48 protein-coding genes and 2 pseudogenes are annotated in these 51,748 nt (G+C 74.2%); 30 read left to right on the top strand and 20 right to left on the bottom strand.

Going from position 1 to position 51,748, the window contains the following annotated elements:
• Positions 1–335: pseudogene (locus ACFWR9_RS31285) on the bottom strand (hypothetical protein); the annotation flags it as partial.
• A 142-nt stretch (positions 336–477) separates the two neighbouring features.
• Here ACFWR9_RS31285 and ACFWR9_RS31290 point away from each other — a divergent pair.
• Both ACFWR9_RS31290 and ACFWR9_RS31295 read left to right on the top strand, forming a co-directional pair.
• A complete protein-coding gene (locus ACFWR9_RS31290; protein ID WP_383847813.1) occupies positions 478–1,050 on the top strand; it encodes a helix-turn-helix domain-containing protein in 573 nt (190 codons plus the stop codon).
• A 43-nt stretch (positions 1,051–1,093) separates the two neighbouring features.
• Entirely contained in the window at positions 1,094–1,651 is a 558-nt protein-coding gene (locus tag ACFWR9_RS31295; RefSeq protein ID WP_383847816.1) for a YbaK/EbsC family protein, read from the top strand.
• A 4-nt stretch (positions 1,652–1,655) separates the two neighbouring features.
• Here ACFWR9_RS31295 and ACFWR9_RS31300 read toward each other — a convergent pair whose 3' ends face one another.
• Entirely contained in the window at positions 1,656–2,705 is a 1,050-nt protein-coding gene (locus ACFWR9_RS31300) for a cation diffusion facilitator family transporter (protein ID WP_383847819.1), read from the bottom strand.
• An 83-nt stretch (positions 2,706–2,788) separates the two neighbouring features.
• Here ACFWR9_RS31300 and ACFWR9_RS31305 point away from each other — a divergent pair, with 83 nt between their 5' ends.
• Entirely contained in the window at positions 2,789–3,148 is a 360-nt protein-coding gene (locus ACFWR9_RS31305) for an ArsR/SmtB family transcription factor (RefSeq protein WP_383847821.1), read from the top strand.
• 9 nt (positions 3,149–3,157) lie between these two features.
• Here ACFWR9_RS31305 and ACFWR9_RS31310 read toward each other — a convergent pair whose 3' ends face one another.
• Positions 3,158–4,381: a 4-hydroxybenzoate 3-monooxygenase gene (locus ACFWR9_RS31310; RefSeq protein WP_383847824.1), complete on the bottom strand. Its 1,224-nt coding sequence runs from the start codon at positions 4,379–4,381 to the stop codon at positions 3,158–3,160.
• 168 nt (positions 4,382–4,549) lie between these two features.
• Between ACFWR9_RS31310 and ACFWR9_RS31315 the strand changes: the two genes are divergently transcribed.
• From ACFWR9_RS31315 to ACFWR9_RS31325, 3 genes are all read left to right on the top strand, one after another.
• Positions 4,550–6,004, top strand: a complete 1,455-nt coding sequence (locus tag ACFWR9_RS31315) for a hypothetical protein (RefSeq protein ID WP_383847826.1) — start codon at positions 4,550–4,552, stop codon at positions 6,002–6,004.
• 83 nt (positions 6,005–6,087) lie between these two features.
• Complete coding sequence (locus ACFWR9_RS31320) at positions 6,088–7,356, top strand: AAA family ATPase (protein ID WP_383847828.1); 1,269 nt, start codon at positions 6,088–6,090, stop codon at positions 7,354–7,356.
• A gap of 131 nt (positions 7,357–7,487) precedes the next feature.
• Entirely contained in the window at positions 7,488–8,822 is a 1,335-nt protein-coding gene (locus ACFWR9_RS31325) for a VWA-like domain-containing protein (RefSeq protein ID WP_383847922.1), read from the top strand.
• A 318-nt stretch (positions 8,823–9,140) separates the two neighbouring features.
• Here ACFWR9_RS31325 and ACFWR9_RS31330 read toward each other — a convergent pair.
• Positions 9,141–9,545 (bottom strand): annotated as a pseudogene (locus tag ACFWR9_RS31330) (CoA-binding protein); the annotation flags it as partial.
• 149 nt (positions 9,546–9,694) lie between these two features.
• Between ACFWR9_RS31330 and ACFWR9_RS31335 the strand changes: the two are divergent.
• From ACFWR9_RS31335 to ACFWR9_RS31355, 5 genes are all read left to right on the top strand, one after another.
• Positions 9,695–10,402 carry a hypothetical protein gene (locus tag ACFWR9_RS31335; RefSeq protein ID WP_383847831.1) on the top strand — a complete coding sequence of 236 codons (708 nt, stop codon included), beginning with the start codon at positions 9,695–9,697 and terminating at the stop codon, positions 10,400–10,402.
• Positions 10,399–10,941: a SixA phosphatase family protein gene (locus ACFWR9_RS31340; RefSeq protein ID WP_383847834.1), complete on the top strand. Its 543-nt coding sequence runs from the start codon at positions 10,399–10,401 to the stop codon at positions 10,939–10,941. The genes ACFWR9_RS31335 and ACFWR9_RS31340 overlap by 4 nt, the downstream gene beginning before the upstream one ends.
• A gap of 17 nt (positions 10,942–10,958) precedes the next feature.
• The gene (locus tag ACFWR9_RS31345; RefSeq protein ID WP_383847837.1) at positions 10,959–11,585 is read left to right on the top strand and encodes a YigZ family protein; all 627 of its coding nucleotides are present in this window, start codon (positions 10,959–10,961) and stop codon (positions 11,583–11,585) included.
• Between the two features lie 341 nt (positions 11,586–11,926).
• Positions 11,927–13,090 carry an exonuclease SbcCD subunit D gene (locus ACFWR9_RS31350; protein WP_383847839.1) on the top strand — a complete coding sequence of 388 codons (1,164 nt, stop codon included), beginning with the start codon at positions 11,927–11,929 and terminating at the stop codon, positions 13,088–13,090.
• Complete coding sequence (locus ACFWR9_RS31355; RefSeq protein ID WP_383847841.1) at positions 13,087–16,080, top strand: AAA family ATPase; 2,994 nt, start codon at positions 13,087–13,089, stop codon at positions 16,078–16,080. The genes ACFWR9_RS31350 and ACFWR9_RS31355 overlap by 4 nt, the downstream gene beginning before the upstream one ends.
• Positions 16,081–16,096: 16 nt before the next feature.
• Here ACFWR9_RS31355 and ACFWR9_RS31360 read toward each other — a convergent pair whose 3' ends face one another.
• On the bottom strand, positions 16,097–16,543 hold the full coding sequence (locus tag ACFWR9_RS31360; protein ID WP_383847843.1) for an Lrp/AsnC family transcriptional regulator: 447 nt from the start codon (positions 16,541–16,543) through the stop codon (positions 16,097–16,099).
• A gap of 141 nt (positions 16,544–16,684) precedes the next feature.
• Here ACFWR9_RS31360 and ACFWR9_RS31365 point away from each other — a divergent pair, with 141 nt between their 5' ends.
• Genes ACFWR9_RS31365 through ACFWR9_RS31375 form a run of 3 tightly spaced genes read left to right on the top strand, consistent with a single transcriptional unit; the run spans position 16,685 to position 18,600 of the window.
• The gene (locus tag ACFWR9_RS31365) at positions 16,685–17,161 is read left to right on the top strand and encodes a rhodanese-like domain-containing protein (protein WP_383847846.1); all 477 of its coding nucleotides are present in this window, start codon (positions 16,685–16,687) and stop codon (positions 17,159–17,161) included.
• 21 nt (positions 17,162–17,182) lie between these two features.
• Positions 17,183–17,701, top strand: coding sequence for an immunity 21 family protein (locus ACFWR9_RS31370; protein ID WP_383847848.1), 519 nt, complete (start codon positions 17,183–17,185; stop codon positions 17,699–17,701).
• A 53-nt stretch (positions 17,702–17,754) separates the two neighbouring features.
• Positions 17,755–18,600, top strand: a complete 846-nt coding sequence (locus ACFWR9_RS31375) for an SDR family oxidoreductase (RefSeq protein ID WP_383847850.1) — start codon at positions 17,755–17,757, stop codon at positions 18,598–18,600.
• Positions 18,601–18,607: 7 nt separating this feature from the next.
• On the opposite strand, the gene ACFWR9_RS31380 is transcribed toward ACFWR9_RS31375, so the two are convergent.
• Both ACFWR9_RS31380 and ACFWR9_RS31385 read right to left on the bottom strand, forming a co-directional pair.
• Positions 18,608–20,296, bottom strand: coding sequence for a DUF885 domain-containing protein (locus ACFWR9_RS31380; protein ID WP_383847853.1), 1,689 nt, complete (start codon positions 20,294–20,296; stop codon positions 18,608–18,610).
• Between the two features lie 78 nt (positions 20,297–20,374).
• Positions 20,375–20,866: an Lrp/AsnC family transcriptional regulator gene (locus ACFWR9_RS31385; protein WP_122620957.1), complete on the bottom strand. Its 492-nt coding sequence runs from the start codon at positions 20,864–20,866 to the stop codon at positions 20,375–20,377.
• A gap of 60 nt (positions 20,867–20,926) precedes the next feature.
• Between ACFWR9_RS31385 and ACFWR9_RS31390 the strand changes: the two genes are divergently transcribed.
• Positions 20,927–22,150 carry a trans-sulfuration enzyme family protein gene (locus ACFWR9_RS31390; RefSeq protein ID WP_383847855.1) on the top strand — a complete coding sequence of 408 codons (1,224 nt, stop codon included), beginning with the start codon at positions 20,927–20,929 and terminating at the stop codon, positions 22,148–22,150.
• 40 nt (positions 22,151–22,190) lie between these two features.
• Here ACFWR9_RS31390 and ACFWR9_RS31395 read toward each other — a convergent pair whose 3' ends face one another.
• The 3 genes from ACFWR9_RS31395 to ACFWR9_RS31405 form a co-directional block, all read right to left on the bottom strand.
• Positions 22,191–23,522 carry a GNAT family N-acetyltransferase gene (locus ACFWR9_RS31395; RefSeq protein ID WP_383847857.1) on the bottom strand — a complete coding sequence of 444 codons (1,332 nt, stop codon included), beginning with the start codon at positions 23,520–23,522 and terminating at the stop codon, positions 22,191–22,193.
• A gap of 183 nt (positions 23,523–23,705) precedes the next feature.
• Entirely contained in the window at positions 23,706–25,292 is a 1,587-nt protein-coding gene (locus tag ACFWR9_RS31400; RefSeq protein WP_383847859.1) for an alkaline phosphatase D family protein, read from the bottom strand.
• Between the two features lie 139 nt (positions 25,293–25,431).
• Positions 25,432–26,832 carry a PLP-dependent aminotransferase family protein gene (locus tag ACFWR9_RS31405; RefSeq protein ID WP_383847862.1) on the bottom strand — a complete coding sequence of 467 codons (1,401 nt, stop codon included), beginning with the start codon at positions 26,830–26,832 and terminating at the stop codon, positions 25,432–25,434.
• A 149-nt stretch (positions 26,833–26,981) separates the two neighbouring features.
• Here ACFWR9_RS31405 and ACFWR9_RS31410 point away from each other — a divergent pair, with 149 nt between their 5' ends.
• The 9 genes from ACFWR9_RS31410 (at position 26,982) to ACFWR9_RS31450 (ending at position 35,781) form a co-directional block, all read left to right on the top strand.
• The gene (locus ACFWR9_RS31410) at positions 26,982–27,497 is read left to right on the top strand and encodes a hypothetical protein (RefSeq protein ID WP_383847864.1); all 516 of its coding nucleotides are present in this window, start codon (positions 26,982–26,984) and stop codon (positions 27,495–27,497) included.
• A complete protein-coding gene (locus ACFWR9_RS31415) occupies positions 27,481–28,443 on the top strand; it encodes a bifunctional lysylphosphatidylglycerol flippase/synthetase MprF (RefSeq protein ID WP_383847865.1) in 963 nt (320 codons plus the stop codon). Before ACFWR9_RS31410 ends, ACFWR9_RS31415 begins: the two co-directional genes overlap by 17 nt.
• Before the next feature lie 80 nt (positions 28,444–28,523).
• A complete protein-coding gene (locus ACFWR9_RS31420) occupies positions 28,524–29,657 on the top strand; it encodes an acyl-CoA dehydrogenase (protein ID WP_383847868.1) in 1,134 nt (377 codons plus the stop codon).
• 62 nt (positions 29,658–29,719) lie between these two features.
• On the top strand, positions 29,720–30,841 hold the full coding sequence (locus ACFWR9_RS31425; RefSeq protein ID WP_383847924.1) for an SDR family oxidoreductase: 1,122 nt from the start codon (positions 29,720–29,722) through the stop codon (positions 30,839–30,841).
• A 2-nt stretch (positions 30,842–30,843) separates the two neighbouring features.
• A complete protein-coding gene (locus ACFWR9_RS31430) occupies positions 30,844–32,106 on the top strand; it encodes an aspartate aminotransferase family protein (protein WP_383847925.1) in 1,263 nt (420 codons plus the stop codon).
• Between the two features lie 41 nt (positions 32,107–32,147).
• Positions 32,148–32,615, top strand: a complete 468-nt coding sequence (locus tag ACFWR9_RS31435) for an aromatase/cyclase (protein WP_383847871.1) — start codon at positions 32,148–32,150, stop codon at positions 32,613–32,615.
• Complete coding sequence (locus tag ACFWR9_RS31440) at positions 32,587–33,168, top strand: flavin reductase family protein (RefSeq protein ID WP_383847873.1); 582 nt, start codon at positions 32,587–32,589, stop codon at positions 33,166–33,168. The genes ACFWR9_RS31435 and ACFWR9_RS31440 overlap by 29 nt, the downstream gene beginning before the upstream one ends.
• Entirely contained in the window at positions 33,165–34,487 is a 1,323-nt protein-coding gene (locus ACFWR9_RS31445) for an NAD(P)/FAD-dependent oxidoreductase (RefSeq protein ID WP_383847876.1), read from the top strand. The genes ACFWR9_RS31440 and ACFWR9_RS31445 overlap by 4 nt, the downstream gene beginning before the upstream one ends.
• Positions 34,488–34,539: 52 nt before the next feature.
• The gene (locus tag ACFWR9_RS31450) at positions 34,540–35,781 is read left to right on the top strand and encodes a wax ester/triacylglycerol synthase domain-containing protein (protein ID WP_383847879.1); all 1,242 of its coding nucleotides are present in this window, start codon (positions 34,540–34,542) and stop codon (positions 35,779–35,781) included.
• 64 nt (positions 35,782–35,845) lie between these two features.
• On the opposite strand, the gene ACFWR9_RS31455 is transcribed toward ACFWR9_RS31450, so the two are convergent.
• From ACFWR9_RS31455 to ACFWR9_RS31480, 6 genes are all read right to left on the bottom strand, one after another.
• Positions 35,846–36,721 (bottom strand): SAM-dependent methyltransferase, encoded by an 876-nt coding sequence (locus ACFWR9_RS31455; RefSeq protein WP_383847881.1) that lies wholly within the window; start codon positions 36,719–36,721, stop codon positions 35,846–35,848.
• 83 nt (positions 36,722–36,804) lie between these two features.
• Positions 36,805–38,382 (bottom strand): ABC1 kinase family protein, encoded by a 1,578-nt coding sequence (locus ACFWR9_RS31460; RefSeq protein WP_383847883.1) that lies wholly within the window; start codon positions 38,380–38,382, stop codon positions 36,805–36,807.
• Between the two features lie 48 nt (positions 38,383–38,430).
• Positions 38,431–39,135 (bottom strand): hypothetical protein, encoded by a 705-nt coding sequence (locus ACFWR9_RS31465; protein WP_383847886.1) that lies wholly within the window; start codon positions 39,133–39,135, stop codon positions 38,431–38,433.
• A 52-nt stretch (positions 39,136–39,187) separates the two neighbouring features.
• A complete protein-coding gene (locus tag ACFWR9_RS31470; RefSeq protein WP_383847889.1) occupies positions 39,188–39,865 on the bottom strand; it encodes an RNA polymerase sigma factor in 678 nt (225 codons plus the stop codon).
• Entirely contained in the window at positions 39,862–41,619 is a 1,758-nt protein-coding gene (locus tag ACFWR9_RS31475) for an NAD(P)/FAD-dependent oxidoreductase (RefSeq protein ID WP_383847891.1), read from the bottom strand. The genes ACFWR9_RS31470 and ACFWR9_RS31475 overlap by 4 nt, the downstream gene beginning before the upstream one ends.
• Before the next feature lie 49 nt (positions 41,620–41,668).
• Positions 41,669–42,316, bottom strand: a complete 648-nt coding sequence (locus tag ACFWR9_RS31480; protein WP_383847894.1) for a hypothetical protein — start codon at positions 42,314–42,316, stop codon at positions 41,669–41,671.
• 219 nt (positions 42,317–42,535) lie between these two features.
• On the opposite strand from ACFWR9_RS31480, the gene ACFWR9_RS31485 reads away from it, so the two are divergent.
• Together ACFWR9_RS31485 and ACFWR9_RS31490 are read left to right on the top strand one after the other, a co-directional pair.
• The gene (locus ACFWR9_RS31485) at positions 42,536–43,030 is read left to right on the top strand and encodes an SRPBCC family protein (RefSeq protein WP_383847896.1); all 495 of its coding nucleotides are present in this window, start codon (positions 42,536–42,538) and stop codon (positions 43,028–43,030) included.
• A 153-nt stretch (positions 43,031–43,183) separates the two neighbouring features.
• The gene (locus tag ACFWR9_RS31490; protein ID WP_383847898.1) at positions 43,184–44,053 is read left to right on the top strand and encodes an esterase/lipase family protein; all 870 of its coding nucleotides are present in this window, start codon (positions 43,184–43,186) and stop codon (positions 44,051–44,053) included.
• Here the strand turns inward: ACFWR9_RS31490 and ACFWR9_RS31495 are convergent.
• On the bottom strand, positions 44,005–44,883 hold the full coding sequence (locus ACFWR9_RS31495; RefSeq protein ID WP_383847900.1) for an alpha/beta fold hydrolase: 879 nt from the start codon (positions 44,881–44,883) through the stop codon (positions 44,005–44,007). The genes ACFWR9_RS31490 and ACFWR9_RS31495 overlap by 49 nt on opposite strands.
• A 127-nt stretch (positions 44,884–45,010) precedes the next feature.
• Between ACFWR9_RS31495 and ACFWR9_RS31500 the strand changes: the two genes are divergently transcribed.
• Both ACFWR9_RS31500 and ACFWR9_RS31505 read left to right on the top strand, forming a co-directional pair.
• Positions 45,011–45,898, top strand: coding sequence for an RNA polymerase sigma-70 factor (locus ACFWR9_RS31500; protein ID WP_383847903.1), 888 nt, complete (start codon positions 45,011–45,013; stop codon positions 45,896–45,898).
• 116 nt (positions 45,899–46,014) lie between these two features.
• Positions 46,015–46,776 (top strand): GntR family transcriptional regulator, encoded by a 762-nt coding sequence (locus tag ACFWR9_RS31505; protein ID WP_383847906.1) that lies wholly within the window; start codon positions 46,015–46,017, stop codon positions 46,774–46,776.
• A gap of 42 nt (positions 46,777–46,818) precedes the next feature.
• Here the strand turns inward: ACFWR9_RS31505 and ACFWR9_RS31510 are convergent, their stop codons facing one another.
• From ACFWR9_RS31510 to ACFWR9_RS31520, 3 genes are all read right to left on the bottom strand, one after another.
• Positions 46,819–47,973, bottom strand: coding sequence for an ROK family transcriptional regulator (locus ACFWR9_RS31510; protein ID WP_383847909.1), 1,155 nt, complete (start codon positions 47,971–47,973; stop codon positions 46,819–46,821).
• 100 nt (positions 47,974–48,073) lie between these two features.
• A complete protein-coding gene (locus ACFWR9_RS31515) occupies positions 48,074–48,736 on the bottom strand; it encodes a response regulator (RefSeq protein ID WP_383847912.1) in 663 nt (220 codons plus the stop codon).
• Positions 48,737–48,750: 14 nt separating this feature from the next.
• A complete protein-coding gene (locus tag ACFWR9_RS31520) occupies positions 48,751–49,905 on the bottom strand; it encodes a sensor histidine kinase (RefSeq protein ID WP_383847914.1) in 1,155 nt (384 codons plus the stop codon).
• 108 nt (positions 49,906–50,013) lie between these two features.
• On the opposite strand from ACFWR9_RS31520, the gene ACFWR9_RS31525 reads away from it, so the two are divergent.
• The gene (locus ACFWR9_RS31525; protein ID WP_383847916.1) at positions 50,014–50,934 is read left to right on the top strand and encodes an ABC transporter ATP-binding protein; all 921 of its coding nucleotides are present in this window, start codon (positions 50,014–50,016) and stop codon (positions 50,932–50,934) included.
• A gap of 2 nt (positions 50,935–50,936) precedes the next feature.
• The gene (locus ACFWR9_RS31530; protein ID WP_383847919.1) at positions 50,937–51,662 is read left to right on the top strand and encodes an ABC transporter permease; all 726 of its coding nucleotides are present in this window, start codon (positions 50,937–50,939) and stop codon (positions 51,660–51,662) included.
• The last annotated feature ends 86 nt before the right edge of the window (positions 51,663–51,748 follow it).

A 51,748-nucleotide genomic window follows, 5' to 3' on the forward strand; every position in this document is an offset into this window, starting at 1 on the left:
GCCTGGGACCGGACGCGCCGCCCGCTCCTGGAGGAGCCGCTGTGGCCGAACTGGGAGGTGCTGGCCGAACGCGACCCCAAACCGTCGGTCCCCCACCAACCGCTGCCGCGCACCCCCCCGGCCCGCCCCCCCCCCGCGGCGACCGCTACCCTGGGGGGGGGGCCCGCCTCGCCCCGGGCGCCGGGCGCCGCCACGACGGTGCCGAGGACGGCGACCGCGACCGACTGGGAGACGACGACCACCGTGAGCGCGGGCGTGCGCCGGGTCAGCACCCCGCCGCCGAAGTCGGCCATGCCCCACAGGAGGCTGGTGGCCAGGGCGAACAGCGCTGTCATGATCCGGTCGCCTCGCAGTACAGTTCGGTGAACCTTCGGGTGCAGCAGACCATAGTTCACTGGACTGCACTGCGTCATCCAAAATAATGCACGAAGCGGTGTGCGAAACGGTGCACGAACTCATGAAGGCAATGGACGGAACGTGGCGGACCTCGACCTGCTGACCCAGTCCCTCGCGCGCAACGTCAAGCGCTGGCGCACCGAGCGAGGCTTCACCCTGGAGGCACTGGCCGCCCGTGCGGGCGTCAGCCGCGGCATGCTCATCCAGATCGAGCAGGCCCGCACCAACCCCAGCCTGGGCACCGTCGTCAAGATCGGCGACGCGCTCGGCATCAGCATCACCACCCTGCTGGACTGGGAGCAGGGCCCCAAGGTCCGCGTCGTCCCCGCCGAACAGGCGGTACGCCTCTGGCACACCGACGCCGGCAGCTTCAGCAGACTGCTCGCCGGGGTGGAGGCGCCCGGGCCGCTGGAGATGTGGGAGTGGCGGCTGATGCCGGGGGAGAGCAGCCCCTCCGACCCGCACCCCACCGGCACGGTCGAGATGGTGCACGTCACGACCGGGGAGCTGACGCTCACCGTCGACGGCGCGGCACACCGTGTCCCGGCCGGCGCCAGCGCCTCCTTCGAGTCCGACACCCCGCACACCTACGCCAACGAAGGTGCGGAGCCGATGGAGATGATCATGGCGGTGTCGGTGCCGCCCGTCCGCTGAGACGGCCGTCCCAGACGCCGGTCGCTGTTGTTAGCGTGCGGCCATGCACGCACCCATCGGGAACTTCGACAGCGGCACGCCCGCACCGGACTGCCTCGACGTACTGACCCGCCCGGTCGCCGACGCCGTACGCCACTGGAGCGGCAGCGTCCCCGCCGAGCAGATCGTCTACGTCGAAACCGACCCGGAATGGGCCGACACCGCCACCTTCGTCGAGCACTACGGCCGTGACCTGCTCGAACGCTCCGCGAACTGCGTGGTGGTCACCGGTAAGCGCTCGGGTGGCGCGACGCTCGCCGCCTGCCTGGTCCTGTCCACCACCCGCGTCGACGTCAACGGCGTCGTCCGCCGTCACCTCGGCGCCCGCAAGGCGTCCTTCGCCCCGATGGACACCGCGACCGGCGAGACCGGCATGGAGTACGGCGGCATCACTCCGGTCGGTTTGCCCGGCGACTGGCCCGTGCTGGTGGACTCGGCCGTCGTCGACCTGCCCTACGTCCTCGTCGGCAGCGGACGCCGGCGCGGCAAGCTGCTGGTGCCCGGCAAGGCCTTCGCCGAACTGCCGGGCGCCGTTGTCCTGGAGGGGCTGGGCGTCGCCTGACCGTTCACCCCGGGGCGTGGTGGGCCAGCGCCAGATGCGGGTCCGCCTCGCCCGGCACCGGTGCCGGGTCGGCGTGGACCAGCGCGGCGGTGAGCCGCGGCACGGCGTGCAACAGGGCGTGCTCGGCCTCGACGGCGATGCCGTGGGCCCGGCGGACGGTCGCCTCGCCGTCCACGACCAGGGCGACCTCGGCGCGCAGCCGGTGCCCGACCCAGCGCAGCCGCAGCTCACCCACCCCGCGCACGCCGGGCACCTCGCGCAGCACCTGCTCGGCCCGGTCCACCAGCGCCGGATCGACGGCGTCCATCAGCCGCCGGAACACCTCGCGCGCCGCGTCCCGCAGGACCAGCGTGATCGCGGCCGTGATCGCCAGCCCCACCAGTGGGTCGGCGAGTTGCCACCCCAGGGCCGCGCCGCCGGCGCCCAGCAGCACGGCCAGTGACGTGTAGCCGTCCGTCCGCGCGTGCAGCCCGTCGGCGACCAGCGCCGCCGAGCCGATCTCCCGGCCCACCCGGATCCGGTGGCGAGCCACCCACTCGTTGCCCGCGAAGCCGACCAGCGCGGCCACGGCGACCGCCGGGACGTGCGTGATCGGACGCGGGTCGAGCAGCCGGTCCACCGCCGTCCAGGCCGCGAGGACCGCGGACGCGGCGATCGTCAGGACGATCACGATGCCGGCCAGGTCCTCCGCCCGCCCGTAGCCGTAGGTGAAGCGCCGGGTCGCCGCGCGGCGGCCCAGGACGAAGGCGATGCCGAGCGGTACGGCGGTCAGCGCGTCGGCGGTGTTGTGCACCGTGTCGCCGAGCAGCGCCACCGACCCGGAGACGGCCACCACGGCCGCCTGGACGAGCGCCGTGGTGCCCAGCACCGCCAGCGACACCCACAGGGCGCGCAGCCCGCGGGCCGAGGACTCCAGGGCCGGGTCCACCTTGTCGGCGCTCTCGTGGGAGTGCGGGGTGAGCCGGTGCGCGAGACGGTGCCATCTGCCTGCGGGGGGATGGTGGCCGTCGTGCGCGTGCGCGTCGTGGGGGTGATGCCGGTGCGGGTCGCTCACGGGGTGCCCCTTCCGGTGGTCCGGTGTCCGGTGGTCCGGTGCGGTGGGTGGACGTGTGACGCCCACAGCGCCATTATGTGCGTATGAGCGCACGCATGCACCTTTCATCTGCGGACGATGCGCACCCGCGCACACCGGGCGAGGAGCAGTTCGCGCTCGCCGCCGAACTCCTCGCCCTGCTCGGTGACCGCACCCGCCTGGCCCTGCTGCACGCCCTGACCGACGGCGAGGCCGACGTCACCACCCTCACCGAGGTGTGCGACGCGGCCCGCCCCGCGGTCAGTCAGCATCTGGCCCGGCTGCGGCTCGCGGGGCTGGTGAGCACCCGCAAGGAGGGGCGCCGGGTCGTGTACGCGCTGCGGGACGGGCATCTGCGCCGCCTGGTGGACGAGGCGCTGAACGTCGCCGACCACCGCCTCGGCGACCGGCCGCTGCACGACTGAGCGGCAGCCTCAGCCGCCGGTCCGGACGCCCAGGTAACGCTCGGCGAACTCCGCTGCCGCGACCGGCGAGTCGAACAGGCGGCGCAGCCTGGCCAGTGCGGCACCCGCGCGGTAGGGGTCGCCCGAGGCCGTGCCGTGGTACACCTCCGACAGCCACTGGGAGAACTCCTGGTAGTCCCAGGCCCGGGCGAGGCACGCCCGCGCGTACCCGGACAGCCCGGTGTCGTCGCCTTTCGTCAAGTGCGCAGCCAGCCCGTCGCCGAGCAGGAAGGCGTCGTGCAGGGCGAGGTTCAGTCCCTTCGCGGCGATGGGCGCCGTCAGGTGCGCCGCGTCCCCGGCCAGGAAGAGCCGCCCGAAGACCACGGGTTCGACGACGTAACTGTGCATGTCCAGCACGCGCCGTTCGATCAGCCGCCCCTCCCGGAGCGGCGGTGCGCCGGCCGCGCCCAGGCGCTCCCGCAGCTCGGTCCAGACCCGGTCGTGCGACCAGTTCTCCGGGTTGTCGCCCGGCGGGCACTGTAGGTAGTAGCGGGTCACCTCGGCGCTGCGGGGCATGTGGCCGGCGAAGCCGCGCGGGTGCATGCCGAACACGACGCAGTCCGAGGACGGCGGTGCCTCGGCGAGCAGCGCCAGCCAGCCGACGCCGTAGTCGTACCGGGCGAGACGGGCCCGCTCCGGGGGCAGCGACGCCCGCGTCACTCCGCGTGCCCCGTCGCAGCCCGCCACGAAGTCCGCCTGAACGTAGCGGCGTTCACCGGAGTCGCGGCACACGTACGACACCGACGGTCGGTCGGACTCCGGCTCGTGCAGGCGTACGTCCCGGACGCCGAACCGGATCTCCCCGCCGCGCACGTCCGCGTACTCGCGCACCAGGTCCGTCACCAGGAACTGCTGCGGATAGACGAAGTGGTGCTGCCCCGTCAGTCCGGTGTACTCGAACCGGTACCGCTCCCCGGCGAACCGGAACTCGCACTCGGTGTGCGTCTGCGCCCGCTCCAGCAGGGACCGCGCCAGCCCCCGCCGTTCCAGCCCGCGTACGGCCCATTCCTCGATGACCCCCGCGCGGGGCCGCCGTTCGATGAACTCACGGGTCTCGGTCTCCAGGACCAGACAGTCGACGCCCGCGGCGCGCAGGATGCTGCCGATGGTGAGCCCGGCCGGTCCGGCGCCCACGACGACGACCGAAAAGCGCTGCGCGGAGGATGAGTTGGAGTGGGGGGAAGGTGCGGTCACGCGGACATTATGTGGGTGCCCGGACGTCCTCGGGAACGGCTGCGGGGCCTTCGTCCCGGGGTACCGGAAAATCCCTGGCCGGTCGGGTCCTGCGGTGGCTATGCTCCCCGCGATGACTACTCCTCCTCCAGGCAGATTGGGGGACCCGTCCGCGCAAGGTGAGTGCTGATGCTCACTCACTTCGCGAACGGAGCCTCCGACTCCCGCCTTTCCTTCTGGCGGCGCGTGCGCGAGTTCGCCGTGCCGCCCGCCATGATCGAGACCGCGACCGTCCGCCGCCGCGCCGGGGACTGGGCGGGCGCGTGTGCTGCCGCGGCCTTCGACGTCGACCTCGATCTGCGGTCCGTGGCCCGCGTTCACGGCCACGACCTCGCGGCCCGCGTCCGGGCCGACCTGCGTCATCTCGCACCCGACCTGCTGCGCTGGCACATGCCGAGAATCGCTCCGGACGGGCTGCTGCGCCCGGGCCTCACGTGCACCCTGGCCCGGTACGACGGGGCGGGCCGCGACGGCGCCGGTGCGGTGCACCTCGTGGTGCGGACCCCGCCCGCCTGGGCGGCGGGCGGCCAGCGGATCAGCCTGGCCCTGTGGGACGGCCACGGCCCGGGTGCCGGCGCCGCACGGCACCCGCACTCCCGGCCCCGCCGCCGGTTCCGGCTCGACCTGCACCGCCATCTGTGGGACGCGCGCCGGGCCGGTGAACTGCGGGTCCGGTCGGGTGCCGACCTGCCGTCCGGTGACGACCCGCCCTCTCGACAGGGCCCGCCGGGCGCGACGGAGCCGCCGATGCGACCCTGCGCCGTCGGCCGGTGGGCGGCCGAGGCGGCCCTCCTGCTGCGCGCCGAGGGCCGGACACCGGTCGGCACGGGCACTGGTGCCCTCGGCGTCGTCGTGCGTATTGCTGCCGGGCGGTGGCTCGTCCTGGACCCGGACCCGGACGCGGTGGCCGACGGCGCCGGTGCTCCCGCCCTGCGGATCGGCACGGCGCCCACACGTGGCGGCGCCCTGTCCGCGCTGCCGGTACTGCCCGACGCGGCGACCTGGGTGCCACCCGACCTGGAACTGGTCCGCGCCGGTGCGATCGGGGCGGGCCGGCTGCATCCCCTGGTCGCCCCCGCGCTGCTCCCGGAGGACCACGGGCCGGCCTTCCCGCCCCCGCCCCCGTCCCCGGGCCCGGCGCTTGCGGCGGGACCACGCGTCGTGGACTGCCGGGGCGCCCGGCACCGGATCGGCCTGGTCGACGGGGTGCTCGCGGCGATGGACCACGATCCGGCCGAGATCCGCCGGGAAGAACTGCTGGCCGCGCTGACGGGAACCCCGCTGCCCTGCCTCCAGGTCATCGACGAGGCGCACCGCCGCCCGGAGTGCCTCCCCGACATCCGCGGACGCCTGGACCACGGCGACACCGCCGGCGCCCTCGCCGTCGTCGAGAGCCTCCTCGGCCCCGGCGCACGCCTGCGCGAGGGCGCCCTGCGGGACGAACTGGAGGCCGCCGCCGAACGGCGGATCGCCCACGGGATGTTCCGCGCCGGCCTCGACGAACCCGCCGTCGGACGCTTCGGCCCGAACCGCGACCGTCCCCGCGAGGGCCGCTTCCGCCCGCGCCAGGCCACCTTCGGCTGACCACGCCGGGTCGCCCGTTCCTGCGGGCGGCAAGGCGCCCTCCCGCTCTCCACCGCCGACCCTCAACCCTCAGGTGATGACACATGACGACGTACGCCCCCCTTTCCTCCGTCCCTCCCCTCGCCGCCGCGCCCTCGCAGCTCGACGTCGCCGGGGAACTGCTGACGCTCCTGCGTGACGCGACCACCGAGCCGAGGCCCGACACCCAACTGGAGTCCCTCACCCTGGCCGTGGCCGCCGACCTGCCCGTGCTGCTCTGGGGAGAGCCTGGGATAGGCAAGACCGCCGCTCTCACCCAGCTCGCCGCCGCCCTGGACCTCCCGCTGACCACCGTGATCGCCAGCGTGCACGAGCCGTCCGACTTCTCCGGGCTGCCCGTCGTCGGCGACGACCCCGCGGAACAGGGCGTTCCCATGGCCCCGCCGGACTGGGCGGTGCGGCTGGTACGGGCCGGCCGGGGACTGCTGTTCCTCGATGAGCTGTCCACCGCGCCGCCGGCCGTCCAGGCCGCGCTGCTCCGCCTGGTCCTCGAACGGCGGATCGGCGCCCTGCGGCTGCCGCCCGGGGTACGCATCGTGGCCGCCGCCAACCCGCGGTCCTCGGCGGCCGACGGCTGGGAGCTGAGCCCGCCGCTGGCCAACCGGTTCGTCCACCTCCAGTGGACCCACGACCACGACGTCGTCGTACGCGGACTCGGCGGGACCTGGCCCCGGGCGACGCTGCCGAGCCTGGCGCCGGACAAGCTGGCCGAGGCCGTGCGTCACGCCCGCCGCGCGGTGTGCGAGTTCCTCACCGCCCGCCCCGGCCTCGTACACCGGCTGCCCAGCGGCGAGACCCGCCGGGGCGGGGCCTGGCCGTCGCCGCGGAGCTGGGAGATGACCCTGTGCCTGATCGCCTTCGCGACCGCCGCGGGGTCCTCCAAGGAGGTGCTCTCGCTGCTCGTGCGGGGCACCGTGGGAGACGGCCCCGGGCTGGAGCTGATGGCGTTCGTGGACCGCATGGACCTCCCGGACCCGGAGACGCTGCTCGCCGACCCCGCCGGGGCGGAGCTGCCCGAACGGGGTGATCTGCGGCAGGCCGTGCTCGACGGCGTGGTGGCCGCCGTACGCAAGCGGCCGTCCAAGTCCCGCTGGGACGCGGCGTGGGCGCTGCTGGCGCGGGCGATGGAGACCGGCGCCCCGGACGTCGTGGTCGTCCCGGCGACCACACTCGCCGCGCTGCGCCGGCAGGACTGGGATGTGCCGGCGTCCATCGACCGGCTCGCCGGAGCCATGTCCCTGTCCCGCCGCGCCGACCGCGCGGCGGACCGCGCGGCGGGCCGGATCGCGGGCGGCACGAAGGCGGGCCGATGAGCAGGGACACCGGGGATCACGCGGTGTTGTCGGCGGCGGGTGTGGTGACCGCCGCCTCGTCCGCGGCCGGTGTGGCGACCGCGACTTCGTCCGATGCCGGTGTGGCTCCCGCCGTCTCGACCCCGGGCGCCATGGCGACCGTCGACGGGACCACCGCGGCCACGGCTCCGGCCGTCCCGACGACTTCCGCTTCCGCCCCCGACGGCGCCCCGGCCGGGCACCCTCCGGTGGAGCTCGACCTCGACAAGCTCTTCGCCGCCCGGCTGCAAGCGGCACGGGCGCGGCCCTACCTGGCGACCGCCTTGTTCGCGCTGCACGTCGTCCCCTCGCGACGGGTGCCGACGATGGCCGTCGACCGGTACTGGCGGTGCTACGTCTCGCCGGTCTTCGTGGACCGGACGCCCGTGGAGGAACTGGCCGGCGTGTGGGTGCACGAGGTGTCGCACCTGCTGCGCGACCACCACGGGCGCGGTGACCGGGTCGCGCGCGAGCGCGGGCTGAACGGCCCGGCGGAACGGCTGCGGATGAACATCGCCGCCGACTGCGAGATCAACGACGACGTGTTCGGCGACGGCCTGGTCCGCCCCGAGGGCGCGGTCGAACCGTGGCTGCTGAGGCTGCCCGCCGGGCAGCTCATGGAGGACTACCTGCGCCAGTTCCGGCTCGGGCGGCTCACCGAGAGCCTGGCCTGGCTGGACTGTGGCAGCGGCGCCGACGGCCTCGAACGGGAGTGGGACCTCGGGCCGGACGGCGCGGACGGACTCAGCGAACAGGAACGGGACGCGGTGCGCTTCCGGGTGGCCCGCGGCATCAACGCCCGGCCGGGCCGCGCGCCGAAGGGGTGGCAGCGGTGGGCGGAGGAGGTCTTCCATCCGCCGCAGCCCTGGCGGGAGTTGCTGGGGGCGGCGGTCCGCTCGGCGACCTCTTCTGGCGGCGCGGGCGAGGACTACACGTACGGCAGGCCGTCGCGGCGCTCGGCCGGCACGCCCGGCGTCGTGCTGCCGAGCCTGCGGCGCAGACCGCCCCGGGTCGCCGTGGTCATCGACACCTCCGGGTCGGTCAGCGACGCCGAACTCGGCAGCGCGCTCCTGGAGGCCGCCGCGATCGCCCGCGCCGTCGGAGGCCGTCGCGACCTGGTCAGCGTGGTGCCCTGCGACGCGGTGGCCCGGGTCGCGCACACCCTGTGCCGGGCCGAGGGGATCCCGCTGGTCGGCGGCGGCGGTACGGACCTGCGCACGGGCTTCGCCAAGGCGCTGCGGGCGCGTCCGGCGCCGGACGCGGTCGTCGTCCTGACCGACGGACAGACACCCTGGCCGGACACCCGGCCGCCGTGCCGGACCGTGGTGGGCCTGTTCCCCAGGGAACATGCGCCGAGCGACGAGGACGATCCCGAGTACGTCCCGGACGCACCGCCCGACTGGGCACGCGTGGTGGTCATCGAGTCGGGTCCGGGCGGAGGTCGGTGATCCCGAGCGACGGAGGGGGATTATGGTCGCGGGCCGGTGGATCCGGGCGCGGGCCGGTGGTCCCGGGCGCGGGCCGGTGGTCCCGGGCGCGGGAGGGAGGGTGCTCTGCGTACGGGAGGGTGATCTCGGGCGCGAGTCGGTGGATCCGGCGAGGGCCCGTTGGTCCCGGACACCGCAGGGCCGTCCCGGACACCTGCGGGTGATCCCGGGCACGGGAGGGCAACCCTGGCCCGGGCCGGTGGATCCGCGCACCGCAGGTGGCCCCGCCGGCCCGAGAGCGATCGCGGGCGCCGGCCGGTGTTCCGCCGAACGGCGTCGGCCCAGTCGTGGGATCTCGATGGCCGGGCAGCGGTCCATGACCATGTCCAGGCCCGCGGCCCGGGTCCGTTCGTACGCCGCCTCGTCGATCACGCCGAGCTGGAACCACACCGCCCCGGCGCCCTTCGCGACCGCCTCGTCGGCGACCTGGCCGGCCAGGTCGCTGTTGACGAAGACGTCGACGACGTCCACGTCGAAGGGGATGTCGGCGAGGGAGGCGTACCCCTGCTCGCCGTGCACCGTCTCCGCCTTGGGATGCACGGGCACGACACGCTTGCCGAAGCGCTGAAGCACCTCGGCGACGCCGTACGCCGCGCGCTGCCGGTTGGACGAGAGGCCCACCACGGCCCAGGTGTCTCCCAGCTCGGTGAGGATCTTGCGGACTGCTGCCTCGTCGCCGTACACCGGCGGCCTCCTTCGGCTCCTGGGCGACCCGCGTGTCGCGCCTCCCGGTCGGGTCAACGGAGTGCGGGGAGCCGAGATTCCCCGCGCGGCGCGGGAGCGGCGAGCGCGCCCCCTGTGCGTCACCGCGTCACCCCGCCTACGCTCACCCCGTGCTGCGCATCATCGACGCCCGGACCGGAGAGCCCACCCCCGCCGCCCCCGCCCGACGGGCCCCGACGAGGGTCGTGGCGCACGCGCCGGAGGGCGACACGACCACACTGCGCGTGCTGCTCGTCGCCGACCTCCTGATCCGCGCCCTGGAACTCGCGGGCACGCCCGCGTGGGGACTGCTGACCGCCGCGCGGGAGCCCGGCGGGCTGCGGGAGCACGCGGCGGCCCTGGGCATCCGGCCTTTCGAGGACGGCGGCGCCGGACCGGACACCGGCCAGACCGTGCACGTGCAGCGAGCAGGCGGGGCCGTCCCGGACGGAGCGACGATCGCCGTCGCTCCCGTGCACCCGGCCGAACTCGACCTGGCCGACCCGGACGCCCTGCGTCTCGCCCTGCTGGAACGGCACCACCACGCGCGCGTGGAGCTGGACGCGACCGCGTTGGACGAGGCCCGCGACACCCTCGCGCGCTGGCGGAGCGCGGTCGCCGCCTGGGCGCGGCAGCCATCGCGCCCCGTCCCGGGCGAGGTGCGGGACCGGTTGCGGGCCGCCTGGGAGGACGACCTGGACGCGCCCGGGGTGCTGCGGGTCCTGCACCGCGTGGAGGCCGATCCGGACCTCCCGGACGGAGCCCGCTTCGAGATCTGCGCCTACGCCGACCGGTTCCTCGGCCTCCACCTCACCCGCGACCTCGGAGCCCCCGCGTGATCGCGCGCCCCGGCTCCGGCCCGCTGCGCCGCCTGGTGGTCCTGCGGCACGCCAAGTCGGCCCGCCCCGAGGGCGTCGCCGACCACGACCGCCCGCTCGCCCGGCGCGGACTGCGCGACGCCCCCGCCGCCGGACGCGCCCTCGCGGAGCACGACTGGCTGCCCGACCTCGCCCTGTGCTCCACCGCCGTACGCGCCCGGCAGACCTGGGAACTGGCCTCCGCCCAGTGGGGCACACCACCGCCGGTGCACCACGACCCGCGCCTGTACGCCGCCGGCGTACCGGACCTGCTGGACGTCGTGCGCGAGGTGCCCGCCGACGTCGGGACGCTGCTCCTGGTCGGCCACAACCCCGGCCTGGAGGACCTCATCGGCACCCTGGCCGGCGACGCCCTCGACGACGCGCTGGACCGGGTCCGGACCAAGTACCCCACGTCGGCGGTGGCCGTACTGGACTGGCACGGCACCACCTGGCGGGCGCTGGCCCCCGGCGCGGCCCTGCTGACGGCGATGACGGTGCCGAGGGGCGGGCGGAAGTGAACGCATAGGCTGGCCGCATGCAGGACGAGTACCGCACGGTCGCCCGCGCGGGTGTGCACGAGACCGAGATCAACCGCTCCCGCTTCCTGTGCGCCCTCGCCCCCGCCGCCACCGAGGAGGAGGCCCAGGCGTTCGTCGCGGGCGTACGCAAGGAGCACGCCGACGCCAGCCACAACTGCTGGGCGTACGTCATCGGGGCCGACGCCGCCGTCCAGAAGGCGAGCGACGACGGCGAGCCCGGCGGCACGGCCGGCGTCCCGATGCTCCAGATGCTGCTGCGCCGTGACATGCGGTACGTCGTCGCCGTCGTCACGCGCTACTACGGCGGCGTCAAACTCGGCGCGGGCGGACTCATCCGCGCCTACGGGGGCGCGGTCGGCGAGGCGCTGGACGGACTCGGCACCCTCACCCGGCGCCGGTTCCGGCTGGCCACGGTGACCGTCGACCACCAGCGGGCCGGGCGGCTCCAGAACGACCTGCGCGCGGCGGGCCACGCGGTGCGCGACGTGCGCTACGCCGAGGCGGTCACCATCGAGGTCGGCCTGCCCGAGACCGACGTGGAGACCTTCCGCTCCTGGCTCGCGAACGCCACCGCCGGGTCGGCCGGGTTCGAACTGGGCGGCGAGGCGTACGGGGACGCATGACCACGGCGGCGTCCGCTGATTGACGAAGGCGCGCTCCTCGACCCCGGCCACAACCGCACCCGGCTCGGCGGCCCCGGGGCGCCGCTCGCGCCCGAGGAGAGCATCCCCGCCGTGGTCGACGTCCTCGAATCCCACGCCGGCACGCCCGGCCTGCGGTTCCTGGACCGCCACGGGGAGAAAGTGACCTGGTAGGCGAGCCCACCCGGCCCGGGCGCGGGTGACAGACTGAGGTTCGTGGTGGATCAGGGGCCGGCGGGCGTTAGCGTGGTCGGTGCCGGTGGCGGGAGTCGTGCCGGGTTCCGGGGCGGAGTGAGGGGAAATATGCGGGTCGGGGCGATTCTGTGAGAATTCTGCACACTTCCGACTGGCATCTCGGCCGTGCGTTCCACCGGGTGAACATGCTCGACGCCCAGGCCGCGTTCATCGGCCACCTCGTCGCGACCGTGCGCGAGCACGCCGTCGACGTCGTGGTCGTGTCGGGTGACGTGTACGACCGCGCGGTGCCGCCGCTCGCCGCCGTCGAGCTGTTCGACGACGCTCTGCACCGCCTCGCCGGCCTCGGCGTGCCCACCGTGATGATCTCCGGAAACCACGACTCGGCCCGTCGCCTCGGCGTCGGCGCCGGACTCATCGACCGCGCGGGCATCCACCTGCGCACCGACCCGGCCGGCTGCGGCACCCCGGTGGTGCTGCCGGACGCCCACGGGGACGTCGCCTTCTACGGCCTGCCGTACCTCGAACCGGCCCTGGTGAAGGCGGAGTTCGCAGTGGAGAAGGCGGGCCACGAGGCCGTGCTCGCCGCCGCCATGGACCGGGTGCGGGCCGACCTCGCCACACGCGCGACCGGCACCCGCTCCGTCGTCCTCGCGCACGCCTTCGTCACCGGCGGCGAGCAGAGCGACAGCGAGCGGGACATCACCGTCGGCGGGGTCGCCGCCGTGCCCTCCGGTGTCTTCGACGGCGTCGACTACGTGGCGCTCGGGCACCTGCACGGCTGCCAGACCCTCACCGGGCGCGTCCGCTACTCCGGCTCCCCGCTGCCGTACTCCTTCTCCGAGCACCGGCACCGCAAGAGCGTGTGGCTCGTCGACCTGGACGCGGCCGGGACGGTCACCGCCGAGCGCGTCGACTGCCCGGTGCCGCGCGCGCTGGCCCGGCTGCGCGGCACCCTGGACGACCTGCTCGCCGACCCCGGGCTGGCCCCGCACGAAGAGGCGTGGGTGGAGGCGACCCTCACCGACCCGGTCCGCCCGGACGATCCCATGGCCCGGCTCACGGAGCGTTTCCCGCACACCCTCAGCCTCGTCTTCGACCCCGAGCGCGCCCCCGACGAACCCGGCGTGTCCTACGCCCGGCGCCTCGCCGACCGCAGCGACCAGCAGATCGCCGAGGACTTCGTGGCACACGTGCGCGGCGCCGGACCCGACGGCCACGAACAGGGCGTGCTGCGGGACGCCTTCGACGCGGTGCGCGCCGACGAGACCGTGCAGGAGGTGGCCCGGTGAGGCTGCACCGGCTGGACCTCACCGCCTTCGGCCCCTTCGGCGGCGCGCAGAGCGTCGACTTCGACGACCTGTCCGCGGCCGGCATCTTCCTGCTGCACGGTCCCACCGGCGCCGGCAAGACGTCCGTCCTCGACGCCGTCTGCTACGCGCTGTACGGCTCTGTGCCCGGAGCCCGGCAGAGCGGCCAGGGCATGACCCTGCGCAGCGACCACGCGGCGACCGGCACCCGCACCGAGGTCCGGCTCGAACTCACCGTCGCCGGACGGCGCCTTGAGATCACCCGGCAGCCGCCCTGGCAGCGGCCGAAGCTGCGCGGCAAGGGCACCACCGTCGACAAGGCCCAGACCTGGCTGCGCGAGTACGACGCGACAGCCGGGGCCTGGAAGGCCCTGAGCCGCTCCCACCAGGAGATCGGCGAGGAGATCACGCAGCTGCTCGGCATGAGCCGCGAGCAGTTCTGCCAGGTCGTACTGCTTCCCCAGGGCGACTTCGCGCGCTTCCTGCGCGCCGACGCGGAGGCCCGCGGCAAGCTGCTCGGCCGCCTCTTCGACACCCGGCGGTTCGCCGAGGTCGAGCAGCGCCTCGCCGAACGGCGCCGGACGACGGAGGCCCGGGTGCGGGACGGCGACGCCGCTCTCCTGGCCGACGCCCACCGGATGCAGCAGGCCGCCGGCGACGCCATGGAACTGCCGGAACTGGCGCCGGGCGAGCCGGGCCTGGCCGAGACCGTCCTCGGCGCCGCCGCCCTCGCCCGCTCCACGGCCCGCGAGCTGCTGACCGTCGCCGACTGCGGGCTCATCGCCGCCGAGTCCGCCCACGCCGCCGCCGACCGCGCCCTCGCCGACGTACGGGAACTGGACCGGTTGCAGCGCCGGTTCGCCGAGGCACGGGAGAGGGCCGGGCGGCTGACGGAGCGGGCCGAGGCCCACCGCGCCGCGCAGCAGCGCATGGAGCGGTCCCGCAAGGCCGAAGCGGTCGCACCCGCACTGGAGTTGCGGGACGCCGCGGACGCCGAACACCGGCGGGCGGCGGCAGCGGAGGCACGCGCGCGTGCCGTGCTGCCGGACGCCCTCGCCGACGCCGGTCCCGCCGGACTGGCCGCCGCCGCCCGCCGGGCCGCCGAGGAACTGGGCGGCCTGGAGTCGGCCCGCCGGGCCGAACGGCGCCTCGCCGAACTGGTCGAGGAGCGGGCCGGCCTGGACCGTCAGGAACGCGCCGACGACGATGTCCGGCACGAGGCGGAGACCTGGCTCGCCGACTGGGAGACCACCCGCACCGGACTCCAGACACACGTCGACGACGCCCAGGAGGCCGCGACCCGCGCCGAACAGCTCGCCGTGCAACGCGACCCCGCGCGGCGGCGGCTGAACGCGGCCCGGCAGCGCGACCGGTTCGCCGCCGACACCGACGAGGCCCAGCGCCGGGCACTCGACTCGGCCGAAGCGGCCGTCGCGGCCCGCGCCCACTGGCTCGACCTCAAGGAACAGCGGCTGAACGGCATCGCCGCCGAACTCGCCGCCGGCCTCACCGACGGGGCGCCCTGCGCGGTCTGCGGTGCCACCGAACACCCCGCCCCCGCCCGCCGGATCGACGGACACGTCGACCGCGAGGCCGAGGAGCGGGCCCTCACCGCCTACCAGCACGCCGACGAGCGCCGCGCGGACGCCGAACGGCGCCTGGGCACCGTACGCGAGGCGCTGGCCGCCGCCACGGCCGAGGCCGGGGACGCGCCCACCGCCCGGCTGGCCGAGGAGGCGGAGGAACTGGAGCGCGGGTACGAGCATGTGCGCGCGGTCGGCTCCCGGCTGCACGCGGCACGGGAACAGCTGCGCCGCGCCGGGCACGAGCGCGAGCAGCGCGTCGCCGCCCAGCAGCAGGCCGCCGTACGGTCCGCCTCCCGGGTAGCGGGCCGGGAGCGGCTGGAGAGCGAACAGGTCACGCTGGAGGAGGAGTTGACCCGGGCTCGCGGCGCCGCCGGGAGCGTGACGGCACGGGCCGCGCAGTTGGAGCGCCGGGCCGCCCTGCTCACGGACGCCGCCGACACCGCCCGCGTCGCCGAGGAAGCCGCCCAGCGGCTCAAGGACGCCGACGCGCGCCTCGCCGACGCCGCCTTCCGGGCCGGCTTCGACACCCCGGCGGACGCCGCCGCCGCGCTGCTCGACGACGACGCCCACCGCGAGCTGCAACGCAGGCTCGACGCCCGGGACGCGGAGGAAGCCGCCGTCCGCGCGGTCCTCGCCGAGGCCGACACCGCCGACGCGGCCCGCCGCCCGCCCGCCGACCCCGCCGCGGCCGAACGCGCCGCCGCCGACGCGGGCCGGCGCCTGCGCGAGGCGTCCTCCGCCCACGACGCCGCCGTCCGGCGCTGCGCCGAGCTGGACCGGCTCTCCGCGCGGTCCACGGACTCCGTGCACCGGCTCGCCCCGCTGCGCGACGAGCACACCCGCGTCGCCCGCCTGGCCGGACTCGCCGCGGGCACCTCGGCGGACAACGACCGCCGGATGCGGCTGGAGTCCTACGTCCTTGCCGCCCGCCTCGAACAGGTCGCCGCGGCCGCGACGGCGCGGCTCACCCGCATGTCCGCCGGCCGCTACACCCTCGTCCACTCCGACGACCGCACCGGCCGCGGCCGCAGCGGCCTCGGCCTGCACGTCGTCGACGCCTGGACCGGCCGCGAGCGCGACACGGCCACGCTCTCCGGCGGCGAGACGTTCTTCGCCTCGCTGGCCCTCGCGCTCGGCCTCGCCGACGTCGTCACGGACGAGGCCGGCGGCGTCCGCCTGGACACCCTCTTCATCGACGAGGGCTTCGGCAGCCTCGACGACCAGACCCTCGACGAGGTCCTCGACGTCCTCGACTCCCTGCGCGAACGGGACCGCAGCGTCGGCATCGTCAGCCACGTCGCCGACCTGCGGCGCCGGGTCCACGCCCAACTGGAGGTCGTGAAGGGACGGTCGGGGTCCGCGCTGCGCCAACGGGGCGCCGGCTGACCGGCCCCGGCGGACCTCAGCGGCCCAGGGGGCGGCGGGGGAGCGGCGAGGAGTACACGACGCTCGTGGTGACCGACCCCAGGGCGCTGATCCGGCCGGACACCTCCTCCAGGTGCCGCATCGAACGGGCCGCGACCTTGATGACGAAGCAGTCGTCGCCGGTGACGTGGTGCGCCTCCAGGATCTCGGGGGTGACCGCGACCAGGTCGTGGAACGGCTTGTAGTTGGCGACCGGATAGCGCAGCCGCACGAAGGCCAGGATCGGCAGCCCCAGCCGCTCGGGGTCGACGACCGCCGCGTACCCCCGGATGATCCCGGCCTCCTCCAGCCGCCGCACCCGCTCGGCCACCGCGCTCGCGGACATCGACACGGCACGGGCCAACTCGGCGAAGCCGGCCCGCCCGTCGCGCTGCAGGGCGTCGAGGATGAGCCAGTCGGTGGCGTCAGGGGAATGCGCGGTCATGGGGGATGAATAGCAGGGAATCCCCGGTGCGACAAGCGAAGGGCCGGGGAATCCCCCTTCTGGGAGCGGCGGGCCGACCGTAGATTTCTGACCGGAAGATCCATCTTCTGACCGGAAGATCCATAGAGGAGATGCCCGACCATGAGCGTCACCACCGTCAACCCCGTCCTGCGCGTCGCCCCCGCGCCGCCCGCCGAGGCCGCCGCGTACTTCCGGGCGAGCCTCGCCTTCCACACCGACGTCTCCGACGTCGCCGCCGCGATGGCGGCCGGCGCCGGCCCCGGATTCGTGCTCGTGGACTGCCGGTCCACCGAGTCCTGGGACCAGGGCCACGTACCCGGCGCCGTCCACCTGCCCACCGCGCAGGTCCCCGGACAGGCCGGGCGCCTCCTCGACCCCGCCGTGCCGGTGGTGACGTACTGCTGGGGGCCCGCCTGCGACGGCGCCACCCGCGCGGCCCTCGCCCTCGCCGAACTCGGTTACCCCGTCAAGGAGATGCGCGGCGGCTTCGAGTACTGGGTGCGCGAGGGGTTCGCCTACGACACCCGGCAGGGCACCGAACACCCGGCCGCCGACCCCCTGACCGTACCGGTGGACGCGGACGACTGCGGCTGCTGACCGGCGTGTAGGTTCTGCCGCATGGTGCGATACGCGGAGCCGGGCGCGGTGGAGTGGGTCGAGTCGGGCGGCGGTCCGCTCATAGCGGTCCCGGAGACGGTCCTGCCGTTCTGGACCGGTGCCGACGGCGAGGACGCGGACTCCGACTACGACCGGGCCTGCGAGGTCGACGGCTACGTCGGACTCCTCCCGGTGGGCGACTCCACCGCCCTGGTGCTCGGCGACGAACCCGCCTCGACCGCCTATCTGCCCGAGCACGGGACCTTCGTCCGCTGGTGCGCCGCCGACTCCGAGGACGAGGTACTGGCCGGCGTGCCCGCGGCCCTCGACGCGGCCGAGTGGGAGCCAGAGGTGGCCTGGCGCGTGCCGGGACCGGTGCTGCTGTTCGACGCCGCCTGGCCCGGCGCCGCATCGGACCGCGCGGGGCGCGTGCGGGTGGCGCTGGACCCCGGCCGGTACGGGGTGCGCGCGGCGGAGGCGCGCCCGGGCGCGGAGACGTGGCTGAGCCTTGTCCAGGTGCGGCGGCTCGCCGACCGGTAGGCGTCGCGATATTGACGTGCGGGGCGGACACGGTCCGCCCATCATGGGTGCCCATGCCCACACTTCCGCACCCCGCACCCGAAGAGCTGCGCCGCGACCCGCTGCCCCTGCGCGGCCGGACCGCCCTCGTCACCGGCGCCAGCCGGCGCGGCGGCATCGGCCACGCCGTGGCCCGTCGGCTCGCCGCGTACGGAGCGAGCGTCTACCTGCACCACCACGTGCCGCACGACGCCGCCATGCCCTGGGGCGCCGACCGTCCCGAGGAAGTCGTCGCCTCCGTCCGCGCGGCTCTCGGCGACCCGGACGCGGCCGTGCACGCGGGCCCCGGCGACCTCACCGTCCCGGACGCGCCCGCCGCACTCGTCGCCACCGCCGCCGAGGCGCTCGGCGGACGGCTGGACATCCTGGTCGCCAACCACGCCCTCAGCGGCTCCGACGGCACCCTCGACACGATCGACGCCGCGATGCTCGACGCGCACTGGCAGGTCGACACCCGCTCGGTACTGCTGCTGATCCAGGCGTACGCCCGGCATCGCGCCGCACTGCCGCCCCGGACGCCCGGCGGACGCGTCGTGATGATGACCTCCGGCCAGGATATCGCCGGCGGCATGCCGGGCGAGATCGCCTACGCGCTCCAGAAGGGCGCGCTCGCGTCCGTCACCCGCTCCCTGGCGACGACCCTCGCCGAGCACGCCGTCACCGTGAACGCGGTCAACCCCGGTCCCGTGGACACCGGTTACCTGACCGGCGACGCCTACGAGGCCGTCGCCGCGTGCTTCCCCGGCGGACGGTGGGGGATGCCCGACGACCCGGCCCGCCTCATCGCGTGGCTGGCCACGGACGAGGCGGCGTGGGTCACCGGTCAGGTCGTCGACTCGGAGGGCGGTTTCCGCAGGTGACCGGCGGTCAGAGCCGGGACAGCTCGTCCACCAGGTCGTCCAGGCCCAGCGAGCCCTGGGAGAGCGCCGCCATGTGCCACGCCTTCGGGTCGAAGGCGTCGCCGTGCCGCGCGCGGGCCTTCTCCCGGCCCAGCAGCCACGCCCGCTCACCGAGCTTGTAGCCGATCGCCTGGCCCGGGATGGTCAGGTAGCGGGTCAGCTCGCTCTCCACGAAGTCCGCCGGACGGCTGCTGTGCGCGCCGAAGAACTCCTGCGCCAGCTTCGGCGTCCAGCGCTCGCCCGGGTGGAACGGCGAGTCCGCCGGGATCTCCAGCTCCAGGTGCATGCCGATGTCCACGATGACCCGGGCGGCCCGCATCATCTGCGCGTCCAGATAGCCGAGGCGCTGCTCCGCGTCGGTGAGGAAGCCCAGCTCGTCCATCAGCCGCTCCGCGTACAGCGCCCAGCCCTCGGCGTTGGCGCTGACCATGCCCACGGAGGCCTGGTAGCGGGAGAGGTCTTCCGCGACGTGCGTCCACTGGGCCAGCTGGAGGTGGTGGCCCGGGACGCCCTCGTGGTACCAGGTCGAGACCAGGTCGTACACCGGGAAGCGGGTCTGGCCCATCGTCGGCAGCCAGGTGCGGCCGGGACGGGAGAAGTCCTCCGACGGCGAGGTGTAGTAGGGGGCCGCCGCGCTGCCCGGCGGGGCGATCCGCGACTCCACCCGCCGCACCCGCTCGGCGAGTTCGAAGTGCGTGCCGTCCAGCTGCTCGATCGCCTGGTCCATCAGGCCCTGCAGCCAGTCGCGGACCTCGTCGACGCCCTCGATGTGCTTGCCGTGCTCGTCCAGGTGCGCCAGCGCCACCCACGGCGTCCCGGCGCCCGGGAGGATCTTCTCGGCCTCCGCCTTCATCTCGGCGAGCAGCCGGTGGTACTCGGCCCAGCCGTACGCGTACGCCTCGTCCAGGTCCAGATCCGTGCCGTTGTAGTAGCGCGACCAGCGGGCGTAGCGCTCCCGGCCCACCGTGTTCGGGGCGCCCTCGATCGCCGGGGCGTACACGTCGCGCATCCAGTCCCGCAGCTCCACCACCGATGCCGTCGCACCCCGCGCGGCCTCGTCCAGCTCCGCGCGCAGCGCCTCCGGTCCGTCGGCGGCGAAGTCCTCGAACCAGCCGCGCCCCTCGCCGGTGTCGGCCCACTCGCCGAGCTGCTCGACGAAGGTCGCGGTCGGCCGGGGACCCGCGTACAGCTTCCGCTCCAGACCCCGGGCCAGGGACGCGCGGTAGCCCGCGAACGCCGCCGGTACCGCGCGCAGCCGCTCGGCGACGCGGGCCCAGTCCTCGTCCGTCTCCGTCGGCGTGATCGTGAAGACCTCGCGCACCGAGTGGGCGGCGGTGCCCATGTTGCCGACCGAGCGCAGGCCCTCCTCGGCCTTGTGCACGGCCAGTTCCGCCGTGAGGCGCTCGCGCAGCAGCCGGGCGCAGCGCCGCTCCACGTCGCTGTCCCCGCCGGGCCGCCGCTCCGCCTCGTCCAGCCGGGCGAGGGTGGTCCTGGCCAGCTCCGCGAGGGCCTCCTGCCCGGCGGGCGAGAAGTCGGGCAGGAGGCTGGAACTCTCGGCGACGCCGAGATAGGTACCGGTGACCGGGTCGAGGGCGATGAGGTCGTCGACGTAGGCGTCGGCGACCTCGCGGGGCAGCGGGCTCTTGGTCTCTGACATGCGGACATCCTCATACGGATACCGGTGCCGCGTCAGCCCGGTGGACCGGGCCCGAAGGCGTGCGCGGCCGGATTTCGCTCAGGGCGTGGCCGTCGGCGGGGACGGCGGCAGCAGCGGGCCGCACTCCCACTGCTGGAAGATCAGCCGCGTCTCGACCCGGGCCACCTCCGGCCGGGACGTGAACCCGTCCAGCACCAGCCGCTGGAGATCGGTCATGTCCGCCACCGCGACATGGACGAGGTAGTCGTCCGGGCCCGTGAGATGGAAGACCGTGCGCGACTCCGGCAGCGCCCTGATCCGCTCCACGAAGGGGCCGACCAGCTCCCGCCGGTGCGGGCGCACCTGCACCGAGAGCAGCGCCTGGAGACCCCGGCCCAGCTTGGCCGGGTCCAGTTCGAGCCGGTGGCCGAGGATCACCCCGGCCCGCCGCAGCCGGGTCACCCGGTCCAGGCAGGTCGACGGGGCGACGCCCACCTGGGCGGCGAGATCGCGGTAGGTGGTCCGGGCGTCGTTCTGCAGCAGCCGCAGCAGATGGAGATCCACCGGATCCAGTACGACGGAGTCGGCCATGGGTCGAACGTAACACGGCAGGCCACCGTGAAGACCCGGTCGGTGTTCATTCTTCGGGTCATGGACTCTGCGCGCACGCCCACGTCACCACCCGACGACGTACGCCTCACCGCCGCCACGAGCAGGGCACTGGCCACCGAGGCCGTGCACGCCGGCCGCGACGACCTCGCCGGCCGGGGACTGCACGCCCCGCCCATCGACCTGTCCACGACCTACCCGTCATACGACAGCCGCGGCGAGGCCGCCCGTATCGACGCCTTCGCCGCCACCGGCGCCGAGCCCGACGGCCCGCCGGTCTACGGCCGGCTCGGCAACCCCACCGTCGCCCGCTTCGAGACGGCACTGGCCAGGCTGGAGGGGACCGAGTCGGCGGTCGCCTTCGCCAGCGGCATGGCCGCGCTGAGCGCCGTCCTGCTGGTCCGCGGCTCGATGGGGCTGCGGCACGTCGTCGCCGTACGGCCCCTGTACGGGTGCAGCGACCACCTGCTGACCGCCGGGCTGCTGGGGTCCGAGGTCACCTGGACCGACCCGGCGGGCGTCGCGGACGCGCTGCGCCCGGACACCGGCCTGGTGCTGGTGGAGTCACCGGCCAACCCCACGCTCGCCGAGGTCGACCTGCGGGCCGTCGCGCACGCCTGCGGATCGGTGCCGCTGCTCGTGGACAACACCTTCGCCACACCGGTGCTCCAGCGTCCCGCCGAACACGGGGCCCGGCTGGTGCTGCACAGCGCCACCAAGTACCTCGGCGGGCACGGGGACGTGCTGGCCGGCGTGGTCGCCTGCGACGAGGAGTTCGCCGGGCGGCTGCGGCAGGTGCGCTTCGCCACCGGCGGTGTGCTGCATCCCCTGGCCGGCTATCTGCTGCTGCGCGGCCTGTCCACCCTGCCGGTGCGGGTGCGGGCCGCCTCCGCGAACGCCGCCGAGCTGGTCGCCCGGCTCGCCGCCGACCCGCGGGTGGCCCGCGTCCACTATCCGCGCATCGGCGGCGCGATGGTCTCCTTCGAGGTGCACGGCGACCCGCACGAGGTCATCGGCCGCGTCCGCCTGATCACCCCGGCGGTGAGCCTCGGCAGCGTCGACACGCTCATCCAGCACCCGGCGTCCATCAGCCACCGCATCGTGGACGCGGACGACCGGCGGGGCGCCGGGGTCGGCGACCGCCTGCTGCGGCTCTCGGTGGGCCTGGAGGACGTCGACGACCTGTGGGCCGACCTGGACAGCGCGCTGGGGGAGCGGACGCCCGGCGCGATCCCCCTGCGGGAGGCGTTGTCGGGGGCGGAGTAAAAGGCCGGCGGGGTGTGGGCCGAGGGCGCCGTTCGTCCGCCTACTCCCCGCCGATCCGCTCCCCGTGCGGCACCGGCGCGGGGGCGGTCCGGGAGGCCGGGGCGAGGCGGGCGGTGACGACCAGGGTGCCCTCCTCGATCTGGTAGTCGAGCGGGAGGCCCAGGCCGCGCATCGCGGCGACCATGCCGGTGTTGGAGGCCTGAGTGACGGCGTAGACGCTCTCGCAGCCCGTCTCCGTCGCCATCGCCACGAGCCGGCCGAGGAGTTCGCCGCCGATGCCCCGGCGCTGCCACGCGTCCTCGACGAGCAGCGCGACCTCCGTCTCGTCCCCGTCCCACAGCAGATGACCGAGGCCCACGATCCGCCCCGAGGCGGTCTGCACGGCGAGGGTGCGGCCGAAGCGGGGGCTGAGCAGATGGTTCATGTACCGGTCGGCGTCCCCGACCGGGCCGTGGTACCGCATCCCGAGGGTGCGCGGCGAGCACCGGTCGTGCATCGCCTTCGCCGCCGGAACGTCCCGGGTGTCGGCGCGGCGGACGGTGATGTCGCGCCCTTCGGGCAGCGTCAGCGAGTCCCGGCCGCGCGGAACCCGCGGACCGAGCCGGGCGTCCAGCTCGACCAGCGCCCGCGCGCGGGCGAACTCCGCCGGGGTGAACGGCAGATACGGCCGCTCCACACTGATCACCCCGCCCTCCGGGGCGCGCAGCCGCAGCACGGTGTCCTCCAGCGCGCCCTCCGGCGGTACGTCGTCCCCGGCGCCGCCGACGGCCGCGGGCAGCGACCGGATGGTGCACCGGCCCAGCAACTGGCGGAGTGCCAGCGGGAGTTCCGCGGCGTCCAGTGCCGTACGGGCGGCCAGGCCCAGGATCCGGGTCGGCGCGTCGACCAGGTCGTGCGCGTCCGCCCGCTCCGTCCAGGTGTGGTCACCGCCCGCCGCCGTCACCACGCCGGCCAGTTCGGACCCGGTCAGCGCGGCCGGGGCGCGGAGCAGGAACTCGTCCACCGTGCCCTGGGGCAGCGGGTGCGTCTGGAGGCTCAGGATGTCGATCCGCCGGTCGGCCAGGGCCGCGCACAGCACCGCCAGCGAACCCGGCGCGTCCCGCACCGTCGTCCGCATCCGCCACAGCGCGCTCTCCTCGGCACCGGCCGGCCGCCCGGGCCCGCCATCCCCCTCGGCACGCCCGGCCCGCCGCTCGTCGGTCGGTGGCCGGGCGCCGGTATCGTCCGCGGGCGGCGCCTGCCCGTGGCGGCGTGACCAACGGGTGTGGAATCCCGCCGTGGCGATCAGGGCCGCCACCGACGCCAGCAGTATCAGGGGCACCGCCGGACCGTGCTCGGCCATGAGGGCCACGGCGTCCGTCACTTCAGACATGTCTCGACTCATGCACCCACTGTGAAGGAACGGTGTTGCCCGATCACGAACGCACTGTGACCGATGGGTAAAGAAGGCTTCCGGGGCATTGGGGGGGGAGTTGGCGGCATACCGGACCCGCGATCCCGGACCGCGCACCGGGGGATGACGCCGGTGCGCGGTACACCCCACAGGCTACGGGACTTACTGCCCCACCCGCCCCGGCCGCAGCACCTTCGTGAACAGCACCGTGCCGTCCTGCTCGCGCAGCCGCACCGTCATCTCGGCGCTGTCGCCGTCGATGTCGACCTCGCCGAAGAACTGGTAGCCCTCCGCGGGCGAGACGTTGGAGGCGGTCGGCGCCTTCACGAACACCCGCTCCGCACCGAAGGTCGCGTCGAGAGTGCCGGCCGGGAACGCCCCCGAGTTCAGCGGCCCGGACACGAACTCCCAGAACGGCTCGAAGTCGGTGAACGCGGCCCGCGAGGGCTGGTAGTGCTGGGCGGAGGTGTGGTGCACGTCGGCCGTCAGCCAGACCGTGCCGGTGATCCGCCGGTGCTTGACGAACCGCAGCAGCTCGGCGATCTGCAGCTCCCGCCCCAGCGGCGCGCCGGGGTCGCCCTGCGCGATGGCCTCGATGTTGGGCGCGCCCTCCGTGGCGTCGGGCACGACCAGGCCGATCGGCATGTCCGCGGCGATCACCTTCCACACCGCACGCGACCGCGACAGCTCCCGCTTGAGCCACTCCAACTGCTCGCGGCCGAGGATGCCCTGCGGGTCCACGGCCTGGCCGCCCGGGGAGTTGGCATTGCGGTAGGTCCGCATGTCCAGCACGAACACGTCGAGCAGCGGGCCCTGGCGCAGCACCCGGTGGACGCGGCCCTCGCGTGCGCCGGGACGCGGGGTGGAGAGGGGGAAGTACTCGCCGAACGCCCGCCGGGCCCGGGCGGCCAGCACGTCCACGCTCTTCTCGGTGTACCGGTCGTCCGTGTCCGCGATCACCTGGCCCGGGTACCAGTTGTTGCGGACCTCGTGGTCGTCCCACTGGACGACCGAAGGGACCCGCGCGTTGAAGCGCCGCAGGTTCTCGTCGAGCAGGTTGTAGCGGAAGTTGCCGCGGAACTCGGCGAGGGTCTCGGCGACCTTGGACTTCTCCTCGGTGGTGACGTTGCGCCAGGTGCGGCCGTCGGGCAGGGCCGCGGTCTCCGCGATGGGGCCGTCGGCGTAGATGTTGTCGCCGCTGCACAGGAAGAAGTCCGGGTCCAGTGCGCCCATGGCGTCGTAGATGCGGTAGCCGCCCAGGTCCGGGTTGATGCCCCAGCCCTGCCCCGCGAGGTCGCCGGACCACACGAACCGCACGCCGTCGCGCCGGCGGACCGGCACGGTGCGGAACGTGCCGGTCACCGGCTCGCCGGTGCGGCGCGGATCGTCGGGGTCGGCGAGGAGCACGCGGTAGTGGATCTGCTCGCCGGGCGGCAGGCCGCGCAGCCGGGTGGTGCCGGTGAAGTCGGTGTCCCCGCCGAGCAGCGGACCGTGCCACCGGTGCGGGCGGCGGAACGACTCGGTCGCGGACGTCTCGACGATCATCCGGGCCGGACGGTCGGACCGCACCCACACCAGACCGGAGTGGGAGGTCACGTCCCCCGTCTGCACGCCCCAGCCCGCCCCGGGGCGCCCGGAACGGGCGAACGCCGGCGCCGCCCCGAGCGCGGTGGGCAGGGTCAGGGCCGCCGACGCGGCGAGCGAGCCGCGCAGCACGCTGCGGCGACCGGGCAACGGACGGTGTGACATGGACGCGCCTCCAAGGACTCCTGGGAAGGGATCCGGCCGGGTCCGTGGCCGGTGTGCAGAGCCAGGCCTACTGGTACGGCGCGGCGCCCACGGAAACTCCGTGTGAACAACCCGCCGCCCCGACGCGCGAGGCGGCCGGTCAGGTGGCCGTCGCCATCGCCCGCACCCCCGCCCGGATCCGCCCCGGCGTCAGATGCGCGTAGCCCAGCACCAGCCGCACCTCGTGCCGCCCCGCCGCCCCACTGTCCACCCCGTGCCCGTACTCCGCCAGGGAGCGCACCGCCACTCCCGCCTCCGTCACCCGGGCGAGGAAGCGCTCGGTGGGTCCGTACCGTCCGGGAAGCGTGGCGATCGCGTGCAGGCCGGCGGCGATGCCGGTGACCTCCGAGCCGGGGAAGTGCTCCGCAAGCGCTGCCACCAGCGCGTCGCGCCGCTCGCGGTAGGCGCGCTGGCAGACGCGCAGCTGGCGGTCGTAGTCGCCGCGCTCGACGAACCGGGCGAAGACCGCCTGGTCCAGCGTCGGGTGCCCCAGGTCGGTGGTGCGCTTCCGCGCCACCACCTCGTCCGCCAGCCACTCGGGCACCAGCAGCCACCCCAGCCGCAGTCCCGGGGCGAGGGACTTGCTGACCGAGCCGGTGTAGGCGACGCGTTCCGGATCGAGCCCCTGGAGCGCGCCCACGGGGGCGCGGTCGTAGCGGAAGTCGCCGTCGTAGTCGTCCTCCAGGACGAGACCGTTCACGGACCGTGCCCAGCCGAGGAGTTCGCCGCGCCGCCGCGCCGAGTAGGCGATCCCGGTGGGGAACTGGTGGGCCGGCGTCGTCACGACGACCCGTACGCCCGAGGCGCGCAGCGCGCCGACGGCCAGCCCCTCCGCGTCCAGCGGCAGCGGCACGGTGGCGACGCCCGCCGACGCGTACAGGTCGCAGTGCTGGGGGCTGCCGGGGTCCTCGACACCGGCGGTGCGTGTCCCGCGCGCGTGCAGCACGCCCGCGAGCAGTGCCGTCGCCTGCGCCACCCCGGACACGACCACGATCCGCTCCGGGTCCGCCACCACGCCCCGGCGCCTTGCCAGCAGTTCGGCCAGCGCGGCGCGCAGCCGGGGCAGGCCACGCGGGTCGGGATAGCCCAGAGCCTCGTGCGGCAGCTCCGACAGCACCCCGCGCTGCGCGGCGGCCCACGCCGAGCGCGGGAAGAGCGACAGGTCGGGCGTCCCCGGCACGAAGTCCGCGCGGTGACCGGGGGAGCGCGGGGCGAGGTCACGCGCGCGCGGGCGGGCCGCCCGCACCACGTCACCCACCCAGGTCCCCGCACCCCGCCCGCTGCGCAGATAGCCCTCGGCCGTCAGCTGCTCGTACGCGTCCGTCACCAGCTTCCGCGACACACCGAGGTCGGCCGCGAGGTCCCGGCTCGACGGCAGCCGGGTGCCCGGGGCGAGCCGGCCCGAGCGGACCGCGTCCCGCAACGCGGCCTGGAGGGCGCGGCCACGCGCGCGTGCCGGTGCCGAGGCGGCGGGCAGCAGCAGCTCCCAGGCCGAGGCCATGCGATCAGTCCCCCGAGTATCAGTTCTTTCCAATCGCCCCCACTTTACGAGGGGTTGGACCCGCCGGTGCGTAAACCGAGTGACAGACCACAGCGAGGGGGCAGGCCGCCGCCGGGCCCCGGAATCGTACGCGCAATCCAGGAGCGCCCGTGGACGCCAAGAACCGATTCGAGACCAAGGTCACCTTCGCCCTCACCCGACTCGAATGGCTGGGGTTTCTCGCCGTTTCGCTCGTGCTCGCATTCCAGCACCGCACGGAAATCCGCTGGGCCGTCTTCGTCCTGCTGTTCGCGGTGATCGACGTCATCGGATACGTCCCCGGCGCGATCGCCTTCCGGCGCAGCCCGGACCGACGCGTTCCGCGGGGCTGCTACGTGGCCTACAACACGATGCACAGCCTGGTCACGGCAGGTTTCCTGGCCGGAGCGTGGGCGCTGTTCGTCCGGCCGGAATGGGCGCTGCTTGCCCTCCCGATCCATCTCATGGGCGACCGGGCGCTGTTCGGGAACTCCCTCAAACCCTTCGGGGTCGCCTTCGAACCGGAAACCACACCGGCGTTCCTGATGTTCGAGCGGCGCTACCGGTCGGCGGTGGATTCCGGCGAATTCGGTACGGCGCGTACTTCCATGAAGGAAACGGAGGACACCGATGCCGTCCGTGCTTGACACCCTCGCCGCGCACAGCGACAACCCCAGTTCCTTTCTCGCCCTCAACAGCGGCAACTCGTACTTCCACGGCGACCGCTTCGAGGGCGCCTGCGCCTATCGGACCTCCGGCCGCTACGCCCTGCAATTCGGCGGCCCCTTCACGGCACCCGAACACCGCGCGCGGCTCCTGGACTCCTTCGCCGCCCACACGGGACGCCGCCTGGTCGCCGTACAACTGCAACGGGCGGATGCCGAGCTGTACGCGGCGCACGGTTTCACCGTCAACCAGCTCGGCGCCTCCTACGCCGTCGACCTCGGCCGCTTCACGCTCCGCGGCTCGCGGTTTGTCCGGCTGCGGAACAAGATCTCCCGCGCCCGGCGGGCCGGCCTGGAGGTGGCCGAGGTCCGGGACGGCGACGACTGCGCCGAGCTGGACCACATCGACCAGTGCTGGCTGCGCGAGAAGGGCCGGCACGTCAAGGAGCTGCGGTTCCTGGTCGGCCAGCGCACCGGGGGCCTCCAGCGCCACCGCCGCCTCTTCGTCGGCCGCATCGACGGCGAGGCCGTCGGCTACATCAACTACTCCCCGGTCTACGGCAGCCGCCCCGGCATGCTCCACGACCTCAGCCGACGCCGCCCCGGCGCGCCACCCGGCGTGATGGAGGCGCTCAACGCCACCGTGATGGAACGGCTGACCGCCGACGGCGCAGGCTGGCTGCACTTCGGGTTCACCCCCTTCACCGGGCTCGACCCGGAGCGCGAACTCCCGGGCGCCAGCCGCATGTTCACCCGGTTCGCCCACCTCCTGGCGGAGCACGGCGGCGCCGTCTACCCCGCCGCCTCCCAGCTCGAGTACAAGCAGAAATGGGCCCCGCACGCGGTCCTCCCGGAGTACATCGCCTTCCGTGGCAGGCCCCGCCCCGGCGCCGTCTGGCAACTGCTGCGCGCCACCAACGCCGTGTGATCCACCGACACCGACACCGACACCGACACCGACACGGCCGCACCCGCCCGCCCCCCGCCACCCAGGAGGACCGCACGTCCATGAGATTCCTCGAACGCGAACGCACCACCCTCGCCAAGCTGCTGCCCGACCTGGACCCCGCCCTGCGCGAGACCCCGCTGATGGATCTGGAACGGCCGGGCAGCCCGGGCGTCCGGCACTTCCGGGACAGCGGCGGGCCCGGACTGCTCGTCCCCGAGTCCCACCAGGGGCGCGGCGCCACCGCGCTGGACGCGCTGCGGGTGCAGCGGGCCATCGGCAGCCGCTCACCCTCCCTGGCCGTCGCCACCACCATGCACCACTTCTCCATGGCCACCCTGGTCGGCCTCGGCGGCCTCGGCGACGGCCTGGAGCGGATGCTGATCGAAGGCGTGGCGGCGGGCAACCGCGTCATCGCCTCCGGCTTCGCCGAGGGCCGCAGCGGCGCAGGCATCCTGGACCCGTCGATGACCGCCACCGCGACCGCGGACGGCATCCGGATCAACGGCGTCAAGCGCCCGTGCAGCCTCGCCCACTCCATGGACGTGCTCACCGCCGGCGTCGTGATCCCGCGCGAGGACGGGCAGGGCGACGAACTCGCCGTCGCCCTCGTGCCCGCCGACAGCGAGGGCCTCAGCGTCAGCGGCTTCTGGTCCAGCACCTTCCTGGCCGGCGCCGAGAGCGACCAGGTCACGCTCACCGACGTCCTCGTCCCGCCGGAACTCGTCCTGCGCACCGCGACCACCTCCGGCGAGCGGCTGGACGAACTCCAGACCGCCGGCCTGATCTGGTTCCAGGTCCTGATGACGGGCAGCTACCTCGGCGCCGCGAGCGCCCTGGTGGAGCGCGTGCTGCTCAACGAACGCGTCCCCGACCACGAGCGGGTACGCCTCTTCGCCGAGACCGAGGCCGCCATGGCCGCCGTCGAGGGCGTCGCCCGCCGCGTCGACGCCGGCGACCTCGACGAGTCGGCCCTCGCCCAGGCCCTGTGCGTGCGGTACGGCGTCCAGGACGCCCTCGCCCGCATCGTCCCGCGCGCGGTCGAACTCCTCGGCGGGCTGAACTTCATGACGTCCGACGAGGTCGGCCACCTGGCCGCCTGCGCCAACGGACTATCCCTGCACCCGCCGTCCCGCTCCCGGATGACCGCACCGCTCGGCGCGTACCTGGCCGACGGCCCGCTGGCCGTCGCCTGAACCGATCCCACCCCCGTCCCACCGACCCACCGGTGGTCGAGACCCGTTGGGAGAACACCCTCATGCCCTCGGACAACCCGCGTCTCACCGTCCTGCCCGCCGGCCGCACGGAACCGCGCGACCGCCCCACCCTGCTGCTCACCGGCGGCTCCGGAGTGCTCGGGCGGGCGCTGATCGACGAACTGGCACCCGACTACGACCTGCTGTGCCTGCGCCGCAACACACCACTGCGCGACCCGCGGGTGCGCGAGCTCCAGGGCGACCTCGTCGCTCCCCGGCTCGGACTGAGCCCCCTGGCCTGGCACGAACTGGCCCTGCGGGTGGACGTGGTGCTGCACTCCGCCGCCGAGACCAACTGGCGCGTCCCGCCCGAGAACATCACGCACACCAACGTGCGCGGCGCGGACAACGTGCTCGACCTCGCGGCCCGCGCCGACGCGCCGCTGTACCTCATGAGCACCGCGTTCGTGGCCAACACCCCCACCGACGAGGACCGCCGGCGCTTCCCCGGCGCCGCCGCCTACCTCGACTCCAAGAGCCGGGCCGAGCAGATGACCCGCGAGGCGGGGGTGCCGGGCGTCATCGTGCGGCCCTCGGTCGTCATGGGCGACTCCACGACCGGACGGATCGCCGGTCAGCAGGGCCTGACCAAGACGATCGGGTCGATGGTCCTGGGACAGGTGCCGGTGCTTCCCGGGGCACCCGAGGCCCGGATCGACATGGTCCCCCAGGACTACGTGGCACGGGCCGTCGGCAGCCTGGTCCGGGGCGGGGTCGGCGGCGGCGAGTACTGGCTGACGGCGGGCAGGGAGGCCGTCGAACTGCGAGAGGTCGCCGACGTCTGCGCCGACGTCGCCGTACGCCACGGCCTGCCCCGCCCCCAGCGCCCCCGGCTCATCCCCGTCGAGGCGGTGCACCGGCTGCTGCTGCCCATGCTGGAGGGCACCGCGCTGCCCGCCTCGGTCCGCCGCCGGCTGGAGCACTACGCGGAACTGCTGCTGGTCTTCCAGCGGGAACTGCCCTTCGACACCTCCCTCGGCGAACCCCACTGCGGCACCCGCCTGACCCGCGCCGACCTCCGGGCCGCGCTGGTACGCAACGCGGAGAGCTGGGCCGAGGACCGAGCCGGCCTGCTCAGCCGGCACCGGGCCGCCGCGGCCACCCCGGCGGAGGTGGCGTCGTGACGATGTCACCCCCCTCCGCCCCGTCCGCCGGCCGAACCGACGTGGTCGACCTCTACCTGAAGCACATCGGCACCGGCCGCGCCGTCATGGGCCGGGTCATGGGCGGCATGGCCGAGGTCCGCTCCGAGGGCGTCTGGATCCACGCCGACGACGGCCGCCGCTTCCTGGACTTCGGCGGCTACGGCGTGTTCATCCTCGGCCACCGCCACCCGGCCGTCGTCGCGGCGGTGCACCGGCAGATCGACACCCACCCGCTGGCCAGCCGCGTCTTCCTCGAACCGGTCGCCGCCCGGGCCGCCCAGGCCCTCGCCGCCCACACCCCGCCCGGCCTCGACTACGTCCACTTCGTCAACTCCGGTGCCGAGGCCACCGAGGCCGCCCTGAAACTGGCCCGCGCCCAGGGCCGGTCCTCGGTGATCACCACCCGCCGGGGCTTCCACGGCAAGACCCTCGGCGCGCTCAGCGTCACCGCCAACGCCACCTACCAGACACCGTTCCAGCCCCTGCTGCCGGACGTCACCCAGGTCGACTACGACGATCCCGCGGACCTCGAACAGGCGCTGTCCGCCCGCCGCGACCGGGCCTGCGTCATCGTGGAACCCGTCCAGGGCGAGGGCGGCGTCCGCATCCCCCGCCCCGGCTACCTCCGCCAGGTGCGGGCACTGTGCCGGGCGTACGGCGCCCTGATGGTCGTCGACGAGATCCAGACCGGCATGGGGCGGCTCGGCACCTGGTGGGGCGTCGACGCCGAGAACGTGTGCCCGGACGTGCTGCTGGCCGGCAAGGGGCTCAGCGGCGGTGTCGTACCGATCGCCGCGATGGCCGCCACCGAGGAGGCCTACGCGCCCTTCAGCCGCGACCCCTACCTGCACACCTCCACCTTCGGCGCCTCCCCGATCGCCTGCGCCGCCGCCCTCGCCACCGTACGGGCGATGGAGGACGAGAACACCGTGGCCCGCGCGGCCGCGCTCGGCTCCCGCATCCTCACCGCCGTGCGGGCCGTCTGCGCGCCGTACGAGGGCGGACTGGTCCGCGAGGTGCGCGGCAGGGGGCTGCTGATCGGCGTCGAGTTCGCCGAGGAACAGGCCGTCGGCGAGATGCTGCTGGAACTGATCGCCCGCGGCGTGCTCGTCAACCACTCCCTCAACTCCACCCGGGTGCTGCGGCTGACGCCGCCGGCCGTGGTCGAGGACGGTGCGCTCGACCTGTTCCGCACCACCCTCGCCGAGGCCCTGCACAGCACTGCCGGCCGCATGGCCGGCTGACACCCGCGTCCGCGAACCCTCCGGGAAGGAACCAACCACCCATGCGTCACGTGGTCCTGCACGCCCTCGCCGACGGCCTGGCACCCGCCGAGGTCTACCGCCGCATCAGCGACTTCCGCCGCTACCCCGAGTACAGCGCCACCTTCCGCGAGGTGCGGGTGGAACCGCCGCTGCCCGACGGCTCCACCGTCTCCGACTGGACCGTCGAGTTCCGGGGCGGCCTGATGCGGTGGCGTGAACGCGACACCTACGCGCCCGAGACGTACTCCCTCACCTTCGAGCAGCTCAGCGGCGACTTCCAGACCTTCGAGGGGAGCTGGCGCTGCGAGGCGCGGGGCGGCGGCACGCTCGTCGTCTTCACCGCCGCCTTCGACCTGGGCATCCCGTCCCTCGCCGAGATCCTCGACCCGGTGGCCGAGTCGACGGTACGGGCCAACATCGCCCGGGTGCTGCGGGGCCTGGCGGACGCGGAGGTGATCGATGAACGCGCGGCTGCGGCTCGTCACTGACCGGACGGCCGAGCGGCCCGCGCCGCCGCCCGCCGACCCCCTGCGCGAGGAGCCGGGACCGGGCGCCGCCCGCTGCCTCGGCCTGTACGCCAAGCTGGCCGCCGGGGTGACCGTCGTGACCGCCCGCGGCGAGGACGGACCGCTCGGCATGACGGTCTCCGCCGTCACCTCGCTCTCCGCCCGCCCGCCGCTGCTCCTGGCCTGCCTGCGCGACGGCTCCCGCACCCTCGCCGCCGTCCGCGCCCGGCGGACCTTCGCCGTGCACCTGCTGCGCGAGGAACAGCAGGACCTGGCGGGCCGGTTCGCCTCACCGACGACCACCGCGGCCGAGCGGTTCGCCGGCACCGACACCCGGCAGGTCCTGGGCGTCCCGGTGCTGGCCGGGTCGCTCGCCTGGTCGGTGTGCCTCACCGAGGACGTACGCCGCTACGGCGACCACCACCTCGTCGTCGGCCGCGTCGCCGCCGTGCACGTGGGCGCCGGCCGCCCGCTGCTGTGGCACGACCGCAGGTTCGGCGCGCTGACCGATCCGGTACCGGACGCCGCCGGATGACGGGGCAGCCGGCCGGAACGCCGCGCTGGGGTCCGGCGGAACTGCCGTCCCAGCCCCAGCTGCACGGCGTGGTCACCGCGGACGTGGCCGTCGTCGGGGCCGGCCTGGCCGGGCTGTCCTGCGCCTACCACCTCGCGGAGCGCGCACCTGGGCTGGACATCGCCGTGGTGGACGCCGCGCAACCCGCCGCCGGGGCCAGCGGCCGGGGCACCGGCCTGCTCGGCCCGCGCGCCGGACCCGCCCTCGACCGCGCCGTGCGCCGCTACGGCCCGCGCGCCGCACGCCGCATGCACCGCGCCGGTGAGCGGGCGGTGCGGGACGTCCTCGACCTGTGTGCGCGGCTGGACGTGCCCTGCGGGGTGCGCCCCGGCGACCAGCTCATCGCCACGCGCTCGCCGGCGGGCCTGGTGGCACTCGCCCGCCAGGCCCGCGCCGCCCGCGAACTCGGCCTGGACATGCCGGTCCTCACCCCGGCGGGCATCCGGGAGCGCGTCGGCGTGCCCTACCGGGCGGCGCTCCTGCACCGGCCCGCCGCCACGCTCGACCCGGCCGCCCTGACCTGCGCCCTCGCCCGTGCCTGCGCCGAGAAGGGGGTGCGGTTCTACGGCCGCAGCCCGCTGCTGGCCGTGCGCCCGGGCGACCTGGTCGGCCCGGAGCTGGTCCTCCCGCACGGCAGGCTCTACGCCGGTCAGGCGGTGCTCGCCGTCAACTCCGCCGCCCAGGCACTGCACCTGCCGGTCGGCACGGTCCTGCCGCTGGAGGTGTACGCGGTCGCCACCGAGCCGCTGAGCCACGCCGCGTACGAGGCGCTGGGCGGGCGCGCGGGGCACGCCGTCGTCGACGCCGTGCCGCTGGCACCGTACTTCCGGCTGCTGCCGGACCGGGGGCTGGTCGCGGGCGGCGGCACCGCCACCGTCCCGGCCGGGCTCGGCGCTCCCCGGCTCCAGGCGCTCCGCGAGCGGGCCTGGGCCCGGCTGGAGGGCTGGCTGCGGTCCCTGCACCCCGACCTCGCCCGGGTCCGGGTCACCCACCGCTGGTCCGGCCGGATCGGCATGACCGGCGACGACCTGCCGGTGGTCGGGCCGGTCCAGGGCCTGCCCGACGTCTGGTACGTCGGCGGCTGCTGCGGACACGGCCTCGCCCTGTCCGTGGCGCACGGAGCGCACGTGGCCGCCGCCCTGCTGGGCGAGCCGGAACCCGGCGAACCGCTGCCGTGGCACCGCTCCCGGGCCCCACGCCTGCCCGTGGGCGGGCCCGGCCGGTTCGTGCTGCGCGGGTACGTGGACACGCTCGGGCGTGTCGCGCGGTACGCGTGCTGACGGGCCGGTCCGGCGCGGTAGCCATGTCCCGCAACCGAACGAGAGGTTCCCGATGCACGACCCCCGCCCCGGCGCCCACGACGCACTGCCGGCTTCCCTGCCCATGGGCACCGCCGACGTCGCCTATCACCTGGCCATGGGCGGCAGACCGCTGCCGGCCGGTTTCCTGTTCGGGTTCTCCGGCCGGGCGCCCACCCTGGACTCGGTACGCGCCCGGGTCGCCGAACGGGCCCCGGGCATCCCGGCCCTGCGCTACCGCATCGCGCGGCCGAGCCGCACGTTCTCCCGGGTCGACGGGATCGACGTCGAACGGCACGTGCACGAGGCATGGCTGCCCGGGGACGACGACGGCTCGGGCGCCGGACGGCTGATGCTGTCCCGTCCCATGGGCGGCGAGGGCCGTCCGCCCTGGGACGTGTGGCTGGTGCACGGCCCCACCGGCGGACACAGCCTGTGCTACCGCACCGACCACACCTTCCAGGACGGCGTGGGCGCCGCCCACACCGCCCGGGCCCTGCTCGACGACCACCCCGCGGGCGGGCCGCCGGCCTATCGCCGCCGCACGCCCGCACTCGGCGGACTCGCCGGGGCCGTCGGCGACGTGGCGGCCTCCTTCCGCGCCAGCGACAAGCCCGCCTTCGACGTACCGGTGAGCGGCCGGACCACCATGTGTCAGGCCGTCGTCCCGGTGGCCCGGCTGCGGGCCGTCGGCCGCGCGAACGGCGCCACGGTGAACGACGTCTTCCTCGCCGCGCTCGCCCACGCGGTGGGCACCTGGCACCGGAAGAGCACCGGCGCCGCCCACCCACCGCTGCCGGTGGCGGTCCCGATGTCGGTGCGCACCCGCGGCGAGGAGTGCGCCCCGGGCAACCGGCTCGTCGTCGCCCGCGTCCTGCTGCCCTGCGACGCGCCGTCCCCGCGGCACGCCCTGACCCGGGTGGTCGCCCGCACCGACACCATCCGCACCGGCCGCCAGCGCGACGCCCTGCGGCTGCTGCTCACGGCCGGCCCGCGAGGCATCGGCGCCCGGGTCGGCACCCGGATGGTCAACGGCCGTTCCGTCGCCGGTCCGGTGAGCAGCGTCGACTTCGGCAGCGCCCTCGTCCACCAGGGCAACACCGCCCGCCGCTGCGTCCTCTACTCCGGGCTCGGCGCCGGCATCCGCTGCCTCACCACCCTGACGAGCCAGCACGACACCGCCTGCCTCGCGGTCATCCACGACGAGGCCCTGACGAGTGCCGACGCGCTCCCGGACCTGTGGCTCGCGGCGCTGCTGGAACTGGAACGGCCGTAGCGGTACAGGGCACGGCGAGGGCCCCGGGCGGCGTGTGCCCGGGGCCCCGTCGTTCGCCCGGCGGTCAGCGCTCGTTCAGCGTCCCCGTCGTCAGGAACACGCACTTCGCCGCTGCCTCGGTGAGCAGCGGCAGGTAGGGCGTCAGCCGCTGCACCACGTACGGCAGCGTGAACAGGTCGGCGACCTCCGCGTCCCAGCCCTGCTCCGCCCACCAGCCCCGCGGATCGGCGAGCTGCCACTGCCAGGAGATCCCGGTCGCCGACAGTGCCTCCAGGAACGGCGCCACGAACGACGACGAGGCGGCGCCGGCGTTCACGCACTCGGCGCCGAAGGCGCTGCCGGGCGCGGACAGCTCCGTCATCGTGCGCACGAGGGACTCCACCGTGCGCGGCGGGAGGTGGTAGAGGTACGTCTCGGACAGCCACGCGGTGGGCCGGCGCGGATCCAGCCCCGCGGCGAGCAGTTCTCCGCCCCAGGAGCCGGCCGGGTCGGCACCCACGGTGCTGCGGCGCCCGCAGGACGGCGTGGCACAGTCCAGCACGTGCTCCTTGAAGGCCAGCAGCGCCGGATCGTCGATCTCGAAGACGTGTGTCCCCGTGGGCCAGTCGAGGCGGAAGGCGCGGGTGTCCAGACCGGCGCCCAACAGCACCACCTGGCGGCATCCGGCACGGGCCGCGCCCACCAGGAACTCGTCGTAGAAGCGGGTGCGCACCACGGCCCAGTCGGGCAGCAGCCGTTGCAGCGGGCCGTCGCCAGGGGGGCCGCCGGTGAAGCCGGCCGCGCGGACGAAGTCGGCGGCCCACGGGTCGCGCACATACGGCGCGGACCGTCCGTACTCCCGGGCGTGGGCGGACGCCGTCCAGAGGGCGACCCGCGACAGCCCGTCCGGCAGGGGGGCGTCCGGCGCGGGCGGGGGCTGGGGCTGTGCGGGGTCAGGCATGGGAGACCTCCGTGTCGGTCGGTTCGGTTCGGTGCGCCCGGTTCGGTGGGTCCGGTGCGGTGGTTCGGGTCCGGACGGCGGGCTCAGGGGGAGCGGCGGCGGCTGAGCAGCACGGCGAGCGCACCGAGGGCCAGCAGTCCGCCGGACGGGCGGGAGGACCGCTGACCGCCCATCGCGGCTGGGGTACGCGGCTCGTGGATGTTGAGCGCGAACTGGCGGTTGGCGATGTCGGACAGCACCGCGCGGGCCTGGTCGGGACTGGTGACCGCGGCGAGCAGCAGTTCCATGGAGTTGCGGGCGAACTGGTTGCGGCCGAGGAACTCGCGGCCCAGTGCGAAGAGGATCTTCGGCACCTCGCCCTGGAACACCTCCGGCAGCGTGATCTCCGGAGCCAGACAGCGCACCGAGCCGTCCAGGTTCGCGAAGGACTTGCCCAGCAGCGAGACGGCCGGCGGCGACCCGATGCCCCGCTTGGTCGCCTTCGCCAGCACGGTGGTGAGCGAGACGCCGAAGTTCATGTCCTCCAGCGCCAGATGGGAGACCTTGGGCACGAAGGCCGCCATGTCGGCTGCGAAGGCCGGCATGTTGGCCCACGGGGTGATCCGGCCCATCTCCGCCCAGTGCTGAGCCAGGCCCGCGCCGTCGTTCTGCGCCAACGTCATGAACAACGGCAGCAGTTGCAGGCTCGTGCGACGGTCCAGGCGGCCCACCATGCCCCAGTCGATCAGTGTCGCGGGCCCGCCGGGCGCGGCGAAGACGTTGCCCGCGTGCGGGTCGGCGTGGAAGAAGCGGTGCACGAAGTACCCGTGGTACATGAAGCGCAGCAGGTCCTTGCCGATCTCGACGCGTTCGTCGTCGGTGAAGTGGGCGCGGTCGATGTGCCGCACCGATGTGCCGCCGGCCAGCGACTGGACCAGGACCCGGGGGCCGGCGTACAGGACCCGGGGGACCTCCAGCGTGCGGAAGGGCCGGATGTGCTCGCGGGCCTCGTCCATGTTGCGGGCCTCGCCGTTGAAGTCCAGCTCGGGCTCCATCGCGTCGAAGACCGAGCCGAGCATCGCCTCGATGTCGATGACCTCGTTGAACCGGGGCGCCACCCGGGCCACGATCTTCGACGCCCGGCGCATCAGGGCCATGTCCGCCAGCACGCCCTCCCGGATGCCGGGCCGCTGGATCTTCACCACGGCCGGGCGTCCGCCGGGCAGGGTCACCCGGTACACCTGGGCGAGGGACGCCGCCCCGAGCGGGGCGACGGTCTCGACGTCGTCGAAGCGCAGCTTCCAGTCCGGTCCGAGGTCGCGCGCCAGCACCGGCTCGAACACCGAGAACGGCTGGATGTCCACCTGGTCGTGCAGGTTCTGGAGCTCCTCGCGGATCGACTGCGGCACCATGTCCGGTCGGGTGGAGAGGATCTGTCCGAGCTTCACATAGAAGGGCCCCAGGCTCTCCAGCGCCTGCCGCACCGCCTTCGCACGGCGCAGCTCGGAACCGGCCGTGGAGTCGCTGCCGGACCCGGCGGAGGCGTCGGCGCCCCCCGCCGGGGACCGGAGGTCCCGTCGTGTACGTCTCCGCAGTCGCGTCGCCTCCCCGACCTCGTCGGCCACGAGGCTGCCCAGGACTTTGACCACGAGACGCAGCCGGTCACCGACGACAGACGCCATCGTGTGTGTTCCTCCCTGACGGATGGACGACGGGACGGTGGGACCGGGTCAGCCGGAGGCCGAGGACGTCCCGCCCTTGGCCGTGCCGCCGCCACCCTGCTGCCCGGCCGCGCCCTGGAGCGCCTCGATGAGCTTGGGCAGCATCTGGAGCAGCTGGGTGAGCTGGGTCGGCAGCGACATCAGGTCGCCGGCCCCGCCCGCCGCGTGCCCGAGTCCTCCGGCGAGCTGACCGAGCCCGCCGAGGGCGCCGGCCGCGCCGCCGACCGCGGCCAGCGGGTTCGCGGCACCGCCCAGCGCCGCCAGCGGGTTGCCCGCGCCGCTGAGCGCGGCGAGCGGGTTGGCCGCCCCGGCGATGGCCGCGAGCGGGTTGCCCGCGCCCGCGACGCCGGTGAGGGCGGCCAGGGGGTTCTGCGCCGCGTTCGCGATGTTGCCCAGCTGGCTCGCGGCGCCCATACCCAGCCCGGCGAGGGGGTTGGCCGCGCCGGCCAGGCCGCCCACACCGCCCAGCCCGCCCGCGAGGGCCGCCAGCGGGTTCGCGGCGCCGGCCAGCGCCATCGCCGGGTTGACGGCGCCGGCCAGCGCGCCGAGGGCGTTCGCGGGCAGCCCGGCGAGGGTGTCGACGGGGTTGCCGGAGCCGCACGAGCCGGATTTCTCCGGGCGGTTGAGAATGTCGTCGAACGCCTCCTTCCCGCTGTCGGCCATATTGCCGACGAGGTCCTTGAGAATATCCTGGATGTTCTTGTTGTTGGACATGGGTGGTCTCCCTTTCCGTTTCTCTTCGATGGGGGAGGTGCGGCTCGGTGGCTTACTGGGTGCAGCCTTCCAGGGCCTTTGCGCACACGTTCTTGAGTCGTGCGCGGCCCCGGGTGAAGGCGGCCTCGGCCGCCTTGACGGAGATATTGTGCATGCGGGCGAATTCCGCCGTGGAAATTCCCTTGGAGCGGGCGAGTATGACTTCCTGCTCCCGCCCCCGCAGGTGTTGGACCTGGGCGAGGAGCCATGTGCCGAAGTCCCTGTCGCAGACGTCCTCCTCGGTCGTGCCGGAGGCGTCCAGGAGGGTCGCGCGCTGGAGAAGTCTGCTGCGACGGTCCATGTCACGGTAGAAGTCGATGCAGAGGCGAAGCGCCACGGACGTCAGAAAGGCACCGAGTCGATTCCTGTCCAACGCGGCGTGGGCGGCTGCGCGGGCCATGGTTTCCTGAACGCAGTCCTCGGCGTCCTGAAAACTTGGCAGTCTTCGCCGAACCAACCGCATGAGGCGGTCCTGATGCTGGAAGATGTCTTCCCAGGAGCATTCAGCGGGCGATTGGCAGGTGGAATGTCGCGCCATTGTGGATTGCAGCCCGTTGTCTCTCGGATTGAGCAGGGGAATCGCGGCCGACTTTCTATTCCTCGGCCATGTGCTTTTCCTACCCGAGGCCCTGGAGCGGCAAACCGGAATGTGTGTCTCCGCCGGTCGGCAGGAATGATTCTGCGCGCTCATTTCCGCGGCGCCGGACGCCGTGCCCAGTCCCGGTTCCAGTTGACCCACATGTCCCGCACGGTCTGATGGACCTGGGAGCCGCCGGCCCGCAGCTCGGTGGTGTACGCCTGGACGGCCTCCTTGCCCACCAGCCGCGCGCCGCCCGTGAAGTAGGAACCGCGGACGTGGCGTGGCGAGCGGAACTTGCCCCACAGCAGGATCTTCATCAGCGGCCACAGGGTGAACACCCCCGCGGGGCAGCGGTCTTCGGGGTCGAGGGTGCCCCACACGGCCGGGCACAGCTCGCTCTCACGCAGCAGCTCGTAGATGCGGGCGACGGTCCGCTCCTTCGTCGAATCGCCCGCGCGGTAGGCGAGCATCGCGTCCCTCGCCTGGTCGAAGAGCCGTTCCACCCACGGGTTGTCGACCCCCTGGAGGCCCCGGTAGGGCGGCAGCTCCAGCGAGTCGAAGCAGGCGGTGTCCCCGGTCTTCTCGAAGGTCACGGCGGCCTGGTTCTGCGCGTTGGTCCCGTACAGCGTGGTGATGGTCCACACCCGGTTCCAGGCGTTCCACAGCTCGAAGTCGTCGAACGAGATGTAGCTGCACGACACCAGGTCGTCGTAGAACCGGAACATGCGCTTGGTCCAGTGGTCCAGATACGCGAACCGGGCGGTGTCGAAGTCGTCCTGGCGCACGGCCTCGATGAGGCGGTGGCCGAGCGCGTTGAGCGCCATCACCGTGACCGCGAGTCCGCTGGAGAAGAGCGGGTCGATGAAGTCGCTGGCGTGCGGCAGCAGGCACCAGCGGTCGCCGACCACCTTCTGCGAGGCGAACTGGGTGCGGTCGGTGGACACGTAGGGCCGCACCGCGCGCGCCCGGTCGAACTGCCGGGCCACACTGGGGAACCGGCGCACGTGCCGCCAGAACTCCTCCTCGGCCGGGACGTCGTCCGGGCGGGGATGGTGGTCGAGATCGAGGTTGACGCCGACGCTGCACAGCTCGCTGGTGCTCCTCGTATGGTTGTCGAACGGGATGACCCAGAGCCACCCGCCCTTGAACATGTGGTGGAGCGTCCCCTGGCTGAACGGGCTGGGCATGCCGTGCTCAGCGCGCGGCGGCGCCACCGTGTCGAAGGGGCGCACGTCCACCATGTGCGTGAAGATCGTGCGCGATCGGGTGCGGTACGGCGGCTCCTGCCGCAGCCCGAGCCGCTCGGGCAGCACGGCGCGCATCCCGCCGGCGTCGACCACGTACGACGCCCGGAAGCTGCCCCGGTCCCGGGTGACGAGGGTGGCGCCGTCCTCCTCGAACTTCACGTCGTCGACGAGGGTGTGGGTGTACGCGGTGACGCCGTAGGACACCGCGACGTGGAACATGTAGGCGTCCACGTCCTGGCGGAAGTAGTGCGAGTCCGGGCCGAGCGGCGGACCCCAGGTGGGGTACTGGGTGCACTCGTCGGGCCGGGTCGGCTCGCCCTCCCGGTGGTAGACGAAGCTGAAGTTCCGCTTGACCCCGCAGTTGGACGACACGTGGCGGCGCAGCGCCCCGTTGGTCGCCAGGTGCTCGATCTCCGGGACGCCGTAGCGGCGGGCCAGCACCCGCAGGCCGAACGTGGTCTCGGGGACGGTGGACTCTCCGATGGCGAAGCGGGGGTGGCCGCTGCCCTCCAGCAGCAGCACGCGCACGCCGTGGCGGGCGAGCACGGCCCCCAGCATCGTCCCGCCGATGCCGCCACCCACGATGGCGACATCGAAAACACGCTGGTCCTCTTGCATGTCTGCGGTTCCTTTCGCGACGGGTAGAGCGAGTTGCCCGGCTCCGCGGTCACCGGTGGGCGGCCGGGGATGCGGGCAGCACCCGGCGCAGCCCGCAGGCCGCGACCCGGGCGGAGAAGGAGACGGCGAACAAAGGAGTGGGCGCCAGCTCGGACAGCCGCCGCCGGTCTCCCGGAACGTGACGCTCGCCGCGCCCGGTGACGTCCAGCCACGCACCGAAGTGCAGCAGCCGCGCCTCCGGTCCGGCGTCGCGCGCCGGGAACGGCCGCATGTGCTCACGCACCGAGCGGGTCAGAGCCCCGCGCCGGGCCGCGCCCACCTGATGGCCGGCCAGGAAGCGGTCGAGCAACTCGGCGGAGTGGCCCGGGAATCCGCCGCGGCCGAGTGGCGAGCGCCCCACCAGCCCGGCGTCGTGGAACGCCGCCGCGGCCAGCAGCCCGACCCGGTCGTAGGCGGTTCCGTCGACCCGCGCGCGGGCGTCGGCCAGCAGGAACGTCCGCAGGGAGTGCACGGCGACCCGCGGCGGCAGCCGGCGCATCCGTGTGAGGGCGGCGCCCACGAGGGGATGTCCGAGCAGTTCCGCCAGGGCGGGCCGCCCCAGCAGGGGCTGCCACGCGCCGGGCAGCGCCTCCGGCGGGACGGCCGGCCAACTCGCCCCCTCGTCACCGGACTCGGGTACCTCGGGCCCTGCGGCCATGACCGCATCCCCCTCACTGTGTGCCGTACCGGCGGTTTCCGTCTCATCTCTCCTTACGCTCGGGCGCCGTCGCACCCCCACGCGCAACGCCCGTCCGTCGCCCGCGCGTTGGCGTACGGGCGACGGCGCGCGGCTCGCGATACGCGCTCCGGTCGTGCGTTCCGGCTACCCCCCTTTCGGCGGAGTTCCGGGAAAGCGGGAACGGGCAGCATGAATCGCGTGATCGCCGTGTTGAACGTGCATGAACGCCCCCTGCCCGTCGCACCGGAAAGGGTCGGCGCGCTGATCGACTCGCTGGGCAGCGAGCACGACCGTCTCTGGCCGCCCGACTGGCCACCGCTGCGTTTCGAACGGCCGCTGGCCGTCGGTGTGCCCGGCGGCCACGGACCGGTGCGGTATGTGGTGAGCCACTATGTGCCGGGCCGCTGGGTCCGCTTCCGGTTCACCGGCCCCCCGGGCTTCGACGGCTTCCACGAGTTCAGCCTCGAAGGTCTCGACGACGGGCGGACGGTGCTGCGCAACACCCTCGTCGTCCGCCCCCGCGGCGTCCGCTGGCTGGCCTGGGCGCTGATCGTCCGGCCGCTGCACGACGCGGCGTTCGGGCACGGCATGGACTGCGCCGAGCGGGCGCTGACCGGACGGGTGGCCCGTCCCGTCGGGTGCGGCTGGTATGTGCGGCTGCTGCGCAGCGCCACCCTCCGACGGGCCGCGTGACGCATTCGAATGAACGGACCCTAATGACCCGATGGAGGGAATTCTTTCCCTCGGACGAGGGATCGTTGCGCAATTCGATGGACGCGAGACTGAGAAGTCGCAGCGTGCCCATCGGTGACCCCGGCGGGCCGTCCCAACGACAGGGAGAGCGTCGTGAGTTTCCTGAATCCCCACATCCCGGGGGTCAATTCCGAGGACGTCACCACGGACCTCACCGAATCCCCGCACCGGCTGGCCGGCCTCGGACAGACCGGCACCGCACAGCTCGTCGCGACCGTCGACGTACAGGCCGGCGAGGACGACTGGAACGTCCCGGCCGACGAGGAACATCCGCGCCCCGTGGTGCTGGTGCACGGCACCTTCGGCAACCGCGGCTACACCTGGACCTCGGCCGCACCGCTGCTGCGCCAGCACGGCCACCGGGTCTTCCGGCTCGACTACGGCCAGCACGGCGACCCCGTGATCTTCGGCCTTGGCGACATCAAGCACTCGGCCCGGCAGCTCGCCGACTTCGTCGACGAGGTGCTGCGGCGCACCGGCGCCCAGCAGGTCGACGTCGTCGGCTTCTCACAGGGCGGCATGATGCCGCGCTACTACCTGGGCGCGCTGGGCGGCGGGCCCAAGGTGCACAACTTCGTCGGCATCGCGCCCAGCAACCACGGAGTCACCGCGCAGGGGCTGCTGAACCTCGCCCGCCAGATCCCCGGAGCGGTCGAACTCCTCGAACAGGGCGCCGTCGGGGAGGTCGTGCCGGCCTGGCCGCAGCTCCAGCACGACCACCCCTTCCAGCGCGAGCTGGCCGAACTCGGCGAGACCACGGAGGGCGTCCGGCACACGGTCATCGCCACCCGGCACGACGACGTGGTCACCCCGTACACCTCATGCGCCCTGGCGGAGACCGAGGGCCGCTACGTCAAGAACATCGTGCTCCAGGACATCGACCCGGACGACCGCACACCGCACGCGAGCATGCCCTACAACCCGACGGTGCTGAGGGAAGTGCTCGCGGCGCTCGCCTCCTGAGAGCGGCTGCCGTCCAGCAGGACGCGGGCCACCAGCGCCGGGTCGTCGTTCATCGGGACGTGACCGCAGCCGCGCAGCCGCACCAGGCGGGCCCGCGGGACGGCGTGCTTGGCGCGGACGCCCTGCCGGGGGAGCAGCAGCCGGTCCCGGTCCCCCCATGCCACGGTCACGGGGATACCGGGCACGTCGTCGGTGAACTGCACGCTCCGTCCGGCCCGCAGTGTCTCGGCGAACCCCTCGGCGTGTGCGAGCGCGAGCGTCTCGGCGACCACGGCCTCGGGCGGGCGGCGGGCGGGCCGGGCGTAGATCGTACTGGTCAGCGCCGTGCGCCCGACGGCCGTGCGGGACAGCCGCTCGACCAGGGGGAGGGGCAGGCTCCGGGCGGTCCGGCGCATCCCCATGAGCACGCCGAAGGCGTAGCGCCGCTCGGCCTGCGTCCAGAAGCCCGCCGGGGACAGGGCGGTCACCGACCGCACCAGGTTCCGCCGGCCCAGCTCCAGGGCGAGCAGACCGCCCAGCGAGTTGCCCGCCACGTGCGGACGGTCGATCCCCAGCGTCGCGCAGAAGGCGCCGAGCACCGCGTTCGTCGTCGGCAGGTCGTGCGGCAGCCCCTGCGGCAGCGCGGACGACTGCCCGAACCCGGGCAGGTCCACGGCTATCACCTCGCGTTCGGTGGCGAGGATGTCGACCACCGGGTCCCAGGCCTGCCGGTGATGGCCGATGCCGTGCAGCAGGAGCAGCGGCTCGCCGGTGCCCACGCGCGCGTAGGCGACGGTGATGTCCTGCGGACCGTGCGGGGTGGGGGCCGTGAAGGAGAGCGTTGCGGACATGGGGCTCCTTGTCGGGACACGCGGACGATGAGGCGTTGCGTAGACAGCCTGTCAGTAAGAGCTACTGACGGGTAGCCCCCGGCGGCTCCGTCTGGACACGACCGGACGCGTCCGCTGGTATGGAGCGGTGACCACCGAAACCGTGACCGACGTCTTCGAAGCACACCGCCCCGTCCTCCTGGGTGTCGCCTACCGCATGCTGGGCCGCCTGGCGGACGCGGAGGACGTCGTCCAGGAGGCGTGGCTGCGCTGGTCCGGCGCCGACCGCTCTGCCGTCCGCGAACCCCGCGGCTACCTGGTGCGGGTCACCACCCGCCTCGCCATCGACCGGCTGCGCCAGATCAAGTCGCGCGGCGAGACGTACGTCGGCCCGTGGCTGCCCGAGCCCTACGTCACCGACTTCGGGGACACCGTGCCCGACACCGCCGAGGGGGCCGTCCTCGCCGACTCCGTGTCCCTCGCCGTCCTCGTCGTCCTGGAGTCCCTGTCACCCCTGGAGCGGGCGGTGTTCGTGCTCAGGGAGGCGTTCGGCTACCCGTACGCGGAGATCGCCGCCATGCTGGAGCGCGGGGAGGCCGCGGTGCGTCAGCTCGCCGGCCGCGCCCGCAAGCACGTCGACGAGCGACGCCCGCGCTACGACGTCGACCCGGCGCAGCGCCGCGACCTGACCGAGCGCTTCCTCGCCGCCGCGGCCGACGGCGACCTGGCCGGGCTGATGGAGCTGCTCGCGCCGGACGTCCGGCTGGTGGGCGACAGCGGCGGCAAGTCCAAGGCACCCCTGCGCGTGCTGGAGAGCTCCGACAAGGTGGCCCGCTTCCTCCAGGGCGCGGCCCGCAAGGGCGTCCCGGACTTTTCCTACCGCTTCCTGGAGATCAACGGCGGCCCGGCCCTGCTGGCCCTGTCGGGCGGCAAGCCCGACTCCGTCTTCCAGATCGAGGTGGCCGACGGGCGCATCCAGTCGGTGTACATCATCCGCAACCCCGACAAACTGCTCTCCCTGGGCGACCTCGCATAGCCGGATTGGTCTTGACCAAGGGGGTGGGGCGTCTTATGGTCGCAGAGAACTGCAACAACCTTTAATAAACAAGGGCGTCAAAACGCCGCCGGACCACGGCGATTGCGGAGGACACGGTGGGGACCACGCAGTTGGAATCGGTGCCGGAACCGAAGTACTGGCACCTCAGGACCGTACTCAGCGAGGCCTTGGACTCGGAGTTCTCGGTGGGCGAGGTCCTGCCCAACGAACGCGACCTCGCCGCCCGCTTCGGCGTCGCCCGCGCGACCCTCCGCCAGGCCCTGGAGCAGCTCGAACTGGAAGGCCGCCTCCAGCGCCGCCGTGGCGTCGGCACGACCGTCGCCCCGCCGCGCGTCGGCGTTGCCGTCGGCACCGCACAGCACGCCTGGCCGGGCACCGCCGATGACGCCTGGGAGCCCGTCGACTGCGCGCCGGCGGCCCCGCCCGCGGCCGTCGCCGAAGCCCTCGGGACCGGCCGCGAGGAGCCCGTTCACACCGTCCGCCGCTCCCGCGTGACCCACGGCCAGCCCGTCGCCGCGGAGCTGCTCTACGTCCCGCCGGCCTCGGTCCCCGACCTCACCGCCATCGAGTCGCCCTCCGGTGCCGCCCGCGCGCGTGCCGTACTGCGCGAACTCCAGCGCGGCGACCTGGAGCGCCGGGAGAGCGCCGTCGAGCTGGGCTCGGCCGGCGCCGACGACGCGAAGGAACTGGACCGCCTCCCCGGCGCGCCCGTCCTCGTGGTCACCACCCGCTACCTCGCCGGGGGCCGCACCGCCGCGTTCTCCGTCGCCACCTACCGCGCGGACACCTGCAGGCTGACGTTCGGGGACTCCGGCGACGTGGAGATCCACCACGGCCCGCAGACCCGGGCCTCCTGACCGGCCCCGCCCACGACGCCGCCCGCACCCGCCCCCGGCGGGTCAGCGGCGTGCCGTCGCGCCCTCCACCGCGAACAGCTGCTCCTCCACATGGTCGAGGGCCAGCCGCAGCGCGCCCGTCGCCACGGCGGCCTCACCGAGCAGCGACAACGCCACCCGGGGCGGGCGCAGGCAGTACCGGGCCAGCTCCCGGCGCAACGGCTCCAGTACGCCGTCCAGCCCCGCCGCCCAGCCGCCGACGACGACCAGCTCCGGGTCCAGGGCCAGCACCAGCGCCGTCACGTCGTGCACCAGCCGCTGGATGAAACGCTCCACGGCCGCGCGGGCCCGCTGATCGCCCTCCCGGGCCTCGGCGAAGACCTTGGCGACCGCCTGCTCGTCCAGCGGATGCAGCGGCTGGTCGGTCGTCGACAGCAGCGTCTCCGGCGTCACGTCCTGGCCCATCAGATGCAGCGCGCCGATCTCCCCGGCCGCGCCGCCGTACCCCCGGTGCAGCCGCCCGCCGATCAGGGCCCCGGCCCCGGGACTCAGCCCGGCCAGCACGAACACGATGTCGTCCGACTCGGTGGCGGCGCCCTTCCAGTGCTCGGCGACCGCCGCCGCGTTCGCGTCGTTCTCGACCAGCACCGGGCACTTGAAGGAACGGCTCAGCCGCTCGCCCAGACTCAGCCCCGTCCACCCCGGCAGCGCGGTCCCCAGCCGGACCGTGCCGTCCGCCTCGACGATCCCCGGCGTGGCCGCGCCCACGGCCCGCAGCGAGCCGCGCGCGACCCCGGCCCGGCGCAACAGCTCGGCGACGGCCGTGCGCAGCCGCTCCAGCCGCTCGTCGGCCGAGGCACCCTCGTCGACGTCCTTGGCCTGGGCGCCGATCACCCGGCCGTCCAGGTCGGACAGGAGCGCGGCGACACGGTGCGGCCCGATCTCCAGCCCCAGCAGATGCCCCGCCTCCGCCCGGAACCGGAAACGCCGCGCCGGCCGCCCCTGCCGCCGGGCGGTGCCCTCGTCGGCGGCCGCCTCGACCACCAGGCCCGCCTCTATCAGCCCCTCGACGACGCCTTCGACGGTCGGCCGGGACAGGCCCGTCACCCGGGTGATCTCGGTCAGCGTCGCGCAGTCCGTCGCACGCAACGCGTGCAGCACCACCGCGGAGTTGATCCTCCGCAACAGCGACGGATCCCCGCCGGTCAGGCCACCCAAGGTCCGTCCTCCCAGCTCGTGCGCGTGTGGGCCGGATCGTACTCGGCCCGCTCCGCCCCGGCGAGTGCCGGTCCGCGCCTTCCCGGCCCGTGCGCGCGCCTCACCCCGGCGCCACGAACCCCGACTCGTACGCCGTGATCACCGCCTGCGTGCGGTCCCGTGCCCCCAGCTTCGCCAGCACCGCGCTCACATGCGACTTCACCGTCTCCGTGCCGACGACCAGCCGGGCGGCGATCTCCGCGTTCGACAGCCCGCGCGACATCAGCCGCAGCACCTCGCCCTCCCGCTCGGTCAGCCGCGCCCGCTCCACCGTGGCACGGGCCGCCCGGTTCCCGCCGTCGTCGCCGTACTCGGTGGCCAGTTGCCGCACCGAGGCGGGGAACAGCAGCGACTCGCCCTCGGCGATCAGCCGTACCGCGTGCACGATCTCGGCCGGCCGGGCGCGCTTGAGCAGAAACCCGTCCGCACCCGCGCGCAGCGCCTCGTACACGTACTCGTCGTTCTCGAAGGTCGTCACCACCAGGATCTTCGGCGGGTCGGCCACCGTCCGCAGCAGCGCGCGCGTCGCCTCGATGCCGTCGAGCAGCGGCATCCGGACGTCCATGGCGACCACGTCCGGCCGCACCTGACGCACCAGCGGGACGACCGCCGCCCCGTCCGCCGCCTCTCCGACGACCTCGATGTCCGGCTGCGCCTCCAGCACGGCCCGCAGACCCGCGCGTACGAGGGGTTCGTCGTCGACGAGGAGCACTCTGACCGGCATCCGCCCAGCGTAGATCAGCCCGGCGGCAGCTCGACGCGTACCCGCCAATCGCCGGCGTCGGGGCCCGTGTGCGCCCGCCCGCCCAGCAGCGCGGCCCGCTCGCGGATGCCGCGCAGCCCGCTGCCACGGGCGGGCGAGGCTCTGGCGTCCGGCAGCGGATTGCGCACCTCCAGGGTGAGCGCGCCGTCCGCCACCGCCACGCGGACCCGGGTCGGCACCGCGCCCGCGTGCCGCAGCACATTGGTCAGCGACTCCTGGAGGATGCGGTATCCCTCGCGGGAGACCGGGCCCGGCAGCGTCTCCACCGGGCCCGTGACCTCGGCGTCGACCTTGGCCCCCGAGACGCGCGCGGACTCCAGGAGCCGGTCGGCGTCCGCGAGGGTCGGTCTGGAGCTCACCGGCGTCCGCGTCTCCCGCAGGACGCCGAGCACCCGTTCGAGATCCTCCAGGGCGGCCCGGCCGGTCTCCTCGATCGCGGTGAGGGCCCGCTCGGTGAACTCCGGACTGTTCGCCGCGCGGGCCGCCCCCGCCTGCACGACCGCGACCGTCAGGGCGTGGCCGATGGAGTCGTGCAGCTCGCGGGCGATGCGATTGCGCTCCAGGAGTTGCTCGGTGCGTTCCTCCAGGGCGGTGAGCCGTTCGGCGGCGGACGGGCCGAGCAGCGCGCGGGCGCCCGCCGTCGCCAGGACACCGAGACCCACCACCACGCCGTACAGCGCGAGGAGGGGGAGCGGTGTCAGGAGCGCGTACGCCCAGTGCGGCGAGGCGTCCCGCAGCACGGGTATGTCGTCGATCCGGTGTCCCAGGGAGAGCCGGACCAGCTCGACGGCGAGGATCGGCAGCCAGACGCAGGCACCGGCGGTCAACATGCCCAGCAGCAGGCGCGCTTGCAGCCACACCACCGTGCGCAGCCGGTCGCGCCAGGTCGTCGCCGGGGCCACCGAGAAGCCTGTGTCCTCCTGACCGGGCGTGAGCAGCCAACGCGCCTGGACCCCCTCACCGGTTCGCACCGCGGGGATGAAACCGACCGGGATCAGCAGCGCAGCGGGCACCCACATCTTCGTGTCGTCGATGAGCACCCAGACGCTCACAACGAGCATGGGCACCCACAGGTACACGAAGCGTGTGTACGTAGCCCCCCGAACCAGCGGGCGCAGAAAGCGGACCATTGACTCATCGTGCCAGCCGCCACTGACAGCGGGCCTCCCCCGCACGGGGGAGCCGATCTCCACCGGCGGGGGAGGACTCGCCCCCTCACGAGCCGTCAAGCTGCTGCCATGACCAGCATCGACGTCCAGAACCTCACCAAGGAGTACGGCACCCGACGAGCCGTCGACGACCTCACCTTCACCGTGCGCCCCGGCCGGGTCACCGGCTTCCTGGGTCCCAACGGGGCCGGCAAGTCCACCACCATGCGGCTCGTCCTCGGCCTCGACCGGCCGGCCTCGGGGACGGCGACCGTCGGCGGCCGCCGCTACGCCTCCCTCCCCGAACCCCTGCGGCACGTCGGCGCCCTGCTCGACGCGGACGCCGCCCACGGTTCGCGCACCGCCCGGGACCACCTGCGCGTGCTCGCGGCGAGCAACCGCGTCCCCGCGCGCCGGGTCGACGAGGTGCTGGAGGAGACGGGCATCGCGTCGGTCGCCCGCCGCCGGGTGCGGACGTACTCACTGGGCATGCGCCAGCGGCTGGGCATCGCCGCCGCGCTGCTGGGCGAGCCCGAAGTGGTGATGCTGGACGAGCCCTCCAACGGACTCGACCCCGAGGGCATCATCTGGATCCGCGGACTGCTGCGCCGCCTGGCGGCCGAGGGCCGCACGGTCCTGGTGTCCAGCCACCTGATGAACGAGACCGCGTCGTTCGCCGACCACCTGGTCGTCCTCGGCCGGGGGCGGCTGCTCGCCGACCTGCCGATGCGGGAGTTCATCGACGCGCGCGTCCAACCGCGCGTACGTGTCCGCACGTCGGACGCCACCGCTCTGAAGGCCGCCCTCGCCCGGCACGGACACGACGCCGTGGAGCACGACGACGGGTACTGGACCGTGCCCCACGCGCGCGTGGACGACATCGGCCGCGCCCTGTCCGGCGCGGGCGTGCCCGTCCTGGAACTGGCCTCGGACGAGGGCACGTTGGAGCAGGCCTATCTCGACCTGACGGCCACCGAGACCGAGTTCACCGCACAGCCCCAGGAGGCCTGACCATGTCCTTCACGCCCGTACTCCGCTCCGAGGCGCTCAAGGTGCTCAGCCTGCGTTCGCTGTGCGGCACGCTGCTGGCCGTCTTCGCGGTCACCACGGCCTTCTCCGCCCTGGCGGGTGTCTCCGACACCTCGGACCCGGACTTCGACCCGTTGTTCATGGCCCTCTCCGGGGTCATGCCCGGTCAGATCGCCGCCATCGCGTTCGGTGCCATGGTCGTGTCCTCCGAGTACCACGGCAACGCGATCCGGCTCTCCCTGGCCGCCGTACCGCGGCGCGGCCGGTGGTTCGCGGCGAAGCTGGTGGTGGTCGCCGTACCGACCCTCGTGACGGGACTGCTCACCGCGACCGCCGCGCTCTTCGCGGCCCGAGCGGGCCTCGGTCCGGCGGCGGACGGACTCACCGCGGGTCAGCAGCTGCGCGGCGTCGTGGGCCTGGGGATCTATTTCACGCTGATGGCACTGCTCGCGGCCGGTCTCACCGCCCTGTTCCGCAGCGGCGTGGCCACCCTTTCCACCCTGATCCCGTTCATCCTCATCATCTCCTTCGTGATCGGGGACGTGGCGGGCGGCGCCACCGACTTCCTGCCGGACAGGGCCGGGCAAGTCGTCGTCTACCAGACGCACGACGGGCACCTGGGCCCGTGGACGGGCCTCGCGGTGACCGCGCTGTGGGCGGCGGCCGCGCTCCTCGCCGGAGCGTGGCGGCTGCGTCGCCGGGACGCCTAATGGGAGCTACGGAACCGGGGAATGCTCGGTTCCGTAGCCGCCAGCAGGTGAGCACTTTCGACGCCGGAGCCTTCGAGTTCTGCGGT

The organism is Streptomyces sp. NPDC058534 (assembly GCF_042717365.1).
Lineage (GTDB): Bacteria > Actinomycetota > Actinomycetes > Streptomycetales > Streptomycetaceae > Streptomyces.

Coding starts and splice junctions, on each gene's coding strand:
- ACFWR9_RS31295 (WP_383847816.1), top strand. CDS start 1,094: ATGCACGCACCCATCGGGAACTTCGACAGCGGCACGCCCGCACCGGAC.
- ACFWR9_RS31305 (WP_383847821.1), top strand. CDS start 2,789: ATGAGCGCACGCATGCACCTTTCATCTGCGGACGATGCGCACCCGCGC.
- ACFWR9_RS31315 (WP_383847826.1), top strand. CDS start 4,550: ATGCTCACTCACTTCGCGAACGGAGCCTCCGACTCCCGCCTTTCCTTC.
- ACFWR9_RS31320 (WP_383847828.1), top strand. CDS start 6,088: ATGACGACGTACGCCCCCCTTTCCTCCGTCCCTCCCCTCGCCGCCGCG.
- ACFWR9_RS31325 (WP_383847922.1), top strand. CDS start 7,488: ATGGCGACCGTCGACGGGACCACCGCGGCCACGGCTCCGGCCGTCCCG.
- ACFWR9_RS31345 (WP_383847837.1), top strand. CDS start 10,959: ATGCAGGACGAGTACCGCACGGTCGCCCGCGCGGGTGTGCACGAGACC.
- ACFWR9_RS31360 (WP_383847843.1), bottom strand. CDS start 16,543: ATGACCGCGCATTCCCCTGACGCCACCGACTGGCTCATCCTCGACGCC.
- ACFWR9_RS31365 (WP_383847846.1), top strand. CDS start 16,685: ATGAGCGTCACCACCGTCAACCCCGTCCTGCGCGTCGCCCCCGCGCCG.
- ACFWR9_RS31370 (WP_383847848.1), top strand. CDS start 17,183: ATGGTGCGATACGCGGAGCCGGGCGCGGTGGAGTGGGTCGAGTCGGGC.
- ACFWR9_RS31375 (WP_383847850.1), top strand. CDS start 17,755: ATGCCCACACTTCCGCACCCCGCACCCGAAGAGCTGCGCCGCGACCCG.
- ACFWR9_RS31380 (WP_383847853.1), bottom strand. CDS start 20,296: ATGTCAGAGACCAAGAGCCCGCTGCCCCGCGAGGTCGCCGACGCCTAC.
- ACFWR9_RS31385 (WP_122620957.1), bottom strand. CDS start 20,866: ATGGCCGACTCCGTCGTACTGGATCCGGTGGATCTCCATCTGCTGCGG.
- ACFWR9_RS31390 (WP_383847855.1), top strand. CDS start 20,927: ATGGACTCTGCGCGCACGCCCACGTCACCACCCGACGACGTACGCCTC.
- ACFWR9_RS31395 (WP_383847857.1), bottom strand. CDS start 23,522: ATGTCTGAAGTGACGGACGCCGTGGCCCTCATGGCCGAGCACGGTCCG.
- ACFWR9_RS31400 (WP_383847859.1), bottom strand. CDS start 25,292: ATGTCACACCGTCCGTTGCCCGGTCGCCGCAGCGTGCTGCGCGGCTCG.
- ACFWR9_RS31405 (WP_383847862.1), bottom strand. CDS start 26,832: ATGGCCTCGGCCTGGGAGCTGCTGCTGCCCGCCGCCTCGGCACCGGCA.
- ACFWR9_RS31415 (WP_383847865.1), top strand. CDS start 27,481: ATGCCGTCCGTGCTTGACACCCTCGCCGCGCACAGCGACAACCCCAGT.
- ACFWR9_RS31420 (WP_383847868.1), top strand. CDS start 28,524: ATGAGATTCCTCGAACGCGAACGCACCACCCTCGCCAAGCTGCTGCCC.
- ACFWR9_RS31425 (WP_383847924.1), top strand. CDS start 29,720: ATGCCCTCGGACAACCCGCGTCTCACCGTCCTGCCCGCCGGCCGCACG.
- ACFWR9_RS31430 (WP_383847925.1), top strand. CDS start 30,844: ATGTCACCCCCCTCCGCCCCGTCCGCCGGCCGAACCGACGTGGTCGAC.
- ACFWR9_RS31435 (WP_383847871.1), top strand. CDS start 32,148: ATGCGTCACGTGGTCCTGCACGCCCTCGCCGACGGCCTGGCACCCGCC.
- ACFWR9_RS31440 (WP_383847873.1), top strand. CDS start 32,587: ATGAACGCGCGGCTGCGGCTCGTCACTGACCGGACGGCCGAGCGGCCC.
- ACFWR9_RS31445 (WP_383847876.1), top strand. CDS start 33,165: ATGACGGGGCAGCCGGCCGGAACGCCGCGCTGGGGTCCGGCGGAACTG.
- ACFWR9_RS31450 (WP_383847879.1), top strand. CDS start 34,540: ATGCACGACCCCCGCCCCGGCGCCCACGACGCACTGCCGGCTTCCCTG.
- ACFWR9_RS31455 (WP_383847881.1), bottom strand. CDS start 36,721: ATGCCTGACCCCGCACAGCCCCAGCCCCCGCCCGCGCCGGACGCCCCC.
- ACFWR9_RS31460 (WP_383847883.1), bottom strand. CDS start 38,382: ATGGCGTCTGTCGTCGGTGACCGGCTGCGTCTCGTGGTCAAAGTCCTG.
- ACFWR9_RS31465 (WP_383847886.1), bottom strand. CDS start 39,135: ATGTCCAACAACAAGAACATCCAGGATATTCTCAAGGACCTCGTCGGC.
- ACFWR9_RS31470 (WP_383847889.1), bottom strand. CDS start 39,865: ATGAGCGCGCAGAATCATTCCTGCCGACCGGCGGAGACACACATTCCG.
- ACFWR9_RS31475 (WP_383847891.1), bottom strand. CDS start 41,619: ATGCAAGAGGACCAGCGTGTTTTCGATGTCGCCATCGTGGGTGGCGGC.
- ACFWR9_RS31480 (WP_383847894.1), bottom strand. CDS start 42,316: ATGGCCGCAGGGCCCGAGGTACCCGAGTCCGGTGACGAGGGGGCGAGT.
- ACFWR9_RS31495 (WP_383847900.1), bottom strand. CDS start 44,883: ATGTCCGCAACGCTCTCCTTCACGGCCCCCACCCCGCACGGTCCGCAG.
- ACFWR9_RS31515 (WP_383847912.1), bottom strand. CDS start 48,736: ATGCCGGTCAGAGTGCTCCTCGTCGACGACGAACCCCTCGTACGCGCG.
- ACFWR9_RS31520 (WP_383847914.1), bottom strand. CDS start 49,905: ATGGTCCGCTTTCTGCGCCCGCTGGTTCGGGGGGCTACGTACACACGC.
- ACFWR9_RS31525 (WP_383847916.1), top strand. CDS start 50,014: ATGACCAGCATCGACGTCCAGAACCTCACCAAGGAGTACGGCACCCGA.
- ACFWR9_RS31530 (WP_383847919.1), top strand. CDS start 50,937: ATGTCCTTCACGCCCGTACTCCGCTCCGAGGCGCTCAAGGTGCTCAGC.